The organism is Deltaproteobacteria bacterium (assembly GCA_016874735.1).
GTDB lineage: Bacteria > Bdellovibrionota_B > Oligoflexia > Oligoflexales > CAIYRB01 > CAIYRB01.
Genome location: VGTI01000013.1, coordinates 1 through 57,671, shown reverse-complemented (window position 1 = coordinate 57,671; position 57,671 = coordinate 1). Strand labels below are relative to the sequence as shown.

Annotated in this window: 54 protein-coding genes, 1 tRNA gene and 1 pseudogene (1 of these 56 running past the window's edge); 27 read left to right on the top strand and 29 right to left on the bottom strand. The window is 52.4% G+C overall.

The window, feature by feature from the left end; all coding sequences use genetic code 11:
* A protein-coding gene (locus FJ146_08320) for a serine/threonine protein kinase (GenBank protein ID MBM4251961.1) crosses the window boundary here: on the top strand, nucleotides 1-642 show its 3' portion. Its footprint begins 438 nt before the window's first position; only the last 642 of its 1,080 coding nucleotides appear in the window; the start codon falls outside the window, past its left edge; it ends in the stop codon at nucleotides 640-642.
* Nucleotides 643-646: 4 nt separating this feature from the next.
* On the opposite strand, the gene FJ146_08315 is transcribed toward FJ146_08320, so the two are convergent.
* Nucleotides 647-1,522 carry a hypothetical protein gene (locus FJ146_08315; protein MBM4251960.1) on the bottom strand — a complete coding sequence of 292 codons (876 nt, stop codon included), beginning with the start codon at nucleotides 1,520-1,522 and terminating at the stop codon, nucleotides 647-649.
* Nucleotides 1,523-1,574: 52 nt separating this feature from the next.
* Here FJ146_08315 and FJ146_08310 point away from each other — a divergent pair, with 52 nt between their 5' ends.
* Nucleotides 1,575-2,678 carry a hypothetical protein gene (locus tag FJ146_08310; protein ID MBM4251959.1) on the top strand — a complete coding sequence of 368 codons (1,104 nt, stop codon included), beginning with the start codon at nucleotides 1,575-1,577 and terminating at the stop codon, nucleotides 2,676-2,678.
* 11 nt (nucleotides 2,679-2,689) lie between these two features.
* Nucleotides 2,690-2,766, top strand: a tRNA-Arg gene (locus FJ146_08305).
* A gap of 9 nt (nucleotides 2,767-2,775) precedes the next feature.
* Here FJ146_08305 and FJ146_08300 read toward each other — a convergent pair.
* From FJ146_08300 to FJ146_08285, 4 genes and pseudogenes are all read right to left on the bottom strand, one after another.
* A pseudogene (locus FJ146_08300) lies at nucleotides 2,776-3,177 on the bottom strand (DUF86 domain-containing protein).
* Nucleotides 3,165-3,560, bottom strand: coding sequence for a nucleotidyltransferase domain-containing protein (locus tag FJ146_08295; protein MBM4251958.1), 396 nt, complete (start codon nucleotides 3,558-3,560; stop codon nucleotides 3,165-3,167). Before FJ146_08295 ends, FJ146_08300 begins: the two are co-directional and overlap by 13 nt.
* On the bottom strand, nucleotides 3,560-5,152 hold the full coding sequence (locus tag FJ146_08290) for a phosphoglycerate dehydrogenase (protein ID MBM4251957.1): 1,593 nt from the start codon (nucleotides 5,150-5,152) through the stop codon (nucleotides 3,560-3,562). The genes FJ146_08295 and FJ146_08290 overlap by 1 nt, the downstream gene beginning before the upstream one ends.
* A 104-nt stretch (nucleotides 5,153-5,256) precedes the next feature.
* On the bottom strand, nucleotides 5,257-6,747 hold the full coding sequence (locus tag FJ146_08285; GenBank protein ID MBM4251956.1) for a hypothetical protein: 1,491 nt from the start codon (nucleotides 6,745-6,747) through the stop codon (nucleotides 5,257-5,259).
* A gap of 260 nt (nucleotides 6,748-7,007) precedes the next feature.
* On the opposite strand from FJ146_08285, the gene FJ146_08280 reads away from it, so the two are divergent.
* From FJ146_08280 to FJ146_08265, 4 genes are all read left to right on the top strand, one after another.
* Complete coding sequence (locus tag FJ146_08280) at nucleotides 7,008-7,922, top strand: hypothetical protein (protein MBM4251955.1); 915 nt, start codon at nucleotides 7,008-7,010, stop codon at nucleotides 7,920-7,922.
* Nucleotides 7,894-8,640 carry a hypothetical protein gene (locus tag FJ146_08275; protein MBM4251954.1) on the top strand — a complete coding sequence of 249 codons (747 nt, stop codon included), beginning with the start codon at nucleotides 7,894-7,896 and terminating at the stop codon, nucleotides 8,638-8,640. Before FJ146_08280 ends, FJ146_08275 begins: the two co-directional genes overlap by 29 nt.
* A 62-nt stretch (nucleotides 8,641-8,702) precedes the next feature.
* Complete coding sequence (locus tag FJ146_08270) at nucleotides 8,703-9,974, top strand: hypothetical protein (protein MBM4251953.1); 1,272 nt, start codon at nucleotides 8,703-8,705, stop codon at nucleotides 9,972-9,974.
* A 5-nt stretch (nucleotides 9,975-9,979) separates the two neighbouring features.
* Entirely contained in the window at nucleotides 9,980-10,840 is an 861-nt protein-coding gene (locus tag FJ146_08265) for a hypothetical protein (GenBank protein ID MBM4251952.1), read from the top strand.
* Here the strand turns inward: FJ146_08265 and FJ146_08260 are convergent, their stop codons facing one another.
* Nucleotides 10,841-11,683 carry a hypothetical protein gene (locus FJ146_08260; protein ID MBM4251951.1) on the bottom strand — a complete coding sequence of 281 codons (843 nt, stop codon included), beginning with the start codon at nucleotides 11,681-11,683 and terminating at the stop codon, nucleotides 10,841-10,843. It abuts the gene before it with no gap.
* Between the two features lie 108 nt (nucleotides 11,684-11,791).
* Nucleotides 11,792-13,252, bottom strand: coding sequence for a hypothetical protein (locus FJ146_08255; GenBank protein ID MBM4251950.1), 1,461 nt, complete (start codon nucleotides 13,250-13,252; stop codon nucleotides 11,792-11,794).
* Nucleotides 13,253-13,503: 251 nt separating this feature from the next.
* Between FJ146_08255 and FJ146_08250 the strand changes: the two genes are divergently transcribed.
* From FJ146_08250 to FJ146_08240, 3 genes are all read left to right on the top strand, one after another.
* Entirely contained in the window at nucleotides 13,504-14,019 is a 516-nt protein-coding gene (locus tag FJ146_08250) for a hypothetical protein (GenBank protein ID MBM4251949.1), read from the top strand.
* Nucleotides 13,991-14,476, top strand: a complete 486-nt coding sequence (locus FJ146_08245; protein ID MBM4251948.1) for a methylmalonyl-CoA epimerase — start codon at nucleotides 13,991-13,993, stop codon at nucleotides 14,474-14,476. The genes FJ146_08250 and FJ146_08245 overlap by 29 nt, the downstream gene beginning before the upstream one ends.
* 65 nt (nucleotides 14,477-14,541) lie before the next feature.
* Nucleotides 14,542-16,488: a hypothetical protein gene (locus FJ146_08240; protein MBM4251947.1), complete on the top strand. Its 1,947-nt coding sequence runs from the start codon at nucleotides 14,542-14,544 to the stop codon at nucleotides 16,486-16,488.
* Here FJ146_08240 and FJ146_08235 read toward each other — a convergent pair.
* Complete coding sequence (locus FJ146_08235) at nucleotides 16,485-18,467, bottom strand: hypothetical protein (protein ID MBM4251946.1); 1,983 nt, start codon at nucleotides 18,465-18,467, stop codon at nucleotides 16,485-16,487. The two genes, FJ146_08240 and FJ146_08235, sit on opposite strands and share 4 nt — an antisense overlap.
* A gap of 164 nt (nucleotides 18,468-18,631) precedes the next feature.
* Here FJ146_08235 and FJ146_08230 point away from each other — a divergent pair, with 164 nt between their 5' ends.
* Nucleotides 18,632-19,156 carry a dihydrofolate reductase gene (locus FJ146_08230; protein ID MBM4251945.1) on the top strand — a complete coding sequence of 175 codons (525 nt, stop codon included), beginning with the start codon at nucleotides 18,632-18,634 and terminating at the stop codon, nucleotides 19,154-19,156.
* A gap of 95 nt (nucleotides 19,157-19,251) precedes the next feature.
* On the top strand, nucleotides 19,252-20,418 hold the full coding sequence (locus tag FJ146_08225; protein ID MBM4251944.1) for an HD domain-containing protein: 1,167 nt from the start codon (nucleotides 19,252-19,254) through the stop codon (nucleotides 20,416-20,418).
* On the opposite strand, the gene FJ146_08220 is transcribed toward FJ146_08225, so the two are convergent.
* From FJ146_08220 to FJ146_08210, 3 genes are all read right to left on the bottom strand, one after another.
* Nucleotides 20,419-21,276 carry a thymidylate synthase gene (locus FJ146_08220; GenBank protein ID MBM4251943.1) on the bottom strand — a complete coding sequence of 286 codons (858 nt, stop codon included), beginning with the start codon at nucleotides 21,274-21,276 and terminating at the stop codon, nucleotides 20,419-20,421.
* A 68-nt stretch (nucleotides 21,277-21,344) separates the two neighbouring features.
* Nucleotides 21,345-23,273 (bottom strand): tRNA uridine-5-carboxymethylaminomethyl(34) synthesis enzyme MnmG, encoded by a 1,929-nt coding sequence (gene mnmG / locus FJ146_08215; protein MBM4251942.1) that lies wholly within the window; start codon nucleotides 23,271-23,273, stop codon nucleotides 21,345-21,347.
* A 199-nt stretch (nucleotides 23,274-23,472) separates the two neighbouring features.
* Nucleotides 23,473-24,900 carry a hypothetical protein gene (locus FJ146_08210; GenBank protein ID MBM4251941.1) on the bottom strand — a complete coding sequence of 476 codons (1,428 nt, stop codon included), beginning with the start codon at nucleotides 24,898-24,900 and terminating at the stop codon, nucleotides 23,473-23,475.
* A 104-nt stretch (nucleotides 24,901-25,004) separates the two neighbouring features.
* Here FJ146_08210 and FJ146_08205 point away from each other — a divergent pair, with 104 nt between their 5' ends.
* On the top strand, nucleotides 25,005-26,099 hold the full coding sequence (locus FJ146_08205) for a Glu/Leu/Phe/Val dehydrogenase (protein ID MBM4251940.1): 1,095 nt from the start codon (nucleotides 25,005-25,007) through the stop codon (nucleotides 26,097-26,099).
* Nucleotides 26,100-27,248: 1,149 nt separating this feature from the next.
* On the opposite strand, the gene FJ146_08200 is transcribed toward FJ146_08205, so the two are convergent.
* Entirely contained in the window at nucleotides 27,249-28,043 is a 795-nt protein-coding gene (locus tag FJ146_08200) for an SDR family oxidoreductase (protein ID MBM4251939.1), read from the bottom strand.
* Between the two features lie 235 nt (nucleotides 28,044-28,278).
* Nucleotides 28,279-28,719: a hypothetical protein gene (locus FJ146_08195; GenBank protein ID MBM4251938.1), complete on the bottom strand. Its 441-nt coding sequence runs from the start codon at nucleotides 28,717-28,719 to the stop codon at nucleotides 28,279-28,281.
* Between the two features lie 61 nt (nucleotides 28,720-28,780).
* Here FJ146_08195 and FJ146_08190 point away from each other — a divergent pair, with 61 nt between their 5' ends.
* On the top strand, nucleotides 28,781-29,476 hold the full coding sequence (locus tag FJ146_08190; GenBank protein MBM4251937.1) for a carbonic anhydrase family protein: 696 nt from the start codon (nucleotides 28,781-28,783) through the stop codon (nucleotides 29,474-29,476).
* Between the two features lie 327 nt (nucleotides 29,477-29,803).
* Here FJ146_08190 and FJ146_08185 read toward each other — a convergent pair whose 3' ends face one another.
* From FJ146_08185 to smpB, 4 genes are all read right to left on the bottom strand, one after another.
* Nucleotides 29,804-31,765, bottom strand: coding sequence for a hypothetical protein (locus FJ146_08185; protein MBM4251936.1), 1,962 nt, complete (start codon nucleotides 31,763-31,765; stop codon nucleotides 29,804-29,806).
* 9 nt (nucleotides 31,766-31,774) lie between these two features.
* Complete coding sequence (locus FJ146_08180; GenBank protein MBM4251935.1) at nucleotides 31,775-33,694, bottom strand: CHASE2 domain-containing protein; 1,920 nt, start codon at nucleotides 33,692-33,694, stop codon at nucleotides 31,775-31,777.
* 2 nt (nucleotides 33,695-33,696) lie between these two features.
* Entirely contained in the window at nucleotides 33,697-35,040 is a 1,344-nt protein-coding gene (locus tag FJ146_08175) for a radical SAM protein (protein MBM4251934.1), read from the bottom strand.
* A gap of 163 nt (nucleotides 35,041-35,203) precedes the next feature.
* On the bottom strand, nucleotides 35,204-35,659 hold the full coding sequence (smpB, locus tag FJ146_08170) for an SsrA-binding protein SmpB (protein ID MBM4251933.1): 456 nt from the start codon (nucleotides 35,657-35,659) through the stop codon (nucleotides 35,204-35,206).
* Between the two features lie 58 nt (nucleotides 35,660-35,717).
* Here smpB and FJ146_08165 point away from each other — a divergent pair, with 58 nt between their 5' ends.
* On the top strand, nucleotides 35,718-36,692 hold the full coding sequence (locus tag FJ146_08165) for an RluA family pseudouridine synthase (GenBank protein MBM4251932.1): 975 nt from the start codon (nucleotides 35,718-35,720) through the stop codon (nucleotides 36,690-36,692).
* 10 nt (nucleotides 36,693-36,702) lie between these two features.
* Here FJ146_08165 and FJ146_08160 read toward each other — a convergent pair whose 3' ends face one another.
* From FJ146_08160 to FJ146_08150, 3 genes are all read right to left on the bottom strand, one after another.
* Nucleotides 36,703-37,026, bottom strand: a complete 324-nt coding sequence (locus tag FJ146_08160; GenBank protein ID MBM4251931.1) for a hypothetical protein — start codon at nucleotides 37,024-37,026, stop codon at nucleotides 36,703-36,705.
* 114 nt (nucleotides 37,027-37,140) lie between these two features.
* Nucleotides 37,141-38,559: a hypothetical protein gene (locus FJ146_08155; GenBank protein MBM4251930.1), complete on the bottom strand. Its 1,419-nt coding sequence runs from the start codon at nucleotides 38,557-38,559 to the stop codon at nucleotides 37,141-37,143.
* Nucleotides 38,549-38,809: a glutaredoxin gene (locus tag FJ146_08150; protein MBM4251929.1), complete on the bottom strand. Its 261-nt coding sequence runs from the start codon at nucleotides 38,807-38,809 to the stop codon at nucleotides 38,549-38,551. Before FJ146_08150 ends, FJ146_08155 begins: the two co-directional genes overlap by 11 nt.
* A gap of 74 nt (nucleotides 38,810-38,883) precedes the next feature.
* Between FJ146_08150 and FJ146_08145 the strand changes: the two genes are divergently transcribed.
* The 3 genes from FJ146_08145 to FJ146_08135 are packed head-to-tail and all read left to right on the top strand — an operon-like array spanning nucleotide 38,884 to nucleotide 41,825.
* On the top strand, nucleotides 38,884-39,960 hold the full coding sequence (locus tag FJ146_08145; GenBank protein ID MBM4251928.1) for an Mrp/NBP35 family ATP-binding protein: 1,077 nt from the start codon (nucleotides 38,884-38,886) through the stop codon (nucleotides 39,958-39,960).
* Nucleotides 39,953-41,464, top strand: a complete 1,512-nt coding sequence (locus FJ146_08140) for a hypothetical protein (GenBank protein ID MBM4251927.1) — start codon at nucleotides 39,953-39,955, stop codon at nucleotides 41,462-41,464. Before FJ146_08145 ends, FJ146_08140 begins: the two co-directional genes overlap by 8 nt.
* Nucleotides 41,465-41,471: 7 nt before the next feature.
* Entirely contained in the window at nucleotides 41,472-41,825 is a 354-nt protein-coding gene (locus FJ146_08135; GenBank protein ID MBM4251926.1) for a hypothetical protein, read from the top strand.
* A gap of 19 nt (nucleotides 41,826-41,844) precedes the next feature.
* Here the strand turns inward: FJ146_08135 and FJ146_08130 are convergent, their stop codons facing one another.
* Nucleotides 41,845-43,062 carry a hypothetical protein gene (locus tag FJ146_08130; protein MBM4251925.1) on the bottom strand — a complete coding sequence of 406 codons (1,218 nt, stop codon included), beginning with the start codon at nucleotides 43,060-43,062 and terminating at the stop codon, nucleotides 41,845-41,847.
* 121 nt (nucleotides 43,063-43,183) lie between these two features.
* Here FJ146_08130 and FJ146_08125 point away from each other — a divergent pair, with 121 nt between their 5' ends.
* On the top strand, nucleotides 43,184-44,257 hold the full coding sequence (locus FJ146_08125) for a hypothetical protein (GenBank protein MBM4251924.1): 1,074 nt from the start codon (nucleotides 43,184-43,186) through the stop codon (nucleotides 44,255-44,257).
* A 72-nt stretch (nucleotides 44,258-44,329) separates the two neighbouring features.
* Here the strand turns inward: FJ146_08125 and FJ146_08120 are convergent, their stop codons facing one another.
* The gene (locus tag FJ146_08120) at nucleotides 44,330-44,785 is read right to left on the bottom strand and encodes a hypothetical protein (GenBank protein ID MBM4251923.1); all 456 of its coding nucleotides are present in this window, start codon (nucleotides 44,783-44,785) and stop codon (nucleotides 44,330-44,332) included.
* Nucleotides 44,786-44,789: 4 nt separating this feature from the next.
* On the opposite strand from FJ146_08120, the gene FJ146_08115 reads away from it, so the two are divergent.
* On the top strand, nucleotides 44,790-45,107 hold the full coding sequence (locus tag FJ146_08115; protein MBM4251922.1) for a DUF4258 domain-containing protein: 318 nt from the start codon (nucleotides 44,790-44,792) through the stop codon (nucleotides 45,105-45,107).
* A gap of 10 nt (nucleotides 45,108-45,117) precedes the next feature.
* Nucleotides 45,118-45,564: a hypothetical protein gene (locus FJ146_08110; protein ID MBM4251921.1), complete on the top strand. Its 447-nt coding sequence runs from the start codon at nucleotides 45,118-45,120 to the stop codon at nucleotides 45,562-45,564.
* A gap of 25 nt (nucleotides 45,565-45,589) precedes the next feature.
* Here the strand turns inward: FJ146_08110 and FJ146_08105 are convergent, their stop codons facing one another.
* Nucleotides 45,590-45,925, bottom strand: coding sequence for a hypothetical protein (locus FJ146_08105; GenBank protein MBM4251920.1), 336 nt, complete (start codon nucleotides 45,923-45,925; stop codon nucleotides 45,590-45,592).
* 2 nt (nucleotides 45,926-45,927) lie between these two features.
* A complete protein-coding gene (locus FJ146_08100; GenBank protein ID MBM4251919.1) occupies nucleotides 45,928-46,494 on the bottom strand; it encodes a hypothetical protein in 567 nt (188 codons plus the stop codon).
* 43 nt (nucleotides 46,495-46,537) lie between these two features.
* On the opposite strand from FJ146_08100, the gene FJ146_08095 reads away from it, so the two are divergent.
* The gene (locus tag FJ146_08095; protein ID MBM4251918.1) at nucleotides 46,538-46,843 is read left to right on the top strand and encodes a hypothetical protein; all 306 of its coding nucleotides are present in this window, start codon (nucleotides 46,538-46,540) and stop codon (nucleotides 46,841-46,843) included.
* Nucleotides 46,833-47,192: a winged helix-turn-helix domain-containing protein gene (locus FJ146_08090; protein MBM4251917.1), complete on the top strand. Its 360-nt coding sequence runs from the start codon at nucleotides 46,833-46,835 to the stop codon at nucleotides 47,190-47,192. The genes FJ146_08095 and FJ146_08090 overlap by 11 nt, the downstream gene beginning before the upstream one ends.
* Before the next feature lie 231 nt (nucleotides 47,193-47,423).
* On the opposite strand, the gene FJ146_08085 is transcribed toward FJ146_08090, so the two are convergent.
* Complete coding sequence (locus tag FJ146_08085) at nucleotides 47,424-52,679, bottom strand: hypothetical protein (GenBank protein MBM4251916.1); 5,256 nt, start codon at nucleotides 52,677-52,679, stop codon at nucleotides 47,424-47,426.
* 430 nt (nucleotides 52,680-53,109) lie between these two features.
* Between FJ146_08085 and FJ146_08080 the strand changes: the two genes are divergently transcribed.
* Together FJ146_08080 and FJ146_08075 are read left to right on the top strand one after the other, a co-directional pair.
* Nucleotides 53,110-53,394 (top strand): BrnT family toxin, encoded by a 285-nt coding sequence (locus FJ146_08080; GenBank protein MBM4251915.1) that lies wholly within the window; start codon nucleotides 53,110-53,112, stop codon nucleotides 53,392-53,394.
* Complete coding sequence (locus tag FJ146_08075; protein MBM4251914.1) at nucleotides 53,378-53,593, top strand: BrnA antitoxin family protein; 216 nt, start codon at nucleotides 53,378-53,380, stop codon at nucleotides 53,591-53,593. Before FJ146_08080 ends, FJ146_08075 begins: the two co-directional genes overlap by 17 nt.
* A 210-nt stretch (nucleotides 53,594-53,803) precedes the next feature.
* Here FJ146_08075 and FJ146_08070 read toward each other — a convergent pair whose 3' ends face one another.
* Nucleotides 53,804-54,325, bottom strand: a complete 522-nt coding sequence (locus FJ146_08070; protein MBM4251913.1) for a hypothetical protein — start codon at nucleotides 54,323-54,325, stop codon at nucleotides 53,804-53,806.
* A 147-nt stretch (nucleotides 54,326-54,472) separates the two neighbouring features.
* Nucleotides 54,473-55,612: a hypothetical protein gene (locus FJ146_08065; protein ID MBM4251912.1), complete on the bottom strand. Its 1,140-nt coding sequence runs from the start codon at nucleotides 55,610-55,612 to the stop codon at nucleotides 54,473-54,475.
* Nucleotides 55,613-55,673: 61 nt separating this feature from the next.
* On the opposite strand from FJ146_08065, the gene FJ146_08060 reads away from it, so the two are divergent.
* Nucleotides 55,674-55,955, top strand: coding sequence for a BrnT family toxin (locus tag FJ146_08060; GenBank protein MBM4251911.1), 282 nt, complete (start codon nucleotides 55,674-55,676; stop codon nucleotides 55,953-55,955).
* On the top strand, nucleotides 55,939-56,157 hold the full coding sequence (locus tag FJ146_08055; protein MBM4251910.1) for an antitoxin: 219 nt from the start codon (nucleotides 55,939-55,941) through the stop codon (nucleotides 56,155-56,157). Before FJ146_08060 ends, FJ146_08055 begins: the two co-directional genes overlap by 17 nt.
* A gap of 385 nt (nucleotides 56,158-56,542) precedes the next feature.
* Here the strand turns inward: FJ146_08055 and FJ146_08050 are convergent, their stop codons facing one another.
* Together FJ146_08050 and FJ146_08045 are read right to left on the bottom strand one after the other, a co-directional pair.
* On the bottom strand, nucleotides 56,543-56,824 hold the full coding sequence (locus FJ146_08050) for a transposase (protein MBM4251909.1): 282 nt from the start codon (nucleotides 56,822-56,824) through the stop codon (nucleotides 56,543-56,545).
* A gap of 260 nt (nucleotides 56,825-57,084) precedes the next feature.
* Nucleotides 57,085-57,630 carry a hypothetical protein gene (locus FJ146_08045; protein ID MBM4251908.1) on the bottom strand — a complete coding sequence of 182 codons (546 nt, stop codon included), beginning with the start codon at nucleotides 57,628-57,630 and terminating at the stop codon, nucleotides 57,085-57,087.
* Nucleotides 57,631-57,671 lie beyond the last annotated feature (41 nt).

Here is a 57,671-nt window from a genome sequence, read left to right as displayed (position 1 = left end):
TCTCCGGACGAGCTAAGCGACGACCAGCTAACTCAGGTAGGGCGTCTACTCGCACGGATCCACAATGTCGGAGCCACCAAACTGGCACCGCACCGCATCGTCTTGTCGCCGACGACTTACGGTATAAACAATCTGCAGCAACTCCTTGACGACAAGATCATCCCGCAGGAACTAAGCTCTGCCTACGCCGAGACGGTGAGATCCATCTGCGCCATCGCCACGCCTTGGTTTGCTACAACGGCCATCCATCGCATCCACGGTGATTGTCACCTCGGCAACCTACTCCAGGGGCGTGAACAACTCTTTTTTGTCGACTTCGACGACATGGTGATGGGGCCTGCAGTGCAAGATATTTGGTTGCTGATTCCCGGTCGCGACTCCTATGCGAAGCGACAGTTGTCAATCCTGCTCGACGGCTACTGCAGTATGCGGGATTTTGACCACCAGAGCTTGCGACTTATCGAGGCGCTGCGTGCCCTCCGATTCGTCCACTTCAGTGCTTGGATCGGCAGGCGATGGCAAGACCCTGCGTTCCCGCGCGCCTTTCCGCAATTTGGCACACCGAGCTACTGGCAAGGTCAACTGCGGGATCTCAGAGAACAACTAGATTTGCTTGCCAATACTTCGACATATAGTTGGTGAGCACTTACGGCACTTTAACGTCCACCCAAGTCTCAATAGCGACGCGCACCCAAGGTGTGTAGTGCGTCTGATAACTAAGACGGAGTTCGTTATCCGGTGTGTTGTGTCGTATTTTTTCGCTCTGAAAACCGACATCAAAGGCACCGTAAAGAATCCCTGCAAGACGCTTACGTATGCCGCCATAACCCGTGATAGCCGCCCCTATCCGCCAAACCTCGTCACCGTACCAGCGACCGAAGTAATCCCGAGCGTCACCTTCGTAACCTAGATAGGCCCAGAGGTCTTGGTCAGGCGTAAAAAAGTCTAAACGTCCCCCAGCCGTACTAACGAGCAGCTGCCAAAAGGTGTCGGAGAAAATCTCCTCGCCGACATAAAGCAAATAATTCTTGTGCGAGGGATACCAACGCAGTCGGTACCCAACTGTAGTCCGGGCACGGTACTGCGGCCAAAGGGGCAGGCGATGACGCGAAGTGAAACCAAAGACAAACTGGTCCAAGCGGTTACTCTCGCGTTTCACACCCGGAGCTTGAAAAGTCGTCACCCAAAGTAATGGCACGAATGACTCGCCGCGCCACTTATACATGTAGAGTAAACCCTCAGACGCGACTAAATCATCAGACGTGGCATGGCCGTCTGCCGCGCGATGACGACGGACTTCTCTCATAAAATCAAGAGCCAGGTACAGATTATTACCTTCAGGGGCCGTCATGACTGGCAGTAGGCCATAAACCCGTCCCCGTGTCCGCTGCACTGAGCGGTAATCGGTATGAGACGGCGCCCTGTCAGCATATTCAACCTGCAAGGTAGGGCCCCGCGCTTGCTCGGCTTGTGCCGTTGGGAACGTCATTAGCAGGGAGATTAAGGCTATTAAGTGGTACACTTAACTTTTGGTCCTTGGGCGATGAGTCAAAAAACATCTTACCAACAATTAAGTGGATCAGTTAGTGAGAGTTAACTCCTATAAGCTCCGCATCTGCACGTCTCCTATTCACGTACCCTTTACGATCTCGAAGGAGAGCCTCCCCAGTGCCACTGTGGTGACTTGCGAGGTCATAACCGATACTGGTCATAGGGGGCATGGAGAATGCGCACCGTTCCCTTCATTGACCTACGACGATATTGCAAGCGCCAAAGCGACGGCAGAGACCATACTTGGTCAGTGCATCGGCTTGAGCGTAGATGAGGCGCTGTTATTTGTAGAGCGCCATTTTAAAGCATACAGCGCCAAGTCGATCACAGGCGTGGTGGGCGTAGAGTGCGCCCTTTGGGATCTCAAGGCTCAGGCGCAGTCCTTACCGTTGGCGCGTCTATTTGGCACTTCGAGAACCGAAACATTATCCACTGACATCACCATGCCCATCATGCCGCCACAAGAAATTAAGGGCTTTTGGCAACTGTACGAGCCCTACGGTTTTACAACCATAAAGGTTAAGATCTCGGGCAATGTCAGAGGTGACAGCGACATGTTGGCTGCTCTCGTTGCTTTAGCTCCAGCGGGCCTCAGCTACATACTCGACTGTAATCAAGGCTGCAGCGTCGCATCAGCGGTCGCCATACTCGACGTGGCGCAGCGTCTTGGCATGAATGTGCTATTTTGCGAGCAACCATTACCCGAGCGCGACCTTTCAGGCCTTAGTCAACTGGCGAGGCTGACCGGAGTGCCGCTGTGCGTTGATGAAACTGTACGCTCCGTTGCTGATCTGCACGCGATTCTTGAGCTTGGCTTAAAACCTATCGTCAACATTAAGATCATGAAGTCCGGAGTGTCACAGGCCCTGCAAATCATTAAGCTTGCGGTCTCAAGCGGTTGTCCCCTGATGATTGGTGGCATGCTCGAGAGCGAGATCGCTATGGGCTTTTCGCTGCATATTGCCTGCGGCACCGGAGCCTTCACTTACGCAGATTTAGACACACCGTTCTTTTTTAAACAAAGGCTGACCCTCGACAGCCCGTGGCACAGACATGCCGCGCTACTTCAATTGCCCAAAGGCGATGGGCTTGGTCTTGCGCTTGCGATCAGCGACTTGTATAAATAAGGCGGCTTAAGGCACCCATAGCTCAGTTGGATAGAGCATCAGGCTTCGAACCTGAGGGTCGGGCGTTCGAGTCGCTCTGGGTGCGCCACTTCATGACTTCCTGAACAAAATTAATCGGGTCAGTGATATGCTTGGTCAGAACGCGCCAAACGATGGACCAGTCGATCCGCTGATATTCGTGCACGAGCAGATTACGTAAACCCGTAGCTTTTACCATTCGCTCGCTGACACTTTTGGAAATGACTCCTGCCTGATGCAGTTTAACAAAACTATCAGCCATGGACGATGCAACGGGCAGCGGTGTATAGGCGATCACATGACTAGCGACATCAACGCAGGCTTGGACAGCACGCTCTAAATTAAGCACTATGATATCCTGAGCATCAACGTCACTTGTAAGTTCCTGCTGGGTCTTCGGACACTTGCTTTTGACGCGAGCCAACGCTCTTGCCACGACGTCAGCCTTTTCCCGAAGTAGTTGCTCGTTTACTGCTTCCACCTTGCTAACCTCGCTTCTACAGTGCGCTGCCGGAAACGGCCGTCGTCCTCTTTGTCATACCACATACGCGTCAGCAGCTTGGCAAAATCCTCGGGCGATCTCTGCATCAACCGTTCACCCTTGACCACAACCTCTTCTAGGATGGCACCCCGCACTTTGCTGAGGTCCACGATATCAACGTCACGGCCTAAAAACTTACCGAGATCATGCGAAATCTCGAGTTTTTCATCGATCGTCAGTGCACGACCTAGGTCGAGTGCTAAATCGATATCAGACTCCGCTGTCATGCGACCATCGATCGCCGATCCAAAAACAACTAATAGCCTCACTTCGTCTTTGGTAGCGAAATAACTAATCAGCTTGTTCCGGATTTGATGATCCATCAAAGATTTACTTCGTGCACGGCGATCACGTTGTTGATCTTATTCATAGCCGCCACGCCATCGGGCGATAGCGGTGAGTCTATTCTCACGAGAGCCATCGCGCGGCCACCCTTACGGTTACGGCTCAGCTCAAAGCTATCAATATTGACACCACGGGACGCAAGGAAATGACCGACGTCGCCAATAACGCCAGGTCTATCGTTATTCTCGACAATGATGATGTCGCCTGTGGGCTCGAGTTCAAAGTAGAAGTCGTTGATGAGCGAGATACGTGAGTAGCGATCGTCAAAGACCACGCCACCAACCGTGAGTTCAGCACCGTCGGCGCCGCGGCATCGCACTTTGAGGGCCGACTTGTAACTTTGGAAGTTAGGATCTTTGGATTCCGTGATGGTTAAGCCCATCTTCTCAATGTGGGTCTCCACATTCACGAACGACACGTAACCATCCACTACCTTACTGGCATAGCCCTTCATGAGACTCAAGCGCACGATCGAATGGTCTAATGCCGCCAAGTCACCACGGTAGCTCAGTTCGACCGACTTCGGATTAAAGCTGATGATCTGACCAATGAGTGAGCCCAGCTTCTCTGCAAGGACGGCATAGGCGTTGAGAAGCGGATTATCGATCACACCCACTTGCGGCAGGTTGACTGGATAATCGACGACGCCACCGGCGACGGCCTTTTCAACTTGGCGCAAGATCGTATCACCGATGGCAATCTGGGCCTCAAGAGTTGAAGCACCGATGTGCGGGGAACACCAGACTTTGTCACTTTGCAGCAGATCAGGCAGCGGTTTAGGCTCACTCTCCCAGGTGTCGATACCGGCACCCGCAATTTGGCCATTCTGTAGACGGGCGACCAGATCCTTCTCGGCGATAACACCGCCGCGCGCGACGTTTAACACGTAACTGCCACGGGGCATCAGGTCCAGTTGGGGACCTTTGATCATGCCTTTTGTCTCTTTATTGAGCGGTACATGCACAGTCAGGATGTCGGTGACGCGCAGCATGTCGTCGAGATCCTTAAACTGCCGTGCTTGGTGCCGCTCGAAGACCTGCGGTGCGATGTAGGGGTCGTAGGCATACACCTCCATGTCAAAGCCTCGGGCAAACTGAGCCACCCGGTGTCCGACGTTACCGAGACCGACAATACCTATGCGCTTGCCGCGTAGCTCCCGCCCCGTGAATCGGTGACGATCCCAGCCGCCGCTCTTCATCGTCTGATGGGCCTGCGGCACGTTTCGGAGCATTGCCAAGGCTAGTGCAAGCGTCAGCTCAGCGGCGGAGTTGGTATTTTTGCCCGGGCAGTTGATTACTAGGATGCCCTTTTGCGTCGCCAGATCGATATCGATATTGCCAACACCAACGGCAGCGCGGGCGATCACTTTAAGCTCGGGTGCATGCTCAATCACTTCACGGTCGACGTCGGTTTCGCTACGGGTCACGAGGACCTGGGCCTTTGGCACCATGCGCAGTAGCTCAGAGCGCTCACAGTCAGGTGCATAGACCACGTGAAAGTCTTTGTTAGCCTTAAACCCTGCGATAGCCGATTCGTGCAAATGACCGGTGATCAAAACGTGCGTCGACATAGGTACTTCCGCGGCAATGGGATAGTTGGGGTGTGGGGGCCGCTAGCACACCTGGGCGCGAGGCGACCGCTGATACCCCAATGTCAAGTCTGAGGCCGGATTTGTCAACGACGGGATAACGGCGCTGAAGGCAAACTGAGTACCGCCATACCAGTACGTTGACCTGCAAGCCTAAGCCTGTGAAGCACTTTGCCCTCGCGCTCAACCGTGACGATGCCCGGGACTTTGGGATTGCTCCAGTATTCGTAGGTGCTTTCCTCAACCTTACGCACGGCATAGCCACCAACGTAGATGGTGGAGCCGGGGACTACATCACCGAGCACAGTGAGACGCCCTCTATTCCAGTCGCTATGGGGCGGTGCGCGGTCAATACCAGCTGAGGTGACCACACACCGGCTATCGTTATCGCAGGGACGACGGTCAGTCGCCACTAGACGCATGGCACCGGTGCCCTCACCCTCTACGGCAAATGGCTGCCCTGATTTATTGTAGACGGTCTGGCCTGTGCTAAGTTGCCACAGCTTGGTTCCCGTAGACCCAATATACCAGGTGTCGCCGCGGCGCTCGATCGCGTAGGGCTTCGACATATGGACGGTACTCTCCCAAAGTGCCGCCCTTGCTGTCGCCATGGGGGCATCATCGTAATTGCGCAGGAATGAGTATAGGCGCTCTGACCCACGTGAACCGGTGAGCCTTCCCTCGACTTTGAGGATGTGGCTAGGTTGTCCCGAAGGATTTTGCACGGCAAGATCCGTGAGATTAATTTGCCATTGGCTAGCTGCATTGAGGGTGACACCGAGTTCACGGAGACGCTGCCGCATAGCTTCAGCGACTTGCCGCGTTGCCGTTGTAGCTTGACCAGATGTTGCCACCCAAACACTAGTGAAACTAGTATCGCCTACTATCGGAACTTCACTTGCTGGCGTTGGCGCCGACGTCCCCGCGGCAACGGCCGCAGCCGTCACGTTTGCTAATGGTTGAGCGCTGGCAACGGTCTCGCGCTGGACCGTAGATTCTATAGGCGCGGCCGCAGTCTGTGGACCTTGAGGTTGCGCGGCTGTCAGTTGCTCGTCCCCGCTCACGCGACTATCCACTACATTCGCTGCCCCGGCATCACGCATGAGCACGCGTGACTTCAGTTCGAGTTCACCATTAGCCGGCAAGCGCAGCGGTATCGCCAAATTCTTGAGCGCTTTGAGGGTGCCATTCTCCGTCTTTTTTGTCAGCGTGAGCACCATGGTACCACCGAGGTGTGCGCGCATAAAACGCCGCCACTCGCCAAAGCTATCGGTAACGCCGAGTTCTTCACTGCCACTACGCACAGAAGCGCCAGTCACAGGGCGGCCGTCCGCACCGATGGCTTTGATTTCAAAATAGGCGAACGGATCGTCGGTGCGCTCACTGCCGCGCTGTTGCATTTGCCAGAAAACCACGGTTGCAACCGCCGTTGCAAACACGAGTCCGACGGTGATCGCCCGGAGCATTTCGCCCCGCGTGCGGCGCGGCGATGGTTGCGGTGTATCAACCGTAAAGAGATCGTAGGGATCTCTGATGAGCACTTCATTGAGGCCGTCTTTGATACGGAGTACACCCATGGCTGGATTCCTCTGAAGAGATGACGTGGAGGGATGGAAGAGAAAGAGAGAGAGAGATAATGATGAAAGAAGCTGATGAAAGATGGTGACGCAGGCACGTGAGGGGCATCAAGCGCGTCTCCTATTAACCAGTCTAGCGAAGCCCTCGGCAACAAAAAATGGGCATGTTTTTCCCACCGCCAACTCTTGCCCGGCAAGGGTTTCAGGCCAGTGGTAAATTTTTGCACGCCGCCCGACTGAAGCTGCGCTAGAGTAAAGTCATGATCAACGTCTGGAAAAGTCCGGTTAGCGTTCAGGCCATTAGCTTACTTATATGTGGCTTTGGCGCTGCTGGAGACCCATTGCGCGCCCAGTCAGAAAACATCCGAGCCGCACCCATTTCTATCGACAGGCTAGATTCTCCACCTCCGGCCGCAGCGCCGCGCATCGACCACGATAAACTCCTTGAGGGCGACTACAAACGCATGCAGAGGCGACGTAAAAGCCATGAAAAGGAGGAAGCCGTCGCTACCCCAACCTACGGCGACAAGTTGAGTAAGGCTCTCGATGATGAGACACAAAAGCCACATGCGCGGAACTTTTTCCTAGAGGTCGCTGTCGTTGGCAGCGCTGTGGCAACCCTGGAATCACGTCAAGGCTATACTAGCGAACCCACGATGCACTTTGGCGGTGCTTATCGATTGACCCAAAAATCTGATTCCCCTGCACAAGCCTCCGCGCGCCCCGAGAAAACACCCGATCTCTGGCTAGGACTGCGCGTAGCCCCCTTTAATGGCAGCGGTTTTTACAGGGGCCACCCGGGCAGCTATGGTTTGACCTACTTTGGTCCGATGATAGCTGTGGGCAAGATTGACCCACCCGCAAGTGAGGGTAGCAGCGAGGCAGGAACGGCCTCTGCGCAAGCTACCAAACGCGGCCGACCGATTCTGAGCGGCTGGCTCGTTAGCGGAGGGGTTGCTGCAGTCAGTAAGCAAGGACGTAGCGATGTTGCGGGAGATGCTAAAAGTGATTTTCGCGTCAAAGGGGTAGCATTCGATGCTCCAGGGGTTTGGGTCGAATTTAGGCAGATGGCGGTCCTTTTTGGGGCGCTTGGCTGCAATTTGGTCGCAGGCCTGCAGACGGGGCAAGACAAAGTATTCTTCTACGGTGGCGTCGGCTTCGCCGGTTGGGAATAAAGCGCACGCCGTAACGACCCTAGCCCTTGTGATGACAGTGTTCGTTGCCGCCCTAATCAGCTTCAATTCTTGCGCCCGCAAGCGCGTAGCCGGTGCCGCCAGCGACCCCTCGAGACTGGAAAGCTCCGACGACGATGCCAGCAACGAGGGCGAAGAAACCGGTAATGAAGAGGATGGAGCTGACTCCGCAGACTACAGTGATAAATCAAGATACCCGCACCCCAGTAAGCCTACTGCCTGGCACACGCGTGCCTTGCTTTATACCACTCCGCAGCCCACACCTGAGGAACTATACCGCTGTATAGATCAGGTGAAGAGAATTGGTGAGCAGGCTGGAAATCAACACGACATGATGACGTTGACGCCACAGGTGACCGCTCTAGCTGCAGCACAGACGCGTATTTTTCATTTCTGTTTCTACCAAATGGCCTTGCGACTTGATGAGCGGATGGACAAGGGGGGGCCTCTGATCGCCGATCTCGCGCCCACCTTTTTAGCACATATGAAAACGCTCTGGATATTCGCTCGCGGTTTAGATGCTCTAGACGGGAAGACGCGCTATTACGATTACCTGTATAAACGCTACGTAGGTATGTCAAAACAGTACTTTGGTCGCGACCTAGATCAGTTAGGCCCACCGATGGGCAACTATAATCCAGACACGGCTACACCGTCGAGTATCATGGCCAAACCGGCGGGTTCTACCGCAGCGCCCTAAAGATACGGTGAACAAATCCGATACCGAATGTATGGAATGGTTTAACCACGGTGATAGCACTGATGCGCATCGATCTCTTAAAACTTGTGCAAAGGACTTCAGCGGTCTTACTGCTGCTACTCTCATTTGCCGCTCTACCGTTAATTGCGGCTGAGGATAACGAGTATAGAGAAGAAGACGACGAGAGCGCTCAAATAGATGCGACGGCGACACAGAAGTCCGGATCTCGCGGCCATGTCGATGAAAAAAAACGCTCACCGTCAGAGACAACGCCTACCACGAATTCACGAGTTGTACGCCGCTTTCATGCCGTACTCGATGAGCTTCTAGCCGAGTTTGGTTATGACGTTAAGATAGGTCAGATCAAAGGTCTATCAAACATCGCCATACGTAAAGTACGCGTCAGTAATGCTATCCCAAGGACTTACGAGGAATATATTGAAACGCTGATCATTGAGCGTATCCGCGAGAATAGCCAAGTCCGTGTCATCGACTGCATTCCCTGTAAGACCAAAACCTCATCGTTAGTGGATGGCAAGTTGATGATCTCGTCACCAGCGACGAACTTAGCCAAACTCGATTCTGCCGCAACGACGCTTGGAATTGAAAATTTCATGGATGTGATCCTCGTGTACCACACGACTCACATGGTACTCGCTGTTAATGTTTTCAATTCTCAATCGAAAGAAACAGTCTGGGCGCGCAGCTACAATAGCGAGACTCTGAAATCACGGTTTCAAAAAATGGCTGTGGACTATAGCCAGGTTGAGCCTAAAAAAATCACGGATGAATACACACCTGAATATCGTTTGATGCTGGGTTTAGGCGGCGCATCGATACCAAACCTCACAGGTAAACCAGCTGATTCTGCCATGCTAAATCTGCAAATCCGCTCAACGGAAAAGTTTAATAATCGTCACAACGAAGTTGGGCTATTACTTTCGATTAACTACGCGGCATCAAAACTGGTCGGAACCGCCACGTCCTCAGGCACCTCCACCACTGATACCGCAACTACCGAAACCACGACGCCGAAACCAAACGCATTCCGTACGGGTATTGGTCTTTATGCCTTTTTCTCTTACCTTTTTGTGGGTCAGGTCGAGTCGTATAACGATATTCGGACGGGGCTCGGTTTGGGACTAGGCACACTCGTAGCCACGGGCTACCTCGCACCTGCGGCCCGCGTCGGTATCGACTTTTTTCTCGGACGACGATTCTCTCTATCGTTCTATGGCAACTACATCCGGCCAGCATCGGTCAATGTCAACGGAGCCACTGCTAAAGTCAACGGCGGCCGTGGTGCCGATGTCGTCTTTTCGACCAATTGGTAGGCGTGATGGACTTTAACCATAAAGGTAGCACGTTACGATTTTGGGGAGTGGCCTCGTCGCACCTGCTTGTCTCAGTTTCGTCACTATACTTAGTGACGTCATGCGCTGCTAAAAACAGCATCTTTGGTGGCGACCCCGAGACCGACACAGCCATCGCTTACCCCTTTGTGGCGGAATCACCTGTAATTGGTAAAGACGGTCCGGGTGAATCATTCGTTATTAAATCTGCCGTCGGTGATAAAGAGTACAGTATCGAAATTCCTGGTGCCGCCAATGACTACGATGTCCAGGTACCCATCGCCGATATTGGCGTTACCGATCCAGATGTCCTGAGCGGCAAAAAGTCTAAAGACACACCTAATCCCGTCAGCACCGACCGTGAAATGCTTGCCAACATGCCTCGTATTGACCGAGAGCACCCTACAGATACCGCACTTGTCGACTCCGCCTTTGGGGTTGGCAGTGCTGATGGTCCTAAACAAGCTCCGAGCTACACGTTGGGACTGGCAAAAATAAAGGAACTGTTCAAAAGACGGCAATATGAGCTAGCGCTCGTCGAAGTAAATAGCCTCTTAACCTTTTACGCCAATAGTCCTCAGTTGAATAAAATGAAGGGCACCTTACTCTTGCGCATGCACAACCAGCCACTTGCCGAAAAGTCGTGGATAAGAGCCCTTGAGCTAGATCCGGATGATCGGCAACTCAGGGCCGCTTTAGAGCGCCTGCAACGGCGCATGGTGAACTCTGGACGGGCCTTCGGCCCTACCCGCCCACAGGGTCCGCCGAAAGGGATACCCACTCCTATAGGCTCACCACCACCGCGGGATGAAGGCGTGCTATCGGGGGGCGCCAGAGTCGGCAAATAATCAAAATACTTCGGTACAATTACGCTTAGGACGCAAGGCTTCGCAGCGGGTTCTTACCTGAGCCACTTCATCTTTACTCAAAGATTTAACTTTAGTGACTTCAAGCTGAAAAGCCGTCCGCCCGGTCATTTTGAGCGTTCCCTCAACGGCGTAAAAGTTGTCTCCTTGTGCCCAGGTATTCTCACGGCCGTAAAGACGCACCTGAATCTTCTCGTTTTGCTGAAAACGACGCCAAAGTCCTTCAACTGCCGGGGCTTTTCTGAGTTCGATCACATAGCCAACATCAGCGTCGCTAACTCCAGCTACCTCCCAGTACTGCACGACAAAAGGCGTGTAGGCCGCAAGCTTCATAGTCGCAGGCAACTCATAAGCCTGAGCAATCGTACTCTGAGCTATCTCGCGCGTAGAGGGTGACATCGTACAATCTGTACCAAGTACAAACACGATCAAGTTTGGATTATTGTAGTGCCCCTTAATTTCTATGCGACCGCTACCTCCGGTGCAGGGAAAGCCCATGGCCAAGTAAGGCGAACTGCGCTCCACGCCGCGCTCGCCAGCTGGGGTCACACAAGGCTTCAAGATTTTCGTGAGAACCAGACTCTTGCCAGTCAAGATCACCGGTGGTTGGCTCGGCAACTTCGGGACCTGCACGCAGTTGGCGTCGACCACCGACTTGGTGTCTTGATCCCCACCTGCACGCGGCGGCGCTTTGATCGCCCGATCTGCACCTGCACCCTCAGCTTGCGGCGTCTCAGCACCGGCAAGCACCGGCTCAGTGGCTTTGGCCGCTTTATGTTCGCAGCCTAAGAGCAACAAAATTAGCACTAGCTGAAGCCGCTTCACCCCTCACCCCCAGTCCACAGTTGTTGCTAATCTGACTCCGGAGCTCCGCTCCTACCGCCCCGCGACGGACGCTGCGGCTAAATTAAATTATTCCCCAATTTCGGTACTTTAGGCAATCTGACTATCAGCAGCCTTGAGCAAATTATAGATCCCAGCCACACCAAAACTGAGCACGGCAGGCTCCACCCAGAAGCTGACACCACGCGGCTCAAGTCCGAGTAGCCAGGGCTCGGCATCACCATAGGCAAAGAGCCCCTCGAGTAATTGAAAGTCGAACAAGTCACTCATGAATCCTGCCGTGGCTACGATCACGAGCGTGACCAAATTGAGCCAGCTCCACTCGAAGAAACTAGGCAGTCCAGCCGCTGGAGAAACCGTAGCGCACACGATCAAAACCAACAAGCTGGCTGCCAAATGGGTGTCCAGAAAGCTGAGACCGTGCCACCACCAGACGACAGCTTCGAGCTGACCAGCTGCCCCTTTGCCGGCCATGCCCTCGAGTTGCCTGATGCTCTCAGTGCCAAGCAGCAACCCGACTGCTAACAACAAGACGCCGCCTATCAGCGTCCCTGAGGCTAGCCAAATCCAAGTCCACCGCAGCCAGCGCCTTCGCCAATAGGCCCACAGAAGAAACGGTATGGAGAGCGTCCGAAAGAGCCCGCCCGCCTTAAAGTTCAGGCGCCAGCCAGGGGGCTGAACTGGCGGAAACTCAAGACCGAGAAACCACCGAAGTGACCGCGTCGCGCGACTAAAAAAAGCACCGTGTTCGGCAATCTCGGACCAATTGGAACTCCCACGCCGATCGAGACCGCGTAAAATCCGCTGGCGCCGGCTCACTACGCGTAGGCGCTTTACTACCGGTCTTGCGATCTGGCGCCTGAAAAGAAAGCCCATGATGAGCACGAGGGGAAAACATAAGAACAAACTGATGAGACTGCGATCGGCTACCATGGCCAGAGTGGCTGCCGCCACGGCAACCAGGGCAGTTATGATCGCTCCAGTCCGCAGAAAATGTGCCAGCGCTGTCAGCCACAGCGTAAATCCAAACATAGCCAGATAATCGGGACTTAGGGTGCCTATAGACGACTGCAGCCGCCCACGGCTTAGCAACATTCCGGCAACAACCAACGCAACCGTCCACGAGCTGCATATAAATCGTGTCATTAATGTTGCTAAGAATATAGTACTAACTAATAGAATCTTATTTACACTCAGCAAGTGAGCGTCCACCTGCTGACCCCAGCGACACACACCGTAGACCACCGCATCATAGCCCAAAGGGGCGAGCACCTCCTTCAGGGCAAGGCTACGAATGGGCCGTATGCGCTCCCGCTCCATGATGTCGGGAGACACGGCAAGAATCGGTGTTGCGGTGTAAACGAGTTGTCGACTACCCAAACAATCGCGACCACTTAGGGCCTTGACGACCTCACTGACGGCCAGCCCTCGGACGCTGTACTGCAACGGATAATGCCGCAGTTGCAGCCATACCAGCCGCATGAGAATTACTACTAGCAGGACGAGCGGCACCGCCACTCGCAACCGACTCATGCTACGGCCAGCTATCATCCTTGACCTCATGAGACTCCCACTCTAATATTTTCGCTGTAATCACATATCTTTATGATAAAGTAACAATAACGATTTTATTGCAAATTGAAACTTGACATTATAAAATCATTCTTATAAGACGCCGACCATAAAGTGGTAGAAGTAGCTTGCGCGATTTTGAAGATTGCGTATAGAACAAAAGTTGTAAACGGACAGTTTTCAATACGGTAGTCCTAAAAGTTGACCAGGCGGACTTTTTAATAGTCCAAATGGCTGGCAAAGCACTGGGACGCAAGATTTTAACGGCCGGTATGGGAATCGGCAATCGGGGAGGGACAATGGCATCGGTAGAATTGCGACCTGGCGACACGCTGAACATCATCTGGAGCTCGGTTCAGGACACGCCGCTAGGAGTCAAAGAAGTCGAATCCAAATTTGCCTACTCCTACGATGAGTTGCTGGCTCGCCTTAAGGCTAAGGGCCGTGCTGGCAAATCACGGCGTTCGGGCACCAGTGGCGCTCGCTTTAGCCGCGTCGTCGCCTTGGCCGCTAACGCCATGAAAAAGGGCAAATGGTCGACCGGTGCTGATATCGATCGCGACGAAGTCTTCAATAAACTCATGAGTCGTTTTGGTGAGCTCGATGCCACCGAGTACGGCAACATCACCGGTAACGCCAAGCAGTCCCTAGTGGCGCTTTATCAAAATAAAAACATCCTCAAAGGCAACCAACGCAAGGACTTGAAGGATGCCATCGATGCCATCGGACTCGGCGACCAAGTCTGAATCATCGCCAGCCCGGCAGTATATCGTCGGGATCAATCACCTCGGCCTAGCTCCCAAAGACCCGGAGCGGGCCCGTTGGTTTTTCCAGGACATCTTAGGGTTACCGCATCTCGGTGACGAATTAGTGAACGAACAGCAGACATTGACCCGGATGTTTGCGGCGTTCGTTTCGCCCCCCGACCCGGTTGAGCGCCTTGAGATCTTAGTGCCATCGCCCGAGGGGGCCGGTGCCGTAGGTGCATTCTTGGCCAAAAAAGGTTCTGGAATCCATCATTTAGCGCTGACAGTCCGCGACCTAGACACGCTGATCGCCCATCTTATCAGTAAGGGTGTACGTATGGTCGATCAGGCGCCTCGCAACGGTGCGCACCAGACCCGCATTGCCTTTGTCCACCCAGAGTCTACAGGGGGCCTCCTCATCGAACTCGTTGAGCCCCGACCTAGCGCAAAGGTTTGACTGAAGAGCGCCGCACCCGTTAAACTATTATGTAATCATATCAACAACATAATAGGTGCGTGTGCATGCGTATTCGACTACCCCGCTTGCCGCTCATGTCATTCACTGCAATCGCGCTCGTTGTGGCCGCGGCAGCATTAGTGACGGAACAAAATTTACAGCAGCGTCGTGCAGATATTTCCGCTGCGCGAACGACGTATCTTCTAGCTATCGCCGATACGAAAAATCAGCTGCTGAATAGCCTATCTAAAGTGACGGGCGACGGTACCTTAGTGCAAAACATGAACTGGAAGCTGCAGCATTCGGTGAAAGGTAACCTCGAGGGTAAGCTGCAAAAAGGCTCACTCGATCAAATTGCCATCATCAGTCGCGGCTGTAATGAGATTGGTCATGCTGCCTTTAATCACATGGCACAAGTGCCATGCCCCTTCGAGGCGCCACTGGTCGGACATTTAGACGAAGTCTTTTGGACCACGGCAAAAGGTACGCCCTTGCTCGCACTGGCGCATGGGCTAGGTGGCTTCGAGGGTACAGAGATCATAGCTATCGGTGCCGTGCACCTCGACGAACAATGGCTCGGTATGCACCCGCAACTTGCACTCGCTATTGAGCAACTTGGTTTGCAGATCAGTGATGCGAATGGACTTGCTCTCGCTGAACCCTCCTTAGATCTGGGTGGCGCTCCCATGCCCACACTCCGCAGCACCAAGTACATCGACCGCTTTATTCTGACCGCTACCAACAGAAATCTGTTTCTCAGCAACATCGCCTTTTGGCCATGCCTGGGCATCGCACTCGGCTGTCTACTTATTGCGATGGGGCGTGAACGCGCCAACCGCCTCGCTGCCGTGCGGGGCCTCACAGACTTTGTTAATTGGTGCTGCACCCTCACTCCGTCGAGTGAATCTATTTTAGCTTCGAGCAGTAAGCAGGAAAATTCACCGCTGAACTTGGCGAAGAAATTGGTCACCCATGCCCTGCAACTAAAGTCGGACGCCATCGCCACGCAGGACCAGAAAAAATCTGCTCTTTCCGACCAGGTAACTAAGCAAGAAGACGAACTACAAAAATTGCGTGGACGCCTCTCCGAACTTGCCGAATTAGATTCGCTTGCGCTCCAGCTGCAACACAGCACCAGTGCATTCCTCAAGCAAATGGAGCAATTTCGTGGTGAAACAGACGATCTCACCGCAGGTATTCTGACTGCACTGAGCGAACGTGGTCACTCACTACGGCTGTTTCTCGACGAATGGCAGCAGGGGATCAACGAGCGTGGCGCACGTAAATTCATCCGCGGATTGGCAGAAACGCAAATCATGGACGACGATGGAGTCACCGAGCTTGATCGTCAGTTGGGATACCTAATCGCAGTTTGTAGCGAAATCGGCGACGTCACCCACCATGCCAGACAAGTGGGCCAAAAATTAATCACACAAGCAAATCTCGCCACTAAGATGGCAGGCCTGTGGCATGGCCTCGCCATGAAAACACATGAAACCGAACCTTGCGAAAATCTCCAGCAGCCGATTGACGAGGCGCAGACACTGGTCAGACTCGCACCGGGGCTCAAAACCACAAAGTTCCTGAACCCAAACGCGGAATCACTACCGAAAAATCTTCCTGAGCTACCACGGACGGTATGGGTGTCGGCTCTTTACCATGTCTACTTGGCTTTAGCCGACTTGGCCCGCTCCTCCCAGTCAGGAGTCGTAAGTCGCATTCGCACGGAAGCAGAAAAGTCGTTACTTGTGATCCAAGTGGCGACTCAGAGCGGAACAGACACACCTAAACGTAGCGACAAACAGGCTTATCATCTAGACATAGCGCGTGCGATTCTGTCGCCTTTTCAGATTGCACTGACAGTGCTACCGGCTCTAGAGGGTCCATATCCCGTGGTGCTTTCATGGCATAACAAATCGGGAAAACGACCGAGAGCAAATACTACTGATCTACTCACAAGAGTAGAGCAGGCGCCTGGTCAAACCCGGGCCCTGCCATCTGCCAACACTTAGTGGCTGGAGTCGAATAAACAGCTGAGTTTGCCAAAGCGACGCAGGGTCGCAGCGACCGACGGCCACCTATTCGTATGGGAACCCTTGTCCTCATCGAGGAAATCGATGCCTTTACGATCAGCCTCGCGCTGTAGGTCCTTCCAACTGTGATCATCGTAAGCCGGTAGTTTGACGTTAGCCTTCACTACCTTGTGTGCACTTACCTCACGATCGATATTGAAGATCCGGTAGCAAATGCTGTGGTGCGGATCTACGAAACCACCAACTGGTACGAAGACATACTGACCGTCAGCATCGTGCCACTTATTTTTCATCAGTTTTTCGCAGTCCTTCTCGCCCAGCGACATGCCGTGCAAGGAGCTCTGCTGGCCCTTACCAAGGGAGCGCATCGCGTCAGTCACAGCGACAGGGTCCAGACCGATCTTGGCGGTAACTTCGACCGCGAAGTCATCTGCTTCTTGCTCGTATGTGTACTGCCCCAGACGCTCCTCATGGGCCTTCTCGAGCACGGTAACTGCATGGTCTTCAACTGACTCGAGGGAACGATTGAGTTTTAGCACTGCATCAGCCACCGAGCTCTCTACTGATTCCGCGCTGCTTGCACCGACTGAGTCGGCAACGAACAGGTTGAGCTCTGCTAGGGCCGTTTCCGAATCGGGTGTCACATCGGCTAACCACTTCGGCCACGTCGGTTTTGCCGCCAGATCTTTAAGCGATGCCCAGCTGTACCCGCTACCAGCGGCGAAACCCATGGAGCCGCCAAATTTAAGCGTCTTCAGGCAGGCGAGTGCTGCGCTCTCAAACGCGAGGTAAGCTTCTGCCTGTCCTGGCTTTAGATCCTTCTGGATGGGGAACATGCCCATGGTGTCTTCAAAACTGTAGCTCGTCGCCTCGACGTAAGCTGCCTTACAGGCAGGGGATGCTGTCCGCGACTTAGCAACGAGTGACCCGACCAGGAAGTAGTAATTGGAACGCAGCTGCTGTCCCTCGACTTTAACGAAATAAGTACTGCGGTCCAACACCTCGGTAGCCTTTACAGCCTGGGTACCAAGTTCGGCAAGCTTAGGCTCCGCTTGGGGCCTGTGATCGATATGCTCCGGGGTCTGTGTGTAGAAGAAACCGTAGTCAGCCTCGTGCGCTGTCACATGCGCGCGGTAATAGTGGCCGAGTTCGTGAGTAAGTACGGAGGCGAAGGCAGCCTCGGACATCATTGAAAGAATGCCGGAGTGAACGGTCACGTGATTTGCCGTCTGCAGCAAGACGATGCCATCAGCGCCAGAGACAGAACCGAGTGACGAGTCTACCTCGCAGGCCTTGCCCACGATCAGAGCACCATCACTAGCAATCGAGAACTTGCAACCGTTTGGCGAAGAGGCATTGAAACGCGCGACGAGTTGCTGCAGCGTCTCCGCTGCATCCTGCGTGCTGGCCCCGTCGATACAGGGAGCACCAGACTCCCAGGGCTGGACCGACCCGAGGCGGCTTTCAATGATCACTTTGGATACTGAAGACCCGGACCGGCGGCGGGGGCTGACACTGTCGCCGAACCGCACCGGAACGTCGTAGCAAGAAGGCACAGGGGCCACAAATGCATTAGGATCCGCCTTGGTGATCACCTTGGCGCGGGGCTTTGGCACATTAGCCAGCTCGTCAGCATGGCGCGACCGCATGGTCGTGTCAATGCGATCGACCCATGATTGCACTCGCTCGGTCAACTCATGGGTAGACGGTAAAATCGCATTCTGAGGGATCCCAAGGATCACTGCCATCACGTCGCTATACTCTGCATCACTGACGTCGCGCCAGTTCCATGCTAAAGAATTGCGAACCGGCTTGGCGGCATCGTGCTTAAGCGCGCTACGGGAGTTGTCGCTAGCTCCACATGCGCTACAAATAATGCTCAAACCAACGCTCAGAACAGAGTTCCTGACTACTGCATGCGCAGTGCCTTCTTTGGCGATGCGATTTGGATTGAGCATGATTACCTCTGGTGGTTCGGGCTCAGCGACTGGTACAAGTTGATCTCTGGGAGAATATGACTGACTGGCCAGTTATATGTAATCGTCCGGTAAATGAAAAGACTTTTTTGGCATTTTTTCTAACTCAATTTGGGTTTTTACTAATTCTGCGAGAGGGGGGCATGATGCTCAAAGATTTTGGGGACTTAACCATCAGCCACGTGGTCGCTGCGGCCGAAGGCGGCGTCATCGGCCGCTCGGGGGAATTGCCTTGGCATATTCCTGAAGACTTCAAGATATTCAAGCAAGTTACCATGGGCAAAATCATGGTCATGGGCCGAAAGACCTTCGAATCCATCGGACGCCCTCTACCCGGCCGCCTCAGTATCGTGATCACAAGAGATCCAGGCTGGTCCGCCCCTGCCGGTGTCCATGTGTGCCAGTCGGTTGAAGAGGCCCTCGCCCTCTGCCAGCAACTCAAGACCCAATGGGGCAGCGAAGTCTGCATTATCGGCGGCGGCCAGATTTTTGCCTCAACATTCAGCGTTGTGGACAAAATTTACTACACTGCCGTCCATCTACGAATCGCCAATGGAGACACCTTCTACCCGGAAATAACGCCCGAGGTATTCCAGCTTACCCACGAACAGCCAAGCACCGGTGACGTCCCTTTTACGTGGCGCATTTACACCCAGTGTAATAGGGGATAAAATCAATTATTACAGGTGGTTAATATTCACAGACGAGCCGCACTTTAGTTTTGCCCAATTTGTGCCGACAGGAGAGGCTGACGGGGGGGAGCGGCATGCGCGAAGTTCGCATCAAGGAGTCCACACGACAGAGATGTTCCATCGTGCAGCTGGACGATGTCAGCCGACAGAAGCTGGTGCCAGTAAGCTTGGAGCTATTCCACTTTCTTTACCAGGTTGAGAATCTGACTTTCAGTGTGTACTGCCGCATTCAAGACGTCCTCATCGAGTATGTGAAAACCGGACCGATGGTCAGGGAACACCTCGATGATCTGTGGGAACTGATGAGACGGCCTGAGACGGACTCGGACATCTGCATCCGAAAGGCCGACCAAGCTGCTTTTGAGCACGTAATTTCCACCATCCGCCAAACCAAACTAGCAGCGCTTTGTAAACAGTTACCAGATTTAGACCAAAAAACTCTCGACGTGTTTGCCCAGCTAAGCTCGGCCAGCCAGATGATTGTCGCCGGCGGGATTGATGCTGAAGTTGCAAGACAAGTTAAGGCAAGCGCGGCCTATTTAGTTTCCAATGCCATAGATAGCGATCTCATCGTGAACACGCTGAGCAGGATGATCACCTGCGACCCCACGCTGTACGATCATAGTGCAACGGTATCAATGTTGGCCTCGGCAATTGCGCTGCGGTTGCTGCCCAAAAAACTTTCAACCAAGGAAGCCGAACTCGTCGCTCAATGCGCCCTCTATCACGACGTGGGTAAGACCTGCGTACCCAATGAGATCCTAAACAAACCTGGAAAATTTACCCCAGCTGAATTCGAAATCATGAAGCAGCACACCACTCATGGCCACCAAGAACTGACCAAATTGATGGCAGAAGGAGTAGTGATTGACGAACTCGTGGCGCGTGTCGCCCTCGAACATCACGAGCGATGGGACGGCAGCGGGTATCCATTCAAAAAACAAGGGCCTCTCGAGCAAAATCCCGAAGCAGGAATTCACCTTTACAGCCGGATTGTGATGATTGCTGACGTTTACTCAGCGCTGCTCATGAAGCGCGTGTACAAGCCCGCTTTCGAACCCCAGGAGGCCATTACGATCATGGCCAAGGAATCCCGCGGCTACGATCCCGACATCTTCAGCCCGTTCCTGAAATGTGTCGTACGCAGTTTAAATCGCACAGCTGGCAATTCAAGTCGCTTACTCGTCATATCTAAGGACGGCAAGCTGACTGAATGGCAAAACACGGCCAAAAGCGCCTAATCAGATTGATACCGGCGCCTTGATCGGCGCCTCGGGCTCATAATCGCTCAGCTCAAAATCATCGAAATTGTAAGCGTAAATGGACTCTGGATGACGCCGGAACTTCAGTTGCGGTAGAGCTTTTGGGGTCCTAGTTAATTGCAGTTGCACCTGCTCCAGGTGATTTTTATAAATGTGGACGTCACCGCCAGACCACACAAACTCACCGGGCTGAAGCCCAGTTTGCTGCGCCAGCATCAAAGTCAGCAAACTGTAACTTGCGATATTGAACGGTACGCCAAGGAACAAGTCAGCGCTGCGCTGCGTTAACATGCAAGACAGACGCCCCTGGGCAACGTGGAACTGAAAAAAAGCATGACATGGCGCTAGCGCTCCCTTACCCGCGCGCACATTGTCATGCGGTGACATTGCCGGATCCGGCAATGTCGCAGGATTCCAAGCGCTGACTATAAGTCGCCGACTGTCAGGACGTAACTTAAGCTCATCCACGAGCTGGTCGATCTGATTGATCTCACGTCCGTCATGAGTCTTGAAATGTAGCCAATTGACGCCGTAAAGCGGACCGATACTCGGATAGGTACTTCCGTCCGCACGTTCAATCTGCGTCTCCCACTCTCGCCAAATAGAAACGCCGTGATCCTTTAAATACGAGGTGTCATCGGTACCTTTGAGGAACCAAAGAAGCTCGTGCGCGATACTTTTGAAGTGAACTTTCTTAGTGGTAAGAAGCGGAAACCCTACATTTAGGTCAAAACGCATCATCCTGCCAAACACCGAAAGCGTGCCCGTCCCGGTTCGGTCGGATTTATCAACGCCAAATTCCAGCACATCGCGCACGAGATCCAAATACTGCTTCATCTTCGAAAGCCCTCAGTCAACCAATGCTCGGCCGCTAGACTATCACGGTTCCATATGCGGCGGTCCAACTAATTGGCAAAGTTACCCGACGCGGTTGAACCATCACAACTTGTAGGTCCCACCCGGCGCGAACCGCGGAGAAACACGTGTAAAAGCTGAATGGCAGCCGGCGTGACGCCGCTGATACGCGAGGCCTGACCAAGAGTCTCCGGGCGTTGCCGTGCCAGCTTCTCCACAATCTCCCGCCGTAGTCCTGGGAGGTCCCCAAAGGCAAAATCAGACGGAATGCGCACGCGATCTAGATTGGCCTCATCTTTGATCGTCCGAAGTTCACGCGCGATGTAGCCTTCGTACTTAAGCTCGATACCCAAACGGCGAAGCACCTGCATCGAGAGTCGGCCCAATTCGGGTACGAAGGAAACCAAGTCCGTGGGTTCAACTGCGGGACGACGCAGGATTGTCGCAAGCTTGGTGCCATTATTGTCCTTAGCCTCCAGAACGGCTGCCGGTAATGGATATGCGCCGATGCTAGTGTCCTTGGCGAAACTGATGGCCTCAGCAAGCTCTTGCTCCCGCGCACGATATGCAGCATAGGCTTCGGCTGTCACCAAGCCAGCGGCATAGCCCTTGGCCGTAAGTCTCATGTCGGCATTATCTTCGCGCAGATGTAGCCGATGTTCAGCTCGCGATGTGAACATGCGGTAAGGCTCGGCCGTACCGCGGGTAATCAGGTCGTCAATCATCACGCCGATATAGGCCTCAGAACGCCCAACAGTCAGCGGTGGTTTACCTTGAGCGGAAAGAGATGCGTTGAGCCCTGCAACGAGACCCTGAGCAGCCGCTTCTTCGTACCCAGTGGTGCCATTTATCTGACCCGCTAGGTACAGACCCTCAACGCGTTTGGTCTCCAATGTGGAGCCTAGTTCGGTCGGATCGACGAAGTCGTATTCAATCGCGTATCCGGGTCGGATAATCTCTGCCCGCTCCAGGCCACGAATAGTGCGCACAAATTCGAGCTGACACGCCAAGGGCAACGAAGTCGAGATCCCGTTGGGATAAACCTCACAGGTGTTGTAACCCTGCGGCTCCAGGAAAATCTGATGGCTCAACCGATCGGGGAACTTGACGATCTTGTCCTCAATCGATGGGCAATAGCGGGGTCCGATTCCGACAATTTCACCGCTGTAAAGTGGAGACTGCGACAAGTGCTTCCGTATGACTTCATGAGTCGAAGCATTCGTGTGTGTGATGTAGCAAGGTAGCAAAGGCTGCTTAATCCGGTCGTTGGCGAACGAGAATGGGATGATGTCGTCGTCCGAATGCTGCGGCTCCAAAATAGACCAATCGATCGATCTGGCATCAAGTCTTGGGGTGGTACCCGTTTTTAGACGGCCAACGCGAAAGCCGTAGTTTCTGATGAAGTCAGCAAGTCCGAGGGACGGTGCGTCGCCGGCACGTCCAGCTTGGATTTTAAGCGAACCGATATGGATCAGCCCGTTGAGGAAAGTGCCGCTAGTAATGACCACCCGCTTGCTGCGGAAGGCACCAAAGCACTTAGTCTCAACGCCAATGATACGGTCGCGATCACCGCTAAGACCCTTGTCAACTAGGAGGCCCTCGACGCTGTCTTGCCGCAGATGTAGACCTGGAGTGCGCTCGAGCACGTGCTTCATGTGAAGCCGGTAAAGCTCCATGTCGGCTTGGGCTCTAGATGACCAGATAGCCGGTCCCTTTTTTCGATTCAGGACCCGAAACTGGATGCCGGTCGCGTCGATGGCCTTAGCCATCTCACCGCCCAACGCGTCGATTTCCTTAACGAGGTGACCTTTCGCTGTACCCCCAATCGCCGGATTACAGCTCATCGCCGCCACCCGATCCATCGATTGCGAGACCAACAACGTTTTCGCGCCGCTGCGCGCGGAGGCAAGTGCAGCCTCACACCCAGCGTGACCACCGCCAACGATTATTACATCATAAATTTCAAATGATTGGCTCACAGCGCGACCTCAAGGTTGAGGCGGCGATTGTTATACCCGATTTTGCCGGCTGTCTACGGCGAACTGTACTGATCTACTTGGTTGGTGATTTTAAATGGTAGGTCAATGAAATTGCAGTGATCGCCCACAATTTTGCTCCCACCTTAGCCATTTATCCCTAACAATCTAAATTGACTCCGATAAGAGTTACAAATCACCATTAGTGTAGATCAGTTTTCGCGACCCCCAATGCGACACCACGTTCTAAGCTCTCCGTGGTGCTTCGGCCGTAAAATAGACATTGGGCTGGGTCAGCTGAGCAAACGCCCCCTTGTTGCATCTGCCCAAAGACAGCCAAGACCAAGGCCCAACCTGGGGAAGGGTAAGCCTCAAGCTGAGCTCGAGCGAAGTTGTAGCGCCCATCGTGAGCGTTTTCCACGGTACCGCCAGTCTCAAACATGAACGAGAGATCTGTGCCAATGTATCCTGCCGAAACGCCCGCACCAACGAGGCCGTAACGGTCCTTGAACAAGGTAATTTGCGAGTCGGGACTGGCAACGAATGTTTTTTCCACGTACGGAAGTTGCGTAACCGCTCCGGTACCCGAAAACGCGAGAATCACACGTTCAATGCCCAAAAAATCCAACAAATTATAACCGATACTTAGATCACCCACGAACCTTGACTGGTCAATTCGCTGACTCTCCGTCCCGAGGTTAGCGGAGATTCTCACGTCGCGGCTGTTCTGATGCTCATGATACCGAAGAGCGCCACTCAAAATCAGCCCTCGGTTGGGGTTGACCCAAAAGCTAGCCCCACCCCCAAATTGTTGAACCGAGGAATCTACTGTCATCGCAAGTTTCTGAAACTTCAGATCTTCACGTACAACTATTCCAGAAACAGTCGTCAAAAGTCGCCGGCTTAATGCGGTCTCCTGCGGCTCGTAAGTCGTCAGCAGTCGTGTAGGTGGGGCTGAGACTACGGGCGCGGGCAAGGGCGATGGAGGGGTGGGCAGTGGCGGTAAGCCCGAATCAAGGGTCAAACTAGGAGTCAGTTGGTAGTTTCTTGTCGTCCGCACCTCCTTAAAGAAGGGTACGACCTCCAACACTATGACGTTCTTGGACGTAGGAATGACCATTGAAGCCGAATCAAGAGTCATGATGCGCGGCGTCAAAGCATTCTCTTGCAGGTAAACTTTGTACCGATCGGATCCCCTCACGGGATCCCAACTAATTTTTGCGGGCTTAACCCGTTCTAGTCCTGGATCTATGACAGCGAAGGAACCAGAAGCCAAAGCGCTGACTTCCACGCGATCGGAAACACTCGACTGAACTCCACGACGCATGAGTCGCCAGTGGTAAACGCCCTCGCGAGGCGCAGCCCAAGAAAAACCACTGCTACGCACAATGGTTCGCAACTGGATCATTGCAAAACCCGGCGAGTCAGCGATTTCGAGGTCGTAGGTCTCGCCATTCTCCAGAGGTACATCCCAAGCAATGGATACCGGCAATGAAGCGGCGAGACCAAATGGCGCCGCCAAGCTGAGAATTAGCCAGCCAGCCAAGATGCACCCAAACGTACAGGCTTTCTTGTATTCGCGCTGAATGTTGGATATTGTGTGGCAAATACTCAAGGTTATCCGCACCATGTGGACCTCGAAACTGGGCGTTGCATAGTGAACGTTGGACAGGTATCCAACAGAGCCAAGAGTTCCAACTATTGTAGCAATTCTTTAAGCAGGAAGGATTAGCGATGGGAATGTTTGACCAAGTAGGCGACATGGGCCACGAGCAGGTCGTGTTCGTGCAGGACAAGGCGACGGGTCTTCGCGCCATTATCGCCATCCATGATACCACGCTTGGACCAGCGTTGGGCGGGTGTCGTCTTTGGAACTACGAATCTGACGAAGAAGCGCTGACGGACGTTTTACGTTTGTCTCGGGGAATGACATACAAAAACGCTGTCGCGGGACTTAACCTGGGCGGCGGTAAAGCTGTGATCATAGGTGACCCCAAGACGGTCAAATCAGAAGCCCTTTTCCGTACCTTTGGAAGATTCATAAACAATTTGGGCGGCCGGTATATCACAGCTGAAGACGTGAATATTAATACTCAGGATATGGATTATGTTGCTATGGAGACCCGCTACGTTAGCGGGCTTGCCAACCGTGATGGATCGGGTGATCCGTCACCGGTCACTGCGTTAGGCGTATTCCACGGAATTCGGGCCTGCGTGGAGCACAAACTACGTAGAGACAATTTGCACGGTCTCAGAGTGGCTGTTCAGGGGGCCGGAGCCGTGGGTCGCTATCTCTGTGGCTATTTGCACGCGGCCGGAGCTCAACTTGTTGTGGCTGATATAGACGAAGCGCGCGTTCGGAGCATGGCGGAACGTTACGGTGCCAAAGTTTCCGACGTGAAGGCTATTCATACAGCCGACGTAGATGTATTTGCCCCTTGTGCCCTTGGAGCAGTGCTCAACGACAGGACAATACCAGAAATTAAAGCTCCGATAGTTGCGGGTGGCGCCAACAATCAGCTTGCCAATGAATCACGCCACGGCCAGCAGTTGAGGGAGAAAGGTATTCTTTATGCTCCCGACTACGTTATTAACGCTGGAGGCGTGATAAACGTATTTCATGAGCTAAAGGGTTACAATGCGGATGCCGCCAAGCGTCAGGCAGGTAATATATACAATACGCTACTTGAGGTATTTGCAGAATCCGAGCGACAAGGCCTGCCAACGCACAAGGCATCCGATGTCGTCGCCGAACGCCGCATTCAGTCCATGAGAGCTGCGGTTAGTCTCCACCATAACTACAACAATCAGTTGTGGCTCGCCCGCTAAATACTGATCTACTTAAGTGGTGAAAATCATCATTTAAGGTTTTGAGTTGAGCACCCTAGCCTGATCCGAGTGAATTGCTCGTATTAGGCGCTTTTTTTGCCAGAATTCTTGGTATCTTTTGTGCCTATATGACCAACTAAGTGGATCAGTTAGTGGATGTCCATTGATGTCTTTTCACATGACTCTTTTGATGTGGCAGTTTTACAGCTCCTGTTACGAGGAGCCACTATGTGTCCAAAGTGTGGGGACAATACGCGATCGGTGGTGCGCTGCGGTCTTTACCAAAGAAAAACCGGTCGCATTAAAGTTATCCAAAGATACTTGTGTCGCGTCTGCGGCTCGAAATTCTCAAACCAGACATCCACGCTCACTTATCGTGAGCGCAAGCCTCACCTCACACAAAGCGTACTGCGCCTCTTGATGGAGGGAGTTTCTCAACGAGGAATTGCCAGACATCTGAAATGCTCCCCGATAACCGTAGCACGAAAAATGGTCAGACTCGGTAGGCAAGCGCAGAGCGAGACCGCAGCAACTTCGAGCACCGAGATCAATAAGGCATCAACGCCAATTTCAACAGTGCAGTTCGACGAAATGGAAACTTTTGAACACAGTAAGTGCAAGCCGCTTTCCATTGCTGTCGCTGTAGATGAAAGATCCCGACTAATTATTGCGGCAAGTGTTGCTGTCATGCCATGTCCAGGAAAATTGTCGAAAATTTCCCGAAAAAAATACGGCTACCGTCCAGATCAACGAAAAGAGTGTATGATTCGCGTACTCAGTGAAGTCAGGCGTCTTTGCCCCCATGTCCAAGTGCTGAAATCCGACAAATGCTCAAGATATCCGCGCTGCGTCAAACTGGTTTTCGGTGACAATGTGAGCCATAAAGTATTCAAAGGGCGAAGAAGCAGATCAATCGGGCAAGGAGAACTTAAGCGAGGGCGTCACGATCCTATTTTTGCGCTCAACCACACCTGCGCCATGTTCAGAGATCGGATTAAGCGTTTAGCTCGTCGTACGTGGACTACCACAAAACGAAAAGAGAGACTCGCAGACTTAGTTTCGTTGTATGCATGGTGGCACAATAAACAGTTGATGAGCATCAAAAAATCATGCTCCATGCCCAACGTTTCTCGCTTGCGCAGTGCTGACCTAAACATTAATCCGTGTTGACAAAGTCCTGAAAATTCTCGGCATGTATTTAGCTACTGCAACGCTGAGCATCTCCAGCCGACCACCGAAAACGACGTCCGGCTTTTTCTGCCCAAGTGCTATAATAATTTCTTCCGCGCACTGCATCGCGGACATCGCATTATTGTGCTGTTTGTCAACAACGCCGTAACTACCTCCATCTGCTGTTAAAGCGTTTCGAGAAACATTTGTCTTGACGTACCCAGGATATATCATCGTTATTTTCACGGGTGATTTTGCAATTTCGTTCCTAAGACTTTCGAAATATCCACGCAGTGCGTGTTTACTGGCACTGTATGCACTTCGAGATTGAATACCGAACAAACCTAGGACGCTTGAAACAACAGCCACTTGGCCTGAGTTTACTTCCAACATTTTTCGCAAGATAGGTCTCGTCAAAGCAATCGTGCCGAAAAAATTTACATTCATGATTTTGGCATCGAGATCTATGTTCCCATCACACACCAGATAACGTTGTGATATTCCCGCATTGTTTACCAAAATATCAATAGGCCCATAATTTCGCCAAGCGTCCTCTGCGATTTTCGGAAGTTCTGGATATTTCTCTAAATCAAGTAAAAGGATTTTGTGACGCTCCGGATTCTTGCACGAGTTCAGTACCCCATTGAGCTTCTCGCTGTCCCTAGACGACAGAATTAAACTGGCGCCTAGTTCGTCTAACCTGAGGGCCAACGCCTCACCGATTCCTGACGATGCTCCGGTGATCCAAATCCTCTTGCCAACAAATTTGCTCATTGGGGTTCCTAAAGCGCTCTACTTAAGTGGTGCATATCACCATATTTTGTAAGCGAGATTGGTTATTTGTCAATTCCAGACCGATGTTCTGAAGCGAACTGGCCCCCAACCCGAATTCCGCTTTAGACTTAATCAGATAGGATTGAGTAACACCAATTAAGTAGATCAGTATATACTGAGGAATACGGCTAGGAGGCACCGCGCAATGGCAATGAAGAAAGGTATGGATCAAATTTTAGCCTGGATCATAGCTTGTGCAGCTGCTGGTGCCACCTACGGAGTCGGATACGGGGTTGTGAAAGTTGCTGGTGGCTCTGCACACGGCCATGACGATGAAGAAATTGCTGATACGCCTCACGGCAGTTCCCATGGTGACTCCGATCACGGAAAAGGGCACCACGCCACCACTGACGAGCATGGTGAAAGTGCTCACCATGAGGATACGGGCCATGGAGAATCTGCGGACCATGACAAATCTTCGCACGAAGACAAGCATGATAGCGCCGCGCATCACGATGCACACCAAGACCCGGATCACGGTCATGAACCGCATACGGCAGACACGCACGAGCCTCACAAAGATCACGAAACCCATGACGATTCGCATCATGAGAAACCCGTAGAACACGAGGCTACCAAAGCAGTGCATAGTGATCATGGCGGACACGGGGATCATGGAACGAAGCACTCTCCGCCAAAGGCAAGCAAGCCCGAGTTAAAAAAAAAACACGGCACACATCGATGAAACAGCAGACCCGCGCTGGAACTACCAAGGTAGTACCGGACCTACCGGCTGGGGATCTCTAAGTAGCCGGTTCGAAAATTGCTCGCGCGGCCGCCGTCAGTCTCCGATTGATATCGATGGACCGGTAGCAAATTCAAAACTCCTGCCAATCCGCTTTCACTACAGGGACAGTGACAATATCGTCACCAACTATGCTGGCCAGCTTGTATTGAGAACTCAAAGTGGCAACTACATAGAAGTGGACGGCGATCGTTACGATCTCGACACCATTGTTTTCCACGCACCTAGCGAGCACAAGATCGTAGGAGCTCCATACGATATGGAAATACAGCTAACTCATAAAAGTCTGGAGGGCCAGATCCTGATCTTAGCAGTTTTTATGGAGCGAGAAGCAACAAATCCCTTTCTAACGAACATCTGGTCGAGTATCCCAGCGCCAGGGGATGATGCCTCGGAACCAATTGCACTTGATCCGACGAAACTCCTACCGCAGCGGCGCAAATACTATCAGTACGAGGGATCCCTTACACACCCTCCGTGTACCGAGGGCGTCCATTGGTACGTGATGACCGACCCTCTGCCGCTGTCGGACCGGCAGTTGGCGCAATTCTCACATTCAATACCCTTCAATGCCCGTCCAGTACAGGCCTTGAACGGCCGCAAGGTATCGAGAAGCACCCGCAACTAACAACGTTGTCAGACGTCTCTAGACCCTAAACACATATCCGCTGCGGCGTCATTTTCATTCGCGTCCGGAGTAACTTCAGCGTGGGCCGGCTTATTGACAACCTTAGCCTTGGGGCTCAGCGTCTCTGGTCGCAATTGTTTACCGCTTACTGTCTTATCAGTATACATTCGTCACCTCTCTAGCACCTTCCACAGGATCCTTTAGCTTAAGGTTCAGTGGGTTAGCTAGTCACAGCAGCGGGAAGTCGCAGCTGATACCAAACATTACGCAACATCTATGCCAACTCATCGGCATTCCGATTGCCTTTAGCTCTAGGTCGGATTTTACTTACCTAGGACGCAAACTAATTTCTATGGAACCACCATGGTTCTTTGAGAACACCTCAACTGTCCCATCATAACACCCAATAAGTAGCCTCACGAAAACCGCCAGAACCTCAGCAAAAAATTCAGTGCCTCCAACTTTACGGATCTGTTTTGGACTGGTGGCCGTCAGCTGCTCTAACGCGGCCACTGGCGGAAACAGTTCATGGGAGCGGAACTCCCATGTCAAAACAACACCTCTGTCATCCTGACTCAAAGCTGCGGCGACCATAATTTCGCCCTCGCTACCACGCCGATAAAAGAGTGCTGCCAACGCAATCAAGGCAGCGTTTAAAGCTCTTAGATCGAACAACAACGGGAGTGAAATCAGAGCCTCATCCTTGGCGACGATTGGTTGAATAATTAGCGTAATACCAAGACGCCTCAGAGTATTCGTGGCGGTACCTGCTAGCTCTGCTACGATATGATCAGGTCTGCGTGCTGCTTCGCTTAAAGCACCCTCTTCCAAGGCAGCGGCAATCAAAACACCACGTATCGTTAGCTCTAACTGAGTGGCTAATGCTTCGGCTTCGTTTAAGGTTGAGCCTTTAGGAATATTTTGGACAGTCTTCCTCAGGACATCGAGCATGCCCTGCATTTTTGCAACGGGTGTGTTCAAATTGTGGCTAAGAAGCGAAATAAAATTTGACTTGAGATCCGTCACGTGAGCATGAAGGTTCATCTGAGCTTCCAGACGCCATCTTTGTATCGTAATCCACGATAGGCGCACCAAACCTGCTGCCATTAGAGCGAAGATTCCAAAATACAAACTATCGAACAGCGGCCAATAAAACCCAAACAGCCGGATTGTTAGAGCGTTTAAACTTGGCGCCAACAACGCAAACAGGCAGAACGCGAGAATTGCAGTCAGCACATGCCCGAACAACATGGCTGCTCCTAAACCGATACAGTATACTGCCGTCCAAGAAATAATGGCTTTTGCTTTAGGGATTTGAACCATGCTTTCATCAACTAGCATTTGCGCTATCAATGCCCAAAACACCTGTACGGGCGTGCTGCGCATAGTTTCAGCAACACCGTTGCTAGCGTGATCGTAAACGGTCCTGAGACCGCTGAGATTTTGCTTTAGACCGCTATAATTAACAGATTTAAGTGCCTCTTGTTGGCGTTCAATTTCCGCAGAAACTATGGCCACTCGAAGTTTATTGGGCAATGCATTAATGGATCCGAGTTTACTTAATCGCTGCCGCGAGACACCCTGGGGCGGAGTCAAATTGAGAACGTAGCCGGTGAATCCATTCGCTAGTTGATCACTAAGCCAACCGGAGCCGATAGCCGTGGACGCTAGCCCTGGATTCGCATTTTCGAAGATCCTCTGAACGACCCAACCCTCGTATTCCGGCACATAAGAGCAGTCGATCTGTATCTCTTTGGCCTCGTCACAAGGACTATCGTTAAGCCATACCGTATCTTGTCGTAGCAGGATGGGAATTTGCTCTATTTGCTGGGGCGAGGCGACAAAGAATATTTTAGTTTCGCCAGAGGTAGAGGCTACAACTCTCTGTAACTTATCAAAAACATTATCGTAACTACCGCGCACCTCAGCTTGCCAATGGATGATAACTAGCGGGATTTTAGCAGCACTCAGGTGCTCAATACTATCGGCGTAAAACTCAATGAGTTTATCACCGGTGCTAAGTTCCTCGTCAGTTAATCGCCAGAGTGGCGTGATAATGCGCACCATATCTGGATTGACTGCAGGACGTCCACTGGACTTGACCAAACTGTATTCCATCAACCGCTTCTCTAGCCTAAGGGAAAGCCGCGATTGTCTGGGCCCAGAATAAACAACATAACTTAAAGCTGCAAAAAGTCCTAAACCAAGTGCCAAAGGATAAAGAACATCAAGCCACCATAAATGTTTCCGCAATATTTCGATCATGAACGGCCGGTTCTTTGAGCTCATGACTGTGAATTATCCTCGCCCCTTCTTAGATGCCAAAAGCCGCAGTATAAAAGTGGCACCAGATCCCGGAGATGAAACGACTTCGATATCACCATTCATTTGCCTGGCGAAATAGCGGCTGAGATACAGCCCAAGACCATGCCCTTTACTTTTGTAAACAATTTCATCTTTGATCCGGTAAAATTTTTCAAAAATTCGCTCATGGAATTCGGCATCGATACCTGGACCATGATCCGAGACGCGCATGATGATCTGGCTCTTTTGCCGGACTGCTTCTACTTCAATTTCTCCCCCTCGTGGCGAGTATTTTATCGCGTTACTTACGAGATTATAGAGAATCTGCGCTATTAATGTTCGGTCACCCCGGGCCTCGGCGTCCGGAGTTAGACTAACCAAAAAACTCACCTGCGCCTCCTGAGATCTAAGCTCAAAAAGCCGCAAAACCTCCACTATCACCTCGCCGATGGTTACGTCAGACATGGTGGGTTTGACGTTATCCATACGATTTAGGTAGCCAACGTGTCGCATACCGACCAAGTAATCTTGGAGTTCAACAGCACTGCTAGTAGCTTTTTCTAGAGCCCGAGCGGCTGTCCCAGTCATGGGACTGGACATAGATTTTAAAATCGTTAAAAGCTGATCGTTCAGCTGCAATAATTCAGCAGCAAACCGACTCAGAAATTTATCTTGAATCTCAGCAAGTGCGGCATCCGAGCTAAGCTTTTCTAGCTTGCCAGCGCGCTGCTGAATATCTGCCCTCAGGCGCCAAAATGCACCACAAACAGTCGCGAGCGCAGACCAAAGAGCCGTGTCCGCAAGTGGAATATGAAGGTTTAAATAGGAAAAAAGAGCTGCATGTACAATCAACAAAAGCCCCCAGCTACATACAAAAATCAGACTGGCGGTTCGGATTTCAAAACTCCATGCGACTAGCGCCAAGAGTGAGAGACAAACGGTTTGTGTCAGGTTTACCCAATTTGAAGCGCGCTTGAGATGGGTGTCGTCAATAAGATTTATGAGACCAATAGCTGCCAGATGTAGCACCGGAATACCGCTGCTGAGGTCGGCACCCTCTGGCTGCCACGGTGTATTGACGTAGGTGGCCTCGCGACTATCGAACGTAAACGGTCTAAATCCGGTATAACCGACGAGAATCACCGAATCTGTGAGGTCCACATGTTCGGGATTACTTATGACGGAGCTTGCCGTCAGCTGTATTAGTTCATCTTTATGCGCGTAATTTAGCTCAATGACGAGGGGGTCGCCGCTATGATTAACGCGATTCGGAGATAGCACAGTTTGCTGCGCATCCTTATTGGCAGTTGCCCCTGATTTAAAACGCTCTGCCATACTGTAGACTATATGAGGATAGTCATCAGGCTCTCTAACTAAAAGTTTACGAATCGTCTCACGCCTAAAGTCACGTTTAATATCTGCGCGATACAGGCTATCAGCAGCTGTCAGAAGCAACCTGCTAGCACGGCCGCTCTCGTCATCTGCAATTTTCGAATGACCAAAAGCGCCAATAAAGATGCGTTCGTCACCTTTGGCCAGTGCAGCCAGCTTATCTAAATGGGGATCGTCGTAACTGACAAATTGCGGCGGCAAGATGACACCTATCATCCGAGCCTTACTGTTGAGGAGTCGCTCGGTCAGGTTTATAACTTTCTCTGCCTCCAGCGACTGAATCGGCCGCGCCTGCCACGGCATTGACCCTAAAGCAAGTGAAGTCTGCGGCTCACCATCATCGATGGTTATCAAGAGCACTGGGTTCTTCGGGCGCAGTGACGGTGCTAAGCGTGTCCGCAAATCGTAAAGCTCGTCTTCTGTTCTCGACCTGAGCTCAGTTGCATAGAACACATAGACCAATGACGCGATCACAGATAAAAACAGCCCGCTGATGACGACTGATTTTAGTGATCGTGACATTCCTAGATCGACTCCAGCAACGCAGGGTCTCGCGCCAGTATTGTGGTGTAAACACGCATCGCCTCGATCATCTCGATGGCTTGCAGTCTACAGAATCGGGGGTCAATCGCAAACTTATCCCCGCTGGCGCTCTTATGCTCATGCATACAGCCGCCAGCGCACCATTCACGCATCCAACATGTGTTGCACGGGGCCTTACCTGCCGAACGGAAAGCCGAGACTTCAGCCAACTTGTCATAGGAGAGACCATCGGTGATACCACCGACGCGCTCGCTCTCGTCCTCGTTAAACCGGTGGCAGAGATAAAAACCGCCCGAGACAGATACCGTCAAGTAGTTCACACCGGCGCCACATGTCATACCGCCGGTCTTACCGCGATGAATCATGCGGACCGCTTGTTCTATGTTTTCTAGCTTGAGGAGACGCGCAAAATCACCGGCCGCAATAAAGCGGTCAACGATGCGACGAAGCACGTCACCAAGGTAGGTAATGTCATCGTCACCGAATTCAACGCCACGTTCACTTGTCGCATGATGAGACAGAAATACCTTGAAGTTCTTGGAGTTCAATGTTGCCAGCAGCGCTTCTTCTGCATATGGCAGGGTCGCCTTCGTGACCGTTGCTCTGAGCCTAACATCACGCAGCGCCGCAAGCTGAGTGGAAAAGGCCGCAATTTTACGCTCGACGAGCGCCTCGGAGTTCGTAGCTCTGTCCTTGTTTAATCGCTGTTTCGCATGCATGCCTGGGCCATCGTAGGACAAGTTCAGTGCAAACTTCTTGGCCTTCAACCACGCCATTTTTTCGGCTGTTAGGAGCGTGCCGTTGGTGGTCATAGAGAAGGTGATCGGTAGCTGCTCAGCTTCGCACCAGTTGACTACCTGCTCCATGACCGCAAAATTGAGCATGGGTTCGCCGCCGAAAAAAACTACGTGAAACGAGCTCTTGCCCTGAGCCAAGAGACTGATGGCAGCCTTGGCCGTGGCGAAACTCATCATACCCTTGCTGCCGTAGTCACCCTCGCCAGCAAAGCAGTAGGTGCACCTGAGATTGCAGCCTTGCGCCATATTAAGGGAGATCGCCCTTATGTCGAGTTCAGGCTTTTTCTTGACGGGACGCGGCAACGCCTGGGCAAGGCCATCAAGTTCGGCAGCGGCCGCTGGGTCGTTTACCTCACCGCGCACCTGGGCCACCAAATAGCCTGGAACCTCAAGCACATGAGAGCTCGGGATGTGGAGTAAAAACTGGCCACTAGCAAAGCTGAATGCCTGCCATTCTGGCAGATGAGAGTGGCTGGGATGTTTTTTACCCGCCACCGCCGTATTGATTACTGATCGCTCAAGTGTCATTTGTTTACCACCTCACAGCCAAGACAACGCCGGCCAGACCGCACACCAACGAAATTATTGTCATTTATTTCAGTGGCTTGCAATCATCGCACCACAGCCGGGCCTAACCGGTTGCCATAGCTATAGCAAATCCGATACCAACCTTTGTGGCCAGACGCGCCGCCTAGCGCCGGTGCTTCATCGCGCGTTCAATGGAACGGGCAGCCTCTTTGGCGGCGGCGCTATCCCGCTTGTCGTGCGCTTTTTTACCTTTGGCCACGCCAATTTCCAGCTTGATGTGCTGACCCTTGAAGTACATTTTGAGGGGAACGATGGTGAACCCCTTTTCCTCGGTCTTGGTCTCTAACTTAGCCAATTCCTTGCGACTTAACAGTAGCTTCCGGGGGCGCGTCTCGACATGATTGGCGTAGGTTCCGTGGCTATACTTAGCGATATGGGCGTCATGCAGGTAGGCTTCACCGTACTCATCAATAGCGACCCAACCGTCGTTTAGGTTGACCTTGCCCGCTCTGGCCGCTTTAACTTCGGTGCCGGTTAAAACCATCCCAGCCTCGTAGCGTTCACTCACGACGTATTCGTGGAAAGCCTTGCGATTATTGGTAATGATTTTGTTTTCCATGAGCTCCGTACTATGTTAAGCGCCCTGCCAACGTCTTACTGGGTAATCTATTTAGCACATGCAGACCCTAGCGACATCAGACAATGAAGCGGCGACGCACGAATACCGACGCCTCGGTGGTCCTGTGCCAGTAGAGTCCGTAGGCCAGCGGGTTGATGATTACTTGGCGCGGCAGTTTCCTTTCCTCTCGCGCAACGGGTGGCAACAGCGTATTTCGAGCGAGCGCCTACTCGTCAACGGACGGCGCTGCAAGAATGCGGCGCGCCTGAAGTGCGGGGACGAACTGACCCTTTACGCACCAAAGACGGTGGAGCCGGAAGTTGATCGCGCCATTCGCGTCCTATGGCAAGACGGCCCTGTCATGGCGGTATATAAACCCGGCAACCTGCCGATGCACGAGAATGGCCCGTATCGCAAAAATACGTTCACAGAAATTGTATGGCAGGAAATTGGGCGCGAATGGGCGGCGGTCCACAGGCTTGATCGCGAGACGAGCGGAATCGTCATTTGCGGTGCCACAGCCGCAGTCCGTGGTAAACTAGCTACTGATTTTGCCGAACGTCAGCTGCGCAAGGAATACCTGGCGATCGCCCGAGGTCTTCCGCGCTTTGATCATTGGGTAGCCGACGGTGCCATTGGCGATTTAGCCGCGAGTGCGATTCGCATCAAAAAGTGGGTCGTACCCGACGGACTGCATGCCTTGACCGAGTTCTCAGTGCTCGGACGTGGACAGGATGCCTCCTTGCTCGAGGCGCGTCCCAAAACTGGGCGCACCAATCAAATCCGAATCCACGCTGCTCACGCCGGCCACGAGCTTTTTGGCGACAAAACCTATCATCCGGACGAAAACGTCTTCCTCGAATATTTCGAGCGTGGGCTGACGGAAAACGTGGTAGCCCGCACTGGCTGGCGGCGTCTTTGCCTGCATGCGCGCTCACTGGAATTTGTGCACCCGGTAAGTGGCCGTGAGGTGAGAGTTGAAGTCCCCATGCCAGACGACATGGTGGAGCTTTGGGCCCAGCTCAGCCGCTAGGGAGCTGGGCTCAAGGCCCCCCCATTTCATAGCGATCACAAATGTATACCTCTGAACACTGAGGCACTTCTGAGCATAGCTCAGAGCACACCTGGGCACCTCCTGCCGTCCCGGCTCGCGCCAGAGTCGAGCCACCCGTTGCCGCACTTGCAGCCGCACCGCCTACCGCGCACACCAGGCGACAGACGCTGCGATTATGGCACTGCGTGGCGAGATGGCCTGCCTCACAGGCCCCAATCCCCTTGACGCGATGTGAACCACTCGGTGCGCTCTCACCACCGCAACTTGCCGCCAAACAAATAACAACCGTTAATTTAAGCACATGGTGCATCATGATATCTACCACTCAAAAGAATTTAGAGGCACTTTTATAGCGCAAATAGTCAGGTTTCAGCCACTAATCTTTCGTCCCTGCGCGATGACATTTACTGCGTCAAAAAGACGATGTTTAGCGTCCGTCTGGTGATTGGCGTTTAATCCACAGCTCAGACGCAGCGGCATGCAACCGCGTAAAATCAAGACCGACAGGCAGCAAAAGACCGTCGGAGCTGATGTCACTGCTCGTAGTTACAGACGTCAAGATCTGGCGCAAGGACTGCTCGCCCTTTAGCGCCTCAATCGTCAGTATGAGAAATAAACTCTGTTGGTAGGCGCGACCGGCGTTAACGGTCGACAGGGCTAGGTAGGACGAAGCAAAAGAATCGGGTGGCAAAAAGCCCCCAGGCTGCGGCGGGAAGGCAAAACGACCGCAAGAACGGCCAGCGCATGAAAGTCGCTGCGCCACCCCTTCGCCAAACCAGGGCGGTACAGTACGGCTGTCGCCTAGCTGCGCTAAAAGGGCATGCACTAATTCGTGCCGCAGAACTATGTCGAGATCGGCCTTATCGGTCTTCTGTGGCTCAGGGCGCACGGGTATGCGAATGCGTCCGTCGTACAAACCCTCGGCCCACGCCGGCCCCCCACCCGTCACTCCTTGAAAACTAGCCGCTGGGTACATCACCACTTCAATTTGGCTCTGCGGTGCCGGGAGACCAAACGATTCGCGAAATTCATCGGCAGCATCTTCCAGCGCTTGCAGGACAAATGCCACGAGATCCTCGTGATCACCGCTACGGAAGCTGAGACGAAAGTTGCGAGACGCCTCGGTCTGCATGGAGGCGCTCTCTTTCTCACGGCTTTGCATACTCTGCAAGCGCTGCCCTATAGCAGCGCCATCCAGATTTGCCGCAGGATTTTCGGCCAGTGTCTGGAGTTGTTTCAGGATACCGACAGCATCGACGAAACGGCCCTCTGATTCCAGGACGTCAGTGTAGAGGAGTAGCATTTCGCTATCGTTAGGCTCAAGTGCTAGATAATTCAGAAACTGCTCACGAGCGAGGCTCATTTGCTTTTGTTTATAAAAGCAAACGGCCAGGCCTTTGACTGCTGCTGGTGCAGGTGTTAAGGCAACGGCACGTCGCAACCAATCCGTAGCCTGTTCGCAGTCACCTAGGCGTAACTTTGACCAGCCCGCACTTACTAAGATCGACGGCATCTGTTGACTCAGCCAGTGACGAAACGCCACTGACAACTTACTGTCCAACGCCGCAGTATCGGCAAGGCTCAGAGCCCCAGAAAAATCCCCCAGGGCGAAGGCCCCGTAGATGCGCTGCATGGCCGCCTCGTCCTCGGGACCACCGCCCTGAAGCTCGGTCACTTGGACCTTGGCGTCACTTGCCGGTGGTGACAAGACCAAGGTGTCTGCGGGGACCGCGTCCAGAGCTTCTGGCGTATCTTCCGGCTCACGGTTCTGCCGCACGGACCAAGACCATGCAAAGGTGCTAGCGGCACCAATAATGAGGGCAAGGAGCGAAGCTTTAAGGCGCATTGACTTTAGCCGTCAGCGAGCCACTGCGATCCAGGGCAGCGAGTTCAGTGAAGCCACCGATAAACTCGCGACCAATAAAGATCATCGGCACCGTCCGGTAACCACTATTGGCCTCAGAAAGTTCCTGACGTAGCTTAGGATTATGCGTCAGATCGACCTCCTTAAAGGCTAAACCGCGTTGTTCGAGCAGTCTTTTGGCTGCATGACAGTAGGAACATACTAACGTAGTGTAGACAGTAATTTCTTGCATGACTATGCACCCTAGCAAAGTTATAAGGAGGACGCAGATTCGCCCCCGCGGAAATCTCGCCTATCATCCCGAAAATGAGGATAAGCATGCAAGCCGAATTAAGTGCGGCGCTGCTTGGCCTAAGGGCCGCGGCTGATCTTGAAAATGAGAGTGAAACCGAAACCTTAGCACGCCTAAGTGTAGAGCCGCTCGGGCCATCATCGGTGTTGGCCAAGGTCGCATCCGATGGGCTCAGCCTCGATCAAAAGCTAACCATCGAGCGCGGCCTCAAGGCTGCGAGCCCAAGTCACAAGATCGAGGTTCGGTTCAAGCGCAATAAACCGCTACCAAGTGGCCCGACCAGTGGCCCAGCGCCCTTGAGCGAGCGCAAGTCGCCGTTCGGACTACAAATCGCCAAACGGGCCATCCCCGGCGTGACGCATGTCGTCGTCGTAGCCTCGGGCAAAGGCGGCGTCGGCAAATCGACCGTGAGCGTGAATCTGGCGACGGCATTAGCCGCCACTGGTGCCAAGGTAGGCCTCCTTGATGCCGACATTTACGGTCCTTCGATTCCGATGATGCTGGGAATAGCCGGACAGATGCCGGTGACTGACGGCGATAAGCTTTTGCCACTTTCGGCTCATGGGGTGAAAACCGTGAGCTTTGGCTTCCTTACTGATACCGAGCAGCCAGTGATTTGGCGCGGCCCCCTAGTGGCTAAGGCCTTTGGGCAGCTGTGCTACGACGTGAAGTGGGGCGAGCTAGATTATCTGGTCATCGATCTGCCGCCTGGGACAGGTGATATTCAATTGGCGCTGGTCGAAACCTTGCCAATCCACGGCGCGGTGATCGTGACGACGCCGCAGAACGTAGCGCTGCTCGACGCTCACAAGGCGCTGACGATGTTTCAAAGACTCGATGTGCCGGTGTTTGGTCTAGTGGAAAACATGTCTGAGTTTGTTTGCCCCAAGTGTGGCCATCACGAGCCTATTTTTTCCTCCGGTGGTGGGAGTGAGATGGCAGCGGCGCGTAAACTCAAAGTATTGGCCCATGTGCCCCTGACCGCCGCCGTGCGCGAGGGCGGCGACAGTGGCAAGCCTGTAGCACTTAGTGACAACGAGTTGGCACGCCCCTTCAAACAACTAGCGGAGGCCGTGCTGGCCCATGGCTGATTTTCGCCTCGACCCCGCGACGCTTAGGCATGCTGTTCTTGCGGCCCTAGATTTGCTCGATCAGCATCTGGCAAATTTAGACCAAACACCAGTAAAGCCAAAACTTGTGCCTGGTGAACTTGCTGCGAAAATGGCGGGCATGGTTCCAGACAACGGCAGCGACATTTCAACACTGATCGCAGCCGTAAGGACCAACTTTCTGCCAGCCATCACCCACTGGCAGCACCGGCGATTTTTCGCCTATTATCCGGCTGCGACCTCGATTCCTGCAATCGTCAGCGAGCTCCTCATCGCAGCGCTTGGATCCGTTGGCTTGCAATGGAGCGCTAATCCGGCCGCAACGGAACTAGAATGCGTCGTGATGGACTGGATTTTAGATTTACTCGGCGCACCAAACGACTCTCCATTTAGGCACACCTCGCGTCAAGGCGGCGGCATCATCCAAAACACGGCCGGCGAGGCTTTGGCGGTAATCATGACTGCGGCCCGCGTCAATCATCATGCACGCGGCTTGGGTGCCGCGGGGTCACTGACGCCTGCACAGCTTGAGGACCTTTATTGGCAGGATTCGTCATCACTGGTTGTGTACATGTCGGACCAGAGTCATTTTTCTGGCCCCAAAGCTGTGCGCGTTGCAGGGATGCGCCTCCACAAGATTCCGGCCAAACTACTACCAAACGGCAACTGGGGCATCACCGCTGACGATGTGCGGCTTGCCATGGCCGAGGACCGTAAAAAAGGGCTAAAGCCTTGCGCACTGCAGCTCAATTACGGATCCACCAACACCTGTGGCTACGATGATCTTGAGTCCTTCAAGGGCTTTGCAGACCAGGAGCAGATCTGGGTTCATGTGGATGCTGCATACGCTGGACCTTCTCTCATCTTACCGGAGTTTAGGGAGCGCTCACATGCGCTGCAGGACATTGCGACATCTTTTAACTTCAACGGCTCCAAGTGGTTTTTGTGCGGATTTGACTCGGCGTTCTTGTATGTTCGTGACCGGCACCTGCTGAAGCAAGTGTTTGCCGCTGACGGTGCTTACCTAGCTAGAGTAGACGAAGAGCAAATTTATAATCCTGAGCTCAAGGACTGGTCGATTCCGCTCGGGAGACGGTTCCGAGCCCTCAGGATCTGGATGGTGCTCAGTTATTTCGGGCGCTCTGGGCTGGAGGCGTTTTTGCGCAAGGCCATCCACCAAGGCAATCGCGCCCGTCAGGCTATCGATGTTTCAGATGTGTTTGAGCAGGTGGTCAAAACAGATCTGGGTTTGGTCTGTTTTAGGCTCGAGACAAATGACGATAATCTCAACGATCGCTGGATCAAGCGCATTGAGGAATTGAGTGACGGCGGTAAACATTTCCTCATGTACCCCTCCATACTTGAGGGCAGGCCCATTTTAAGACTAGCCCTCGGTGGGGTACATACGGAAGATCAAGATGTCGATGCTATGCTGCAGATTTGTCGCCAGGCTGCGACTGATGTGGGCTTCAAAAAACAAGTCTGAGGTCCCCATGCTCCGTTTTATAATCCTCAGTTTTTTGTGTGCTAGTTCTGCCTTGGGCCAGGATTCACGCTTTTTTGCCAGCTGTGGGGTTGATGGCGTCTACGGCAAGGGATGTGTAGAATTTTACGACGGCACATGGACCAATGCTCAGATGACGCAAATATGCCGGAGTGTAGCCGCACGCGGCAGTATGATTGAGCTCGATCGAGATCACAAATGTCTGCGCGACCAATACCAAAGCCTCTGCATCAGCCAGCAGCTCTTTTCCCTGGCCTACATCTACCTCGATCATATGGACCGGCTGAGTTGTCAGGCGGTGCTGAACGGCAGGCTCTACAGCCGGCCCGAGTCCGGATGGTAGATAGCTCATTGCTGGACGTCTAAGACGACGGCTGGCTACCCTTGAATGTCGGCTTAATCGAAGATGCGAGATAGTGATCAAGACGCTCTTTGTCCGGCACACCATGATTTAAAAGCCGCGTGCGAGCAATATAGATATGGAAGCGCTTCCAGTCTAGGAGGTGCTTCTCAAATTGCTCTAAAAGCTCTTGGAGGCGCAGACCATTAGCCGAAGGGGGTAACTCCCTCACCAGTTGGTATAGCCTCAGTTCCGGATACTGGCTCAGATCTTTAAGGTACGGCAGAGCCTCGTAGCCTTTTTGCTTAACCCTATCTTCGACAAAGTTGCAGGTATAGAGCTCGAGCTCCTTGTACTTGCGCGACTGTATGGCTCCAGCGTTTTCCGTATAGTGCCGAAACTGCATGAATTCATCATGAGTAAAGTCATTGAGTATGGATACACAAGCGACGGCCAATTTTGCGAGACTGCAAAGGTCCTCAGCAATCGTAAGCGTTTCGCCGTTTATTTTATGTGCTGTCACAGAGGTAAGAATCTGCCGCAAAGCATCGATCCACAGGTCAAAACAAATCTCATTGAGCTGGACTACGGAAAGAAAGAGAAGCTCGGATCTATCTGCTGACGTGGGTAGCAGCGAGCAGTGCAGGGCAAAGTGGCGCGGATCACGGCTCATGTGCTCCGTGATACCCTGCATCAAAGTCAGTGCATCCTGACTATAGGGTATTAAGTCACGCCCGGCACCCAGTAGCTCTCGTGCCTGGTGACTCTCGAGCTGCCGGAGCTGCGCGAGGACATGCATGCAGGCAATCATGCGCTGTGGTAGCAGGGTCGGCCGTGCGGCCTCGACCTGATACAGCCGCGCCACGATGTAACTCAAGTCCTTCATGCGTTGATCTACAGCCTGGCCAAAAGAGTCGGCCGCTGGGACCGCGTGCAGCAAGTAGTCCGAGATGTAAGTCGCGTAATCAAAACGCTTTTCGTAAACATCGCAGGCATTAGCGTAGAACTCGTAGAGTTCATCGCCGCGCGGTAGCGCATGCTGCATGTCCCAAAGGAGATTTTTGAGCACAACGAGACGACGGTTAATGTCGTCAGTGATCTTGCGCTTACCCACGCCCTGTATGTAAGCCGTCGTTGCAAACGCGGCGCGCTCAAGCGCCTGGCCATTACTGGCACGCTCGAGACTTTTGGTGATCAAACCTAGAATGGCTCGATCTAGGGTGTGCGTTAAGTCATGCACGAGGACCTCCTCGCCGTTATGACCTTGGACTTAATGATTTTTAATTAATAAGTCAATTATTATGTTTTTAATAAAAATATTGAGATTGACAATTTTTATAGATATCAATTAATAATCTAATATGATTGGTTTTTATCCAACAGTACTCCTAGTTAGCGTCTCAATGAGCATCCCGGTGTGCCTCTTGGCAAGTCCAGCCGTGGCGTCCAGCGGCGAGCCGGCCGCACCCAGACAACGTATCGCGGGAAGCCCCAGTGACAACGGTAGCTTCGCGGTCTACGAGCGATCGGTAAAAGTACCTGCGGCGCCGGACGAGGATGCCACGATCTATGCGCCGTCGCACGACGGGGGCAAGACCATGGTCGCAAATGGCCACTTCCCTCTCGTGATCGTGCTCCCGGGATTTCTCGCGCACTATAGTTACTACGAGCAAATGACACGGCATCTGGTCAGCTGGGGATTTGTCGTTCTCGGCATCGACTTTGCCAAACCTAGTGATCACGCAGGTTCAGCTAAACAAGTGCAACGCACTATCGACTGGGCCCTCTCGGCGGCAAATCCGGCTGCATCGATCATCGACAGGGACAAGATAGCCATCGCTGGCCATTCTCTAGGAGGTAAAATTGCCGTCTACGCATCAAGTGGAGATGCCAACACCAAGTATCCCGCCATTAACTTTGCTGGTGCCCCCCGTATCAAGGTGATCATCGCCTGGGATCCTGTCGACTCGGGTGGACCGCCGTGCGCTATCGCGGAGGGTGACGCACCGGGGCAGTGCCGTGGCAATCCCGTTTTGCCCGAGAATATCCGCCGCAGCGGCGCCAAGATGCTGATCTTTGGTGGTATCACAGGTGATCCTAAACGATTGACGTGCACGCCTCGAGGCCGCACCCATGCCAACTTCTACGCCAACGCACCCTCGTCAGCGATGCATGTAGAATTTCCGAAGTCTGGACACGTCGACTGGGTCGCGCAGAACACTTGGTTTGGACTCCTGCCATTTCTTGGCAATCTGTTTTGTGGGGATCATCCCAGCGCCGATCCGCTTAAAGTGCAAGCGATTGCTAAACGCACCCAGCTTGTTTGGTTACTGAAGAATTTTGGCAATTACGACGATCTCGATCAGTATCTAACGGGTGCCGTGATTCAGTCTGATTGTAAGAAAAACGATCTGTGCAAGATTGAGCAAAAGTAGACCCGATCGTCGCACCAATTAAGCTGCGTCAAAGACTGCTCACCCGAGTAGCTGTATAGGGATCAGTAAGTATCAATCATCAACAACCCTAAACGCGACGCCGTCTAAAGACAGCCAATTATTTGAGCAACCCACGCGAGCTACCACACAACCAGTCGGCATGATATCCAGGCGGCACGCTCCTGACATGACGGTCATCAATCGGTACTTCGAAGGGCGGTATCCTGTCGGTAAAGTGAAAGCGCAAGCATCGATAGTACCCGCACGAATCAGGCCACGAAAGCGCACCACGCCATCTGTCCCACGATAATACGCCGTAGGACCATATGCGGTGTCTCCGGATGTGCCGTAATCCAGCCACGAATTAGCAAAGGTCGGAGTGATCCAAGCTTCCCGCTTGATCGTGCCGCCACCGCTTATGGTGACGTTGCCTGCGACTTCGAGAGTGGTTGCCGGGGATGTAGTGCCAATGCCGACGTTGCCATGACGAATGAATTGACAGATATTTCTCAAATGTGCAATAGTCACATTTATGTTTTATATGACCACGGATGATGGCGTGAAATCACCTGAAATAATGAGACAAATCAGGTCACTGATCGGAAGCGGCAGAATTCGAGTCCTAAAGCATGCCGCGTCGAGAATGGCGTTGCGATGTTATACTTTACCAGAGATTGAACAGGTTCTTATCGGTGGATTTCACGAATTCGAAAGAGACGAGTACGACCAGAACCATTCCGTGTGGACTCACGCAATCAGAGGCTCAACCCGCGATGGTCGTGAGACTAGAGTGGTAGTGGCCATTGTCGATGAGTTGTTGGTGGTGACAGTTGTGGGACCATTGAAATAGAGGAAAGCATATGAAGGCCCGATATAACAAAGTGGTTAAAAATTTTATTTATGGTGGTCTCGGCTTCCCAGTGATTTTTAGGAGTGTCGAAGTCAAAGAAGTGATGGGCGAGTTGGTCCCGAACATTAATCACCGCAAACTCCAAGATGAGGCCTTCCTTGCACTTTTGAGTGCGAACTTTAAATTTAGTGGAGCGCATCTTTCTTTTGTTCGCAATTATATGGGATTAAAACAAGAGGATTTAGGTCTTAGGCTTGGACTTAGTGGTCATAGCATGGTTTCAAAATGGGAGAAGAAAAGAGCCGATGCTACAGGTATGTCGAGCGCTGTCGAGGCTGGTGTTCGCATCCTTATGTACGAATATTTAAATAAATCACAAATTCCTACTGAGACTGTAATCCTGGTATTGTCCGGTGATCTTGACGAACCAAAAGGGCCGGTGCCGATTGCAGCCTAAGTGACGCTTACCTTGGACATCAGTCTTAAACATGGATAAGAACAACTATGTAACTACTACTCCACTCGATGAAAACATCGCTGATGAGCTGAGCCCAATACCACCGGCCGCTGTTGGGAGCATCCCAGTCACAGCAGCCGCTTGCGATAAGTTGATCGCCCCAAACGACAGCTGTTTTTTTACTGCTAAATACTTGGTAATCCGTGTTAGAGATGAGACCAGCTGTTACCGAGGATCCCGTTGATGCCAGAGCGATATTCAGCGTATAGATATTAGCGGTTGCTTTTATCGACGGCACTGTACCGGTAAATGTGACCGCAAGAGACCCGGTGTTACCCGCAGACAATTGTATCAGTCTCATGCCTAATAGGAGTACGCTCGGATCACCATGTAAACCCAGCCACTTGAATTACTGTTACCCGCAGAGGCGGCGTCCAAAGTGCTGTTGGCATTAATAGGGATTATCTGTGATGAGTACCAAGTGCCGAAATAAGATGAAAAATTATCTGTTTCACCGAAGTACGTAAGTAAAACTTTGTGCTGTGCCTGGTTGTCATTGAAAGACGTCGACGGCCGCGCACCGCGAGTACCAACCCAGCTAGTTGTACTTGTCACCGATCTGCCGAGAAGCATATTAAAGTGATCCGAAATATTTGTAGTGAGGAACACATTAGCGAGAATATACCTCGCATTTGCGGGCACCCCGGTTAGTGCCACGTTTTGTGGCGTTGAGTTACTAAAGCTGAATTCCACTGTGAGAGGTGTCGCAAAATCCTGCCACATAATGGTCTTGTTGCCGTTGACCGCAACCGTGCCGTTGATATCGAGTTTAGCTGCAGGTGACGTAGTGCCGATACCGACATTGCCGGTATACCGGTCCGCCCAGATTACTTGAAAAGGGCAGTCAATTTCGGCCATTTGGATTGACACCTTACCCCTTCTGATGGCAATTTAACCATCAGAAGGAGCGAGCATGAAAGCTCAGAAATTGTTCCATCAAAAAGTGGTTTTAACGCATAAAGCATCGTCCCGACTCGGGATTTTTGAAGTCGCGATTTGGCGTGTGCCAGTGAATCGATCTTATCCTGAAGGCATCAAGTATCGGGCCTGGCTTTCAGAAGCAGGTAAAACTATTTTTGGTTTTGATAATCACCAGCCAAAGGGACCGCATCTACACATCGGTGAGCGGGAAGTTGGCTATGTCTTTAGGGGCATTAATGCCCTTCGTGAGGATATTTTAGCCATGATCGCAGAGGAGGGTTTCATTTATGAAGACTAAGAAGGTTTTGTTGGTGGTCGAGCCATCATCGAAGTCATTAAATCGTTCTTTCAATGCTTTAGCTAAACCAGGCAAGAAAAAGCTAGGCATCGAAACCATATGTTTCCCTGATTTTGAAACATTAGGTAAGGTTATTACAGCGTCCCGGCTCGAGTTAATGCGCGTCATAAGAACAGAGAAACCAAAGTCGATTCAGGAATTGGCTCGCGCAGTTGGACGCGACTTTAAGAATGTTTATCGTGATGTGAATATTCTCGCTGAATTCGGACTTATCGAGCTTAAAAAGGCGGGGCCTCGACGTGCCGCCGCTCCAGTAGCTCTGTTTACGGAAATTGTGTTAGCGGCATAAAATAATAATTTCTGATTACCGCGTGCAGCAGTCTAGATTGTGGATAAGAACACTTACACTTTTCTACAGAAGAGCGAAAAAATTATGAATGCAGTTATTTTCGGAAAGTGAACAGCGACCAATATCTAATATCCGATCACTACCGCTTACAATAAAGTGAAAATCTTAAACTTGTATAATTACCGGTCGCTGACTACAGCTCGCATTTAGGGAAAAGCTACAAATAACAGATCATAAACGTATACACTCGACAACAGTATATATTTCGGGTTCCCCGAAGTTGGCAGCTACTCCTAGCCCGTCGCCGGCGTCACTGTTCTGAACTCTGTGCTGGATCTCAATCGCCTTACCGGTGCCGATCGTAAATAAGCTGAATATGACCGAACTGGTAGAAGTCGGCAAGGAATCTTGACTAGAGTTGTATTCGCTTGTTCCAACATCGATAGTTACTCCGTCGGTCACATTTCTTAGACGAGCCTGGTGACGTATTGCGGAACTGGCTGGCACAGTAATTCGACACCGATAAGTGCCGGCCCTCAATGTCAATTGATTTTGTGACAATGAGACATGTCCACCAGGGTTATATTTTATGGTGTTTAATGTTCGTGTCATCCAAGTTCCTGATGTGGACGAACCTGCATCAGTTCCGGATGCCTTCTGATCCATAACCAGAAAATACGCATCACTACTCGATGCAGTAGTTTGCGTAGTTCCATCAGGGAACTTCATTCCTCCTGTCGTAGACTCAATAATGCCGGAAACAGACAGCTTTTGGCTTGGCGCCGTCGTCCCAATCCCGACGTTGCCGTTACTCTGGATTACCATCTTCGCTTCGGATATCTGGTTTGGTGCATTCGCACTAGAAACTGCGAATACAAGCTGATCACCGCCACCGGAGGAACTATTGTTGTAATGAAAAATGGAACTAGCTCTAACGTCTGTAGAGGATGCCCAATATCTGGCTAATGTGATAGCTCCGATCGGAGTATTAGAAGAGTTCGATGACTGGAGATGTAACGGAGAGTTCGGCGCCGTAGTCCCTATCCCGACGTTGCCTCCATTTGGCTGCATTACGATAGGAAAAGTCTGTGCTAGGTTTATCGATTGATTTGCTTGTAGCCACATTGCATAGGGAGCCGTCGAATAGGCCCCCACATCTAAGACGTGCGTGTAGGCATTTGTCGCACCTATTCTCAACACACCATTTTGGGTCGAACCCGAGGAAGCAGGTGCGTTATACGTGCCGCGAGCATCAAGCGGGAGACCCGGGGCCGTAGTCCCTATCCCGACGTTGCCAGTAGACGAAATATTTAATCGCGGCGCACTTGCATTGTTATCCCAAATCGAGAATGCCCCTGGAGCGTAACTTGCTGAGGCCAGGGCACCGATCGAGAAATCGGCGCCTGTACCTGCTGAGTTAGTCAGACGGATTGAAATATCGTTGCTGTTATTTCCGCTAACATGCAGTGATTTAGCCGGCGCCGTCGTCCCAATCCCGACATTTCCACTAAAATATCCATTACCACCCGATACTGCCCCAGTGACGCTTATGACTGACGCACCATCAATCGTCGCTGCTGATATAATCGGCGATACTAGAGTCTTATTACTCAGCGTCTCCACTGCAGTCTGAGTTACTATGACTCCACTCGACGGAAAAGTAGCCGATGAAACGACTCCAGTGCCACCGACAGATGTGGGGAGCACGCCAGTCACAGCCGCCGCCTGCGATAAATCAATAGCTCCAAATGAGGGCGCTCCACCCCCACTAGGGACGACTAAGCTCTGGTACGCAGCTCCAGCACCGGTAGATAAAAGATTGCCGCTACTATTTCCAATCAAAACACCGTTGTTAGTGAAGCTCGAAGCCCCCGTACCGCCGTTGCCCACAGGCACGATACCAGAGCCGATAATCGATGCCGGCAGCGTCGGAATATCGGCGACCGCCAGCGCACCACCGTAATACAGCCGCCCCTTCGTATCAGTTGCGACCTTGGTGTAAGTGCCAGCTGCTACGCCAGTCGTCGTTAGCGTCGGATTCGGAAAGTTACCCGTTAAGTCGCCACTAGCAGGTCCTGTGGGTGCTAAGCCCGATGCCCAAGACCAGGCACCAGAGCCGTTAGTGATCAATGCCTGACCGCTAGTCCCATCACTAGCTGGTAAGGTCCACGAGGTTGAAGCAGCTAAAGTGTCGGGTGCTCTCAACGCTACGAAGTTAGTTGTACCCTTGTCGTACATCACCAGCTTGTTGCCAGTGACACCGTTGCCACTGATCGTTATATCGCCATTAAATTGGCCGGAAGCCGCAGTTACAGTGCCAGTCGTGTAAACCACTGTTGAGCCGGTGATAAGCGATGCACCGGTTATTGTCCCTGCATTGACGATGGGCGAAGCCAAAGTTTTATTGCTCAGTGTTTCTACTGCAGTCTGAGTAGCCACCACACCAGAGGCCGGAAAGGTTGCCGTGGAACTAATCCCAATACCACCAGCCACTGTAGGTAGTATCCCCGTGACCGCTGCAGCTTGCGCTAAATTGATCGCGCCAAATGAAGGCGCCCCACCACCACTTGGCACGACTAAGCTTTGGTATGCAGATCCAGCCGCAGTAGAAAAAAGATTACCGCCGCTGTTACCGAGTAAAACGCCGTTATTGGTAAAGCTAGAGGCTCCGGTACCACCGTTACTCACAGGCACGATACCAGAGCCGATAATCGATGCCGGCAGCGTCGGAATATCGGCGACCGCCAGCGCACCACCGTAATACAGCCGCCCCTTCGTATCAGTTGCGACCTTGGTGTAAGTGCCAGCTGCTACGCCAGTCGTCGTTAGCGTCGGATTCGGAAAGTTACCCGTTAAGTCGCCACCAGCGGCGCCTGTCGGTGCTAATCCCGATGCCCACGACAAGCCACCAGAGCCGTCGGTAATCAATGCTTGACCGCTAGACCCGTCACTCGCTGGTAAGGTCCACGAGGTTGAGGCAGCTAAAGTATCGGGTGCTCTCAACGCTACAAAGTTAGTCGTACCCTTATCGTGCATCACGAGTTTGTTGCTGGTGACACCGTTGCCACTGATCGTTATGTCGCCATTAAATTGGCCGGCAGCCGCAGTTACAGCGCCAGTCGTGTTAACCACTGTTGAGCCGGTGATAAGCGATGCACCGGTTATTGTCCCTGCATTGACGATGGGCGAAGCCAAAGTTTTATTGCTCAGTGTTTCTACTGCTGCCTGAGTAGCCACCACACCAGAGGCCGGAAAGGTTGCCGTGGAACTAATCCCAATACCACCAGCCACTGTAGGTAGTATCCCCGTGACCGCTGCAGCTTGCGATAAATCAATAGCTCCAAACGACGGCGTCCCACCACCACTCGGCACGACTAAGCTCTGGTACGCAGCACCCGCAGCCGTGGACAAAAGATTACCGCTGCTATTGCCCAATACGACGCCGTTGTTAGTAAAGCTAGAGGCTCCGGTACCACCGTTACTCACAGGCACGGTACCAGAGCCGATAATCGACGCGGGAAGTAAAGGGATGTCGGCAACCGCGAGTGCGCCGCCGGAGTAAATACGCCCCTTCGCATCTGTCGCGACCTTAGTGTAGGTACCTGCCGCAACTCCAGTTGCTGCTAGTGAAGGATTCGGGAAGTTGCCTGTCAGGTCTCCACCAGCAGCACCAGTCGGTGCTAACCCTGAAGCCCACGACAAGCCACCAGAGCCGTTAGTGATCAATACCTGACCGCTAGTCCCATCGCTCGCTGGTAAGGTCCACGAGGTAGAAGCAGCTAAAGTGTCGGGTGCTCTCAACGCTACAAAGTTAGTCGTACCATTATCGTGCATCACCAGCTTGTTGCCAGTGACACCGTTGCCACTAATCGTGACATCACCATTAAATTGGCCGGCAGCCGCAGTTACAGTGCCAGTCGTGTTAACCACCGTAGAGCCGGTGATAAGCGACGCACCACTCATAGTCCCTGCATTGACGATGGGCGAGGCCAAAGTCTTATTACTCAATGTCTCAGACGCGCTTTGTGTGACCACCACACCACTCGATGGAAACGTCGCCGTTGAGCTGAGCCCAATACCACCAGCCGCTGTAGGTAATATCCCTGTGACAGCTGCAGCCTGCGATAAATCAATAGCTCCAAACGACGGCGTCCCACCAGCACTCGGGACGACTAGGCTCTGGTACGCTGTACCTGCAGCAGTGGACAAAAGATTGCCACTGCTATTCCCAAGTACCACACCGTTATTAGTGAAACTTGAAGCCCCTGTACCACCGTTACTGACTGGCAGGACACCACTGGTGATACTCGACGCTGACAGCGGCGGGATATCACTGGCCGAGAGTGTCGCACCTAAGTAAACGCGGCCTTTAGCATCGGTCACGACCTTCGTGTACGTACCAGCTGCCACACCTGTGTTGGATAGAGTGGCTGCTGCGCTGCCAGGACCTGCAGCCGTGACGTCACCAGTGAGGCCACTTAAATAACTGCCTGCTGCCTGCTTGCCACTAAATGCCTGGTAATCCGTGTTGGATATCAGACCAGCTGTCACCATCGCTCCCGCCGATGCCAGAGGGATACTCAGCGTGTGGATATTCGCGGTTGAGTTAATTGCCGGTGCCGTACCGGTATTCGTGACCGTAAAGGTCTGGCTGTTACCCGACTGGCCGTTGAGACTGGAGAGACCTGAGCCTGATACACCTAGGGATCGTGACTGCGTGCCGTCCCAGAATTTAATTTGATTAGAGCTGGAGTTGTACCAGGTCTTACCCACGTCGGGGGAGCCGGTGCCACTGCCGTTGAGCGCGGCAATCATAGAGGCTTCACTCGTGTTATCAAAAATGCCGAGTCCCAGAGTCTTAGCCGCCGTGATCTTTAGGTCGCCACCTACGGAGAGCCCAGCAAAAGTCGGCGTGGCCGTGGGCTTGATATCCTGCTCGGTCACCGTCGGAGGCACTGACCATATGAGCTTGCCACCGCCATCGGTGGTCAGGTACTTACCAGCGCCGCTGCTACCATTCGTCGCCAGCGAGAGTTTGCCGTCGCCGTTAAAGGCCAGCGTCTTATCATCGACGGGAATGCGCATCGCGTAGGGCACGAAGCTAAACTGCTGCCGCGGATAGGTCTTACCCCCTACGGTCAGCTCAATGTAAACGGGCTGAGATCCATCGCCAAAAATGGCCTCGATCTCAGACGCCGTGAGATCGAAGTTTAGGGAGAGCACACCCTGAGATGCAGAGATATCATTAAAGCTAAAGACGCGGCCCCTTGGTGATCCCCCAACGGCAGCCTGATAAAACCTGACCTCAACTGAGACCGTTTCTTCGACAGGTGCACCGCTACTTTGTGTCAGTCTGGCTGCATAGCTGAGGGGAAAGCTAGGTGTGTCGGCAAGTGTGGGCTGGGACGAGGTAACAGCTAACCAAACGCAGCACGATAAAGCCGCGGTGTTTAGTATTCGTTTGATCTGTCTCAGTTTGGACTGCAATCATCCCCCTGCCGTGAGGGGCACTCGGTGCTCCGGGATCAGGGCCGTAAAGCCCTGCCATCTTTAGGATTTCCATCGGCAGGGACGGGGAAATCTTGAGGCCAAAAAATAGGTGGCAAATATGCTCTTAGTTTCGGGGCGTTAGAAGCGTTTCGCCAGAAGATTTTTGGTGAGGCGCTATTGAGTCATGTCAGTTTTGCGCATCTTCGGACAAGTTTTGCGATCTTCGCATCAAGAACGTAAGACTCACGGACCAGCCTATGGTAAGACTCGCCTTGACTGCCACAGGTTGCATCAATCGCCCCCATAGCACCTTTCTGTCCCAATTCTAGCGATTGGTGACGACTAAAAAATTAATCTTCTTTGAATTATATTGTAGTGACATTGTAATATAGGTGGGAGAATTCGAGCTGATCAACGAGGTGCTTGGATGAGAATTGAATGGGACCTGTCGAAGGCCGCAGCCAATATTAAGAAACACCGGGTATCTTTTGAAGTCGCTGCAACAGTGTTCGATGACCCATATGCGATTTCAATCGAGGATCATGGTAGCTCGCACGAGGAGCGGTGGGTCACAATAGGGTTGGCTGCCGACGAGCGGACATTAGTTGTGATCCACACCTGGCGGGATACAACTGACAAAGAGCTGATCAGGATTATAAGCGCACGGCGTGCCACAAAGAGGGAGGCGAAGCAATATGAAGAAGGAATATGATTTTACAGGTGGTGTTCGGGGAAAATTCCACCGCCCCAAGAAGTTGCAGCGAACTCTAAGGATTGATGCTGACATACTTGAATATTTCGAACGAATGTCCAGGGCTGCAGGCATTCCCTACCAGACCTTGATTAATCTCTCTTTGCGTAAATTTGCTAATGAGGATGGCACCATCACGCTATCTGGCAGCAAGAAATGATAGCTCGTGAAATCCACTATTGCACGCGTCCTTGTCGTCCGCTGTTTTTGGTAGACCGTGCTTAACTTTAGTTCAACGTGATGATGCAATCCGCACGGTCGATGGGTCTTAGTTTCCGAAGTGGATCCAACGAATCGATATTAGAGCAGAGTATCCACCCGAACGGCGCGGACCGAAATAAGTTTAAATTCGTGCTTAATTCAGCGTAGATTATTTGACCCACATCGTCGCGTGTTGGCAGTAAGTGCGGCCGGTTCCTCCGTTGTATGTGACGACTCCGGCGCCGCATGTTCCAGTGTAACCACTGATTCCGAATCCCCAGGAAGTATCGTTGGTGTTGCAGTCGGCCTCGTTGTTGCCCTGAAAACCAAACCGCGTTGGCGCTCCGCCATTATAGTTTATACCACTGGCATTGCAGTTTGGTTCGGCAGTGTCTTCGATTCCGAAAAGTGCGATAACCTGAGCACGCGTTATGGTGCCGGCCTTGTAGGCGGCATTAAACAAACTATACGCAATGACGGCACCGGTCCAACTTTGGGATAAGCAGAGATTCGGTCCAGGCGCGCCACGACATCCGCGGAGGTTGGTTCCAGTGACGTTATTCCACGCATTGAACTTGCCATTGTAGTTGAGCCAAGGTTTCTGAGAGCCGCCGATGTCTTCGTCAAATAAAGTTGTATTAGTCCAGTAGGCACTCGAGTAAGCTAAAGTATTATCATTTTTGATGCGCATGACAAGCGTCCAACCACCACCGTCGTAGGTCATGTCGCACCATGCTTTGAACGCTGCATTGCCGCCGACGCCATCGGTATCGATCCAGTGGAGACCGTCGCCCTGGCTCGTATAATAACTTGAGGCTAAGTACGCGTTACAAGATGTTCAGTAAGTGCCATCGGGCATCGTCCAAGCGCCTGAGACATTTATGAGTTCAAGTTTTGCAAGTGTACTGCAATTGACTTTAACCGAATTGAGGCTACCGCTATTGTCGACCATGACCTGATAACAGGTGTTTCCATCTGCGCTTTTAACGGTGGAACCCCGTGACATCGCAACGCCACCAACCTCAAAAAGTGTTGCAGGTGCAGTCGTCCCTATCCCGACGTTGCCGCTTTTTGAAATCCTAACTCTCTCGGCCATCGTCGATCCATCGCCTGATCCAGGGTTCGTGTAAAATGAAAGCCCCGATTGATAGCCATAATTGGGTCCCTCTTCAACTGCCTGTATCACGGCCAAAGGAAAGCCACGGTCATAAAAATTGATGGTTCCGGCGCTTCTAGGCATCGTCCCTGTAGCATAGTAATCAAGTCTTAAATTACCGTCCTTTATGTGTAGAAGGTCTGATGGAACCGTCGTCCCGATACCGACATTGCCGCCATTCGGCTGCAATATGATCGGATACTTCGTGGCCAAATTGCTGCGATCCGTACCCTGGAGCCAGACACCCCAAGGACCGCCATTCGCCTGCCCAACATCGAGAACGTTGTTATTAGAGCCAGAGAACCGCGCAATCCCGGTTTGCGCTGTACCACTGGTGGCGGGGTATCCGGTAGTTCCATAGGCTTCGAGCGCGACCGCAGGAGAAGTTGTTCCAATTCCGATATTGCCGTTACTTTTGAAGGTGGCTATGTTTCCTGCCGACGAGTCAAAGCGAATGTCATTGGCGACTGCGGTGGAACCAGCCCATATTGTACCATTGGCATCGTTGCCGATGAGCCAATTGGCATTGCCACGAAGCGCGTTCCCTGTAGACATATTTATCGATCCAGCGACATCAAGAGCAACAATTGGTGACGTTTTGCCGATGCCTACGCCCCCAGCGTTGAAGTAGATATTGCTCCCTGACGTTGTCCACTGCGAAGATCCGGATCCTATGGCCGCAGTCTTCTGTAAAGTGCCATCGGGAAACATGATGCCATCAGTACCGGCGGTACCAGCTACATGAAGTTTTGCGCTTGGTGAAGTTGTACCGATGCCTACGTTGCCTGCGTTGCCGAAATTCCGAGCCTCCAGTCGCTCCATCTATTGACCAATATCCTATATAGATATAATATATACATTGAGGTTGCGTTGAGGGGTTTTCATGGCTATAAGATTCGAATGGGATGAGTCTAAGAACAAGTCAAACCGAGCGAAGCATGGAATTTGGTTCGAAGAAGCGCAATCAGTATTTGATGATGCATTTGGCCGATTATTTGTCGAGGATTCTTCGGACGAAGAGCGATTTATCCTCGTCGGAATGAGTTTGCATTCTGGTATTATAGTAGTTGTCCACTGTTATCGCGACGAAGACACAGTCATCCGAATTATTTCCGCCCGGAAAGCCACCAAGCGTGAAAGGATTTTCTATGAAAAAAGAATATGATCTAGCGAAAATGAAAGAGGTCAAGAATCCTTACCCGAAGCAAAAGAAGAAGCTCGTTGGGATCAATCTAAGTCCGGCTGTAATCGACTACTTCAAGAAGCTCGCCGAAGATTCCGATATACCGTACCAGAAGTTAATTGATCTCTATTTGCTCGACTGTGTGAAGCATAAAAGAAAAATTTCAATGAAGTGGGTAGCGTAAACTTATTGAAGCGGTGAATCAATTCAGCGATGTCACCTGGACAAAGCAGGTTTGAAGCGCTGGGGCTGTGTGGTTAGTCGATTCCTGGCCGGATACCTCATGCTCAAAGGTGCCGCATCTTGCCCGTTCAGAAGAGTCAGTACAGGATTATGTAGTTAAAATACGTTGTGTTGGCCCATCCGCTATTTACATCTACTCGCCACATTCTCAAAGTAAAGCTCATGGTTGTGGTACTTTGTACCATTGTGGCGTGAGTGTCGGGGGTAGCTCCATCTGGATTGGACAGTGTACCGATCACTGTAGCCATACATATTTCGGCAGCTTTCAAGCCTGCGCCGAGAAGTGACAGAACTTCTGATCGGACAGAGTCGGGAAACTTCGCAAGTCACGCTCCAGAATGTAACTTGGCAGCAACCACTTGCTGCCTCAAGGCCGTAACTCTAGGACCCAGGCCAAGATCAACGATGAACTGCGGGATCTCCTCTGAGCCAAGCCCAAACGCCTTACGCCATGCGAACAGGAGATTAACTGCCACCCCATTACGTCTAGCAACGTCGGAGACCGAAGCTAGTGGTTCGTTGGATTCGTCGACTATGCGCCGCTTCCCTTCGATGCTATACCGACGACGGCGTTCGACCCCAGTGATGACCTGGATCTTTTGGGCCATAATTGCGCAATGCTGAAGCAGGCCGATGGGCGGCGGCGGGATTAAGAGATAGTCATACGGATAATCTTATGACTAACTCTTATTTGCTTCAGCAGGACCAGCTGCAATGCCTACCCAATAACATGTCGCCCTCCCCGCCAAAATACACCAAAAGAATAGCGGGTGACACCAAGCACCTGACACCAAGAACCCAAGAATCACTAGCGTCTGGCGACATGGACGTGCTTTTCAGGTTTGCCATACCCTAGGTCAGCCCCGCATTAAGGCTCGACAAACACCGAGTTTAAGAACAATGCAATCCACCCCCAGGATCCAACGTCGTTGTCCTCGAGTTGCATATACACGGTCTCTCCAGAATAGGCAGATGTATCAATGGCTGCTCCAGTTGGGTTCGTATTATTATTAACACCGGTTACCGTCCCCAAGTTGGTGTTAATTAGTACCGTGTTATCTGAGGCGCGGACCAGCTTGATAACCTTCAGGGCGCCGTTCGTCGCTCCACCGCCCGACAGTAGCATATGGAGTTTACTACCGAGTGTTAGGTAACCCAGCTTCAAAGTGCCGGTCGCACCGTCGCCGCCGTTGAAGGAGTTCCAGGTAAGTCCAACGATACTGGAGTTATAGGTCACGATCCAAGCTGCTGACTTCGATATCACCACGCTTAAGGGTGAGTTGTTCGCGGCGAGAGAGCCGTTGACCGCCAGATTTGTGCCTGGCGCCGTCGTCCCAATCCCGTCTGTAGGAAAGCAAGTGAAAAAACAATACGCATCCTTGCCGCTCAATTTTTTGCTAGCAGCCAACGCCACGAGTTATCACGAGCATCACTCTAGGGATTTTTCTCTGCTTG

What these genes read in the sequence shown, in the direction of transcription:
- FJ146_08105 (MBM4251920.1), bottom strand. Translation starts at nt 45,925, where the DNA reads ATGAGACTGATACAATTGTCTGCGGGTAACACCGGGTCTCTTGCGGTC.
- FJ146_08280 (MBM4251955.1), top strand. Translation starts at nt 7,008, where the DNA reads ATGATCAACGTCTGGAAAAGTCCGGTTAGCGTTCAGGCCATTAGCTTA.
- FJ146_08165 (MBM4251932.1), top strand. Translation starts at nt 35,718, where the DNA reads ATGCAGACCCTAGCGACATCAGACAATGAAGCGGCGACGCACGAATAC.
- FJ146_08285 (MBM4251956.1), bottom strand. Translation starts at nt 6,747, where the DNA reads ATGGGTGTACTCCGTATCAAAGACGGCCTCAATGAAGTGCTCATCAGA.
- FJ146_08055 (MBM4251910.1), top strand. Translation starts at nt 55,939, where the DNA reads ATGAAAAAAGAATATGATCTAGCGAAAATGAAAGAGGTCAAGAATCCT.
- FJ146_08265 (MBM4251952.1), top strand. Translation starts at nt 9,980, where the DNA reads ATGGACTTTAACCATAAAGGTAGCACGTTACGATTTTGGGGAGTGGCC.
- FJ146_08250 (MBM4251949.1), top strand. Translation starts at nt 13,504, where the DNA reads ATGGCTGGCAAAGCACTGGGACGCAAGATTTTAACGGCCGGTATGGGA.
- FJ146_08115 (MBM4251922.1), top strand. Translation starts at nt 44,790, where the DNA reads ATGTTTTATATGACCACGGATGATGGCGTGAAATCACCTGAAATAATG.
- FJ146_08220 (MBM4251943.1), bottom strand. Translation starts at nt 21,276, where the DNA reads ATGAAGCAGTATTTGGATCTCGTGCGCGATGTGCTGGAATTTGGCGTT.
- FJ146_08135 (MBM4251926.1), top strand. Translation starts at nt 41,472, where the DNA reads ATGCTCCGTTTTATAATCCTCAGTTTTTTGTGTGCTAGTTCTGCCTTG.
- FJ146_08140 (MBM4251927.1), top strand. Translation starts at nt 39,953, where the DNA reads ATGGCTGATTTTCGCCTCGACCCCGCGACGCTTAGGCATGCTGTTCTT.
- smpB (MBM4251933.1), bottom strand. Translation starts at nt 35,659, where the DNA reads ATGGAAAACAAAATCATTACCAATAATCGCAAGGCTTTCCACGAATAC.
- FJ146_08090 (MBM4251917.1), top strand. Translation starts at nt 46,833, where the DNA reads ATGAAGACTAAGAAGGTTTTGTTGGTGGTCGAGCCATCATCGAAGTCA.
- FJ146_08245 (MBM4251948.1), top strand. Translation starts at nt 13,991, where the DNA reads ATGCCATCGGACTCGGCGACCAAGTCTGAATCATCGCCAGCCCGGCAG.
- FJ146_08210 (MBM4251941.1), bottom strand. Translation starts at nt 24,900, where the DNA reads ATGGTGCGGATAACCTTGAGTATTTGCCACACAATATCCAACATTCAG.
- FJ146_08225 (MBM4251944.1), top strand. Translation starts at nt 19,252, where the DNA reads ATGCGCGAAGTTCGCATCAAGGAGTCCACACGACAGAGATGTTCCATC.
- FJ146_08175 (MBM4251934.1), bottom strand. Translation starts at nt 35,040, where the DNA reads ATGACACTTGAGCGATCAGTAATCAATACGGCGGTGGCGGGTAAAAAA.
- FJ146_08160 (MBM4251931.1), bottom strand. Translation starts at nt 37,026, where the DNA reads ATGATGCACCATGTGCTTAAATTAACGGTTGTTATTTGTTTGGCGGCA.
- FJ146_08200 (MBM4251939.1), bottom strand. Translation starts at nt 28,043, where the DNA reads ATGAGCAAATTTGTTGGCAAGAGGATTTGGATCACCGGAGCATCGTCA.
- FJ146_08095 (MBM4251918.1), top strand. Translation starts at nt 46,538, where the DNA reads ATGAAAGCTCAGAAATTGTTCCATCAAAAAGTGGTTTTAACGCATAAA.
- FJ146_08255 (MBM4251950.1), bottom strand. Translation starts at nt 13,252, where the DNA reads ATGATAGCTGGCCGTAGCATGAGTCGGTTGCGAGTGGCGGTGCCGCTC.
- FJ146_08065 (MBM4251912.1), bottom strand. Translation starts at nt 55,612, where the DNA reads ATGGAGCGACTGGAGGCTCGGAATTTCGGCAACGCAGGCAACGTAGGC.
- FJ146_08155 (MBM4251930.1), bottom strand. Translation starts at nt 38,559, where the DNA reads ATGCGCCTTAAAGCTTCGCTCCTTGCCCTCATTATTGGTGCCGCTAGC.
- FJ146_08110 (MBM4251921.1), top strand. Translation starts at nt 45,118, where the DNA reads ATGAAGGCCCGATATAACAAAGTGGTTAAAAATTTTATTTATGGTGGT.
- FJ146_08180 (MBM4251935.1), bottom strand. Translation starts at nt 33,694, where the DNA reads ATGTCACGATCACTAAAATCAGTCGTCATCAGCGGGCTGTTTTTATCT.
- FJ146_08230 (MBM4251945.1), top strand. Translation starts at nt 18,632, where the DNA reads ATGCTCAAAGATTTTGGGGACTTAACCATCAGCCACGTGGTCGCTGCG.
- FJ146_08205 (MBM4251940.1), top strand. Translation starts at nt 25,005, where the DNA reads ATGGGAATGTTTGACCAAGTAGGCGACATGGGCCACGAGCAGGTCGTG.
- FJ146_08150 (MBM4251929.1), bottom strand. Translation starts at nt 38,809, where the DNA reads ATGCAAGAAATTACTGTCTACACTACGTTAGTATGTTCCTACTGTCAT.
- FJ146_08290 (MBM4251957.1), bottom strand. Translation starts at nt 5,152, where the DNA reads ATGTCGACGCACGTTTTGATCACCGGTCATTTGCACGAATCGGCTATC.
- FJ146_08080 (MBM4251915.1), top strand. Translation starts at nt 53,110, where the DNA reads ATGAGAATTGAATGGGACCTGTCGAAGGCCGCAGCCAATATTAAGAAA.
- FJ146_08050 (MBM4251909.1), bottom strand. Translation starts at nt 56,824, where the DNA reads ATGGCCCAAAAGATCCAGGTCATCACTGGGGTCGAACGCCGTCGTCGG.
- FJ146_08075 (MBM4251914.1), top strand. Translation starts at nt 53,378, where the DNA reads ATGAAGAAGGAATATGATTTTACAGGTGGTGTTCGGGGAAAATTCCAC.
- FJ146_08125 (MBM4251924.1), top strand. Translation starts at nt 43,184, where the DNA reads ATGATTGGTTTTTATCCAACAGTACTCCTAGTTAGCGTCTCAATGAGC.
- FJ146_08060 (MBM4251911.1), top strand. Translation starts at nt 55,674, where the DNA reads ATGGCTATAAGATTCGAATGGGATGAGTCTAAGAACAAGTCAAACCGA.
- FJ146_08145 (MBM4251928.1), top strand. Translation starts at nt 38,884, where the DNA reads ATGAGGATAAGCATGCAAGCCGAATTAAGTGCGGCGCTGCTTGGCCTA.
- FJ146_08235 (MBM4251946.1), bottom strand. Translation starts at nt 18,467, where the DNA reads ATGCTCAATCCAAATCGCATCGCCAAAGAAGGCACTGCGCATGCAGTA.
- FJ146_08070 (MBM4251913.1), bottom strand. Translation starts at nt 54,325, where the DNA reads ATGCGCATCAAAAATGATAATACTTTAGCTTACTCGAGTGCCTACTGG.
- FJ146_08195 (MBM4251938.1), bottom strand. Translation starts at nt 28,719, where the DNA reads ATGATCCCCGTGTCCGCCATGATCACTATGCACTGCTTTGGTAGCCTC.
- FJ146_08240 (MBM4251947.1), top strand. Translation starts at nt 14,542, where the DNA reads ATGCGTATTCGACTACCCCGCTTGCCGCTCATGTCATTCACTGCAATC.
- FJ146_08295 (MBM4251958.1), bottom strand. Translation starts at nt 3,560, where the DNA reads ATGGATCATCAAATCCGGAACAAGCTGATTAGTTATTTCGCTACCAAA.
- FJ146_08270 (MBM4251953.1), top strand. Translation starts at nt 8,703, where the DNA reads ATGCGCATCGATCTCTTAAAACTTGTGCAAAGGACTTCAGCGGTCTTA.
- FJ146_08185 (MBM4251936.1), bottom strand. Translation starts at nt 31,765, where the DNA reads ATGAGCTCAAAGAACCGGCCGTTCATGATCGAAATATTGCGGAAACAT.